The organism is Streptomyces sp. NPDC051218, assembly GCF_044455475.1.
In the GTDB taxonomy this organism is placed as follows: domain Bacteria; phylum Actinomycetota; class Actinomycetes; order Streptomycetales; family Streptomycetaceae; genus Streptomyces.
Genome location: NZ_JBITEU010000012.1, coordinates 113,741 through 170,442 on the forward strand (window position 1 = coordinate 113,741; position 56,702 = coordinate 170,442).

At 69.8% G+C, this 56,702-nt stretch carries 52 protein-coding genes, 5 tRNA genes and 1 pseudogene (1 of these 58 cut by a window edge); 20 read left to right on the forward strand and 38 right to left on the reverse strand.

Features of this window, described 5'->3' with window-relative positions:
• Nucleotides 1-215: 215 nt before the first annotated feature.
• The 4 genes from ACIBCK_RS32630 to ACIBCK_RS32645 all read right to left on the reverse strand — a co-directional run bounded on the left by ACIBCK_RS32630 (nt 216) and on the right by ACIBCK_RS32645 (nt 6,203).
• Nucleotides 216-2,657, reverse strand: coding sequence for a [protein-PII] uridylyltransferase (locus tag ACIBCK_RS32630; RefSeq protein WP_399396328.1), 2,442 nt, complete (start codon nt 2,655-2,657; stop codon nt 216-218).
• A 66-nt stretch (nt 2,658-2,723) separates the two neighbouring features.
• The gene (locus ACIBCK_RS32635) at nt 2,724-3,062 is read right to left on the reverse strand and encodes a P-II family nitrogen regulator (protein ID WP_150493276.1); all 339 of its coding nucleotides are present in this window, start codon (nt 3,060-3,062) and stop codon (nt 2,724-2,726) included.
• On the reverse strand, nt 3,059-4,426 hold the full coding sequence (locus ACIBCK_RS32640; RefSeq protein WP_367045200.1) for an ammonium transporter: 1,368 nt from the start codon (nt 4,424-4,426) through the stop codon (nt 3,059-3,061). Before ACIBCK_RS32640 ends, ACIBCK_RS32635 begins: the two co-directional genes overlap by 4 nt.
• Nucleotides 4,427-4,727: 301 nt before the next feature.
• A complete protein-coding gene (locus ACIBCK_RS32645) occupies nt 4,728-6,203 on the reverse strand; it encodes a hypothetical protein (protein ID WP_399396127.1) in 1,476 nt (491 codons plus the stop codon).
• Nucleotides 6,204-6,623: 420 nt separating this feature from the next.
• Here ACIBCK_RS32645 and ACIBCK_RS32650 point away from each other — a divergent pair, with 420 nt between their 5' ends.
• Nucleotides 6,624-7,286 (forward strand): bifunctional DNA primase/polymerase, encoded by a 663-nt coding sequence (locus ACIBCK_RS32650; RefSeq protein WP_399396129.1) that lies wholly within the window; start codon nt 6,624-6,626, stop codon nt 7,284-7,286.
• Between the two features lie 175 nt (nt 7,287-7,461).
• On the opposite strand, the gene ftsY is transcribed toward ACIBCK_RS32650, so the two are convergent.
• Complete coding sequence (ftsY, locus tag ACIBCK_RS32655; RefSeq protein WP_399396131.1) at nt 7,462-8,670, reverse strand: signal recognition particle-docking protein FtsY; 1,209 nt, start codon at nt 8,668-8,670, stop codon at nt 7,462-7,464.
• Nucleotides 8,671-8,868: 198 nt separating this feature from the next.
• Here ftsY and ACIBCK_RS32660 point away from each other — a divergent pair, with 198 nt between their 5' ends.
• Complete coding sequence (locus ACIBCK_RS32660) at nt 8,869-10,323, forward strand: purine-cytosine permease family protein (RefSeq protein ID WP_399396132.1); 1,455 nt, start codon at nt 8,869-8,871, stop codon at nt 10,321-10,323.
• Between the two features lie 108 nt (nt 10,324-10,431).
• Complete coding sequence (locus tag ACIBCK_RS32665; RefSeq protein WP_399396134.1) at nt 10,432-11,412, forward strand: LLM class flavin-dependent oxidoreductase; 981 nt, start codon at nt 10,432-10,434, stop codon at nt 11,410-11,412.
• A gap of 44 nt (nt 11,413-11,456) precedes the next feature.
• Here the strand turns inward: ACIBCK_RS32665 and ACIBCK_RS32670 are convergent, their stop codons facing one another.
• The 4 genes from ACIBCK_RS32670 to ACIBCK_RS32685 all read right to left on the reverse strand — a co-directional run bounded on the left by ACIBCK_RS32670 (nt 11,457) and on the right by ACIBCK_RS32685 (nt 17,807).
• Nucleotides 11,457-12,881, reverse strand: a complete 1,425-nt coding sequence (locus tag ACIBCK_RS32670; RefSeq protein ID WP_399396135.1) for a sugar porter family MFS transporter — start codon at nt 12,879-12,881, stop codon at nt 11,457-11,459.
• A gap of 243 nt (nt 12,882-13,124) precedes the next feature.
• A complete protein-coding gene (gene smc, locus ACIBCK_RS32675; protein ID WP_399396136.1) occupies nt 13,125-16,688 on the reverse strand; it encodes a chromosome segregation protein SMC in 3,564 nt (1,187 codons plus the stop codon).
• 250 nt (nt 16,689-16,938) lie between these two features.
• The gene (locus ACIBCK_RS32680) at nt 16,939-17,142 is read right to left on the reverse strand and encodes a hypothetical protein (protein ID WP_135333243.1); all 204 of its coding nucleotides are present in this window, start codon (nt 17,140-17,142) and stop codon (nt 16,939-16,941) included.
• A gap of 383 nt (nt 17,143-17,525) precedes the next feature.
• Entirely contained in the window at nt 17,526-17,807 is a 282-nt protein-coding gene (locus ACIBCK_RS32685) for an acylphosphatase (RefSeq protein WP_399396138.1), read from the reverse strand.
• Nucleotides 17,808-17,939: 132 nt separating this feature from the next.
• On the opposite strand from ACIBCK_RS32685, the gene ACIBCK_RS32690 reads away from it, so the two are divergent.
• Both ACIBCK_RS32690 and ACIBCK_RS32695 read left to right on the forward strand, forming a co-directional pair.
• On the forward strand, nt 17,940-18,884 hold the full coding sequence (locus ACIBCK_RS32690; protein WP_399396330.1) for a CAP domain-containing protein: 945 nt from the start codon (nt 17,940-17,942) through the stop codon (nt 18,882-18,884).
• A gap of 77 nt (nt 18,885-18,961) precedes the next feature.
• On the forward strand, nt 18,962-19,351 hold the full coding sequence (locus ACIBCK_RS32695; protein WP_399396140.1) for a winged helix-turn-helix transcriptional regulator: 390 nt from the start codon (nt 18,962-18,964) through the stop codon (nt 19,349-19,351).
• Here ACIBCK_RS32695 and mutM read toward each other — a convergent pair.
• The 9 genes from mutM to ACIBCK_RS32740 all read right to left on the reverse strand — a co-directional run bounded on the left by mutM (nt 19,321) and on the right by ACIBCK_RS32740 (nt 28,427).
• Nucleotides 19,321-20,184, reverse strand: a complete 864-nt coding sequence (mutM, locus tag ACIBCK_RS32700; protein WP_367045189.1) for a bifunctional DNA-formamidopyrimidine glycosylase/DNA-(apurinic or apyrimidinic site) lyase — start codon at nt 20,182-20,184, stop codon at nt 19,321-19,323. The genes ACIBCK_RS32695 and mutM overlap by 31 nt on opposite strands.
• A 113-nt stretch (nt 20,185-20,297) precedes the next feature.
• On the reverse strand, nt 20,298-21,131 hold the full coding sequence (gene rnc / locus ACIBCK_RS32705; protein ID WP_399396142.1) for a ribonuclease III: 834 nt from the start codon (nt 21,129-21,131) through the stop codon (nt 20,298-20,300).
• Nucleotides 21,132-21,138: 7 nt separating this feature from the next.
• Nucleotides 21,139-21,312 (reverse strand): 50S ribosomal protein L32, encoded by a 174-nt coding sequence (rpmF, locus tag ACIBCK_RS32710; RefSeq protein ID WP_003965982.1) that lies wholly within the window; start codon nt 21,310-21,312, stop codon nt 21,139-21,141.
• A gap of 2 nt (nt 21,313-21,314) precedes the next feature.
• Complete coding sequence (locus tag ACIBCK_RS32715; RefSeq protein ID WP_399396332.1) at nt 21,315-21,956, reverse strand: YceD family protein; 642 nt, start codon at nt 21,954-21,956, stop codon at nt 21,315-21,317.
• Between the two features lie 171 nt (nt 21,957-22,127).
• Nucleotides 22,128-23,192: a cell division initiation protein gene (locus ACIBCK_RS32720; protein WP_399396144.1), complete on the reverse strand. Its 1,065-nt coding sequence runs from the start codon at nt 23,190-23,192 to the stop codon at nt 22,128-22,130.
• 110 nt (nt 23,193-23,302) lie between these two features.
• Complete coding sequence (coaD, locus tag ACIBCK_RS32725; protein WP_365824281.1) at nt 23,303-23,782, reverse strand: pantetheine-phosphate adenylyltransferase; 480 nt, start codon at nt 23,780-23,782, stop codon at nt 23,303-23,305.
• A gap of 26 nt (nt 23,783-23,808) precedes the next feature.
• A complete protein-coding gene (gene rsmD / locus ACIBCK_RS32730) occupies nt 23,809-24,402 on the reverse strand; it encodes a 16S rRNA (guanine(966)-N(2))-methyltransferase RsmD (protein WP_399396145.1) in 594 nt (197 codons plus the stop codon).
• A 70-nt stretch (nt 24,403-24,472) separates the two neighbouring features.
• Nucleotides 24,473-26,683 carry an ATP-dependent DNA helicase RecG gene (gene recG, locus ACIBCK_RS32735; protein ID WP_399396147.1) on the reverse strand — a complete coding sequence of 737 codons (2,211 nt, stop codon included), beginning with the start codon at nt 26,681-26,683 and terminating at the stop codon, nt 24,473-24,475.
• 70 nt (nt 26,684-26,753) lie between these two features.
• A complete protein-coding gene (locus ACIBCK_RS32740) occupies nt 26,754-28,427 on the reverse strand; it encodes a DAK2 domain-containing protein (RefSeq protein WP_399396149.1) in 1,674 nt (557 codons plus the stop codon).
• A 218-nt stretch (nt 28,428-28,645) separates the two neighbouring features.
• Between ACIBCK_RS32740 and rpmB the strand changes: the two genes are divergently transcribed.
• Nucleotides 28,646-28,831 (forward strand): 50S ribosomal protein L28, encoded by a 186-nt coding sequence (gene rpmB / locus ACIBCK_RS32745; RefSeq protein ID WP_160507429.1) that lies wholly within the window; start codon nt 28,646-28,648, stop codon nt 28,829-28,831.
• Nucleotides 28,832-28,887: 56 nt separating this feature from the next.
• Here the strand turns inward: rpmB and ACIBCK_RS32750 are convergent.
• Nucleotides 28,888-28,968: pseudogene (locus tag ACIBCK_RS32750) on the reverse strand (bifunctional hydroxymethylpyrimidine kinase/phosphomethylpyrimidine kinase); the annotation flags it as partial.
• A gap of 35 nt (nt 28,969-29,003) precedes the next feature.
• Complete coding sequence (locus ACIBCK_RS32755; RefSeq protein ID WP_367045183.1) at nt 29,004-29,969, reverse strand: thiamine-phosphate kinase; 966 nt, start codon at nt 29,967-29,969, stop codon at nt 29,004-29,006.
• Nucleotides 29,970-30,178: 209 nt separating this feature from the next.
• Between ACIBCK_RS32755 and ACIBCK_RS32760 the strand changes: the two genes are divergently transcribed.
• Together ACIBCK_RS32760 and ACIBCK_RS32765 are read left to right on the forward strand one after the other, a co-directional pair.
• Entirely contained in the window at nt 30,179-30,412 is a 234-nt protein-coding gene (locus tag ACIBCK_RS32760) for an Lrp/AsnC ligand binding domain-containing protein (RefSeq protein ID WP_361720591.1), read from the forward strand.
• A gap of 26 nt (nt 30,413-30,438) precedes the next feature.
• Entirely contained in the window at nt 30,439-30,921 is a 483-nt protein-coding gene (locus ACIBCK_RS32765) for a DUF3515 domain-containing protein (RefSeq protein ID WP_399396333.1), read from the forward strand.
• 13 nt (nt 30,922-30,934) lie between these two features.
• Here the strand turns inward: ACIBCK_RS32765 and ACIBCK_RS32770 are convergent, their stop codons facing one another.
• The 3 genes from ACIBCK_RS32770 to ACIBCK_RS32780 are packed head-to-tail and all read right to left on the reverse strand — an operon-like array spanning nt 30,935 to nt 33,971.
• Nucleotides 30,935-32,110: a D-alanine--D-alanine ligase family protein gene (locus ACIBCK_RS32770; RefSeq protein ID WP_399396152.1), complete on the reverse strand. Its 1,176-nt coding sequence runs from the start codon at nt 32,108-32,110 to the stop codon at nt 30,935-30,937.
• Between the two features lie 47 nt (nt 32,111-32,157).
• The gene (locus ACIBCK_RS32775) at nt 32,158-33,168 is read right to left on the reverse strand and encodes an NAD(P)H-dependent glycerol-3-phosphate dehydrogenase (protein WP_399396153.1); all 1,011 of its coding nucleotides are present in this window, start codon (nt 33,166-33,168) and stop codon (nt 32,158-32,160) included.
• Complete coding sequence (locus ACIBCK_RS32780; protein WP_399396155.1) at nt 33,165-33,971, reverse strand: lysophospholipid acyltransferase family protein; 807 nt, start codon at nt 33,969-33,971, stop codon at nt 33,165-33,167. Before ACIBCK_RS32780 ends, ACIBCK_RS32775 begins: the two co-directional genes overlap by 4 nt.
• 159 nt (nt 33,972-34,130) lie before the next feature.
• On the opposite strand from ACIBCK_RS32780, the gene cofC reads away from it, so the two are divergent.
• The gene (cofC, locus tag ACIBCK_RS32785) at nt 34,131-34,766 is read left to right on the forward strand and encodes a 2-phospho-L-lactate guanylyltransferase (protein WP_399396157.1); all 636 of its coding nucleotides are present in this window, start codon (nt 34,131-34,133) and stop codon (nt 34,764-34,766) included.
• A 13-nt stretch (nt 34,767-34,779) separates the two neighbouring features.
• Nucleotides 34,780-34,983 (forward strand): hypothetical protein, encoded by a 204-nt coding sequence (locus tag ACIBCK_RS32790; RefSeq protein WP_383316816.1) that lies wholly within the window; start codon nt 34,780-34,782, stop codon nt 34,981-34,983.
• A gap of 127 nt (nt 34,984-35,110) precedes the next feature.
• Here the strand turns inward: ACIBCK_RS32790 and ACIBCK_RS32795 are convergent, their stop codons facing one another.
• From ACIBCK_RS32795 to leuC, 4 genes are all read right to left on the reverse strand, one after another.
• A complete protein-coding gene (locus ACIBCK_RS32795) occupies nt 35,111-35,791 on the reverse strand; it encodes an HU family DNA-binding protein (protein ID WP_399396159.1) in 681 nt (226 codons plus the stop codon).
• Nucleotides 35,792-35,964: 173 nt separating this feature from the next.
• Complete coding sequence (locus ACIBCK_RS32800) at nt 35,965-36,201, reverse strand: hypothetical protein (protein ID WP_367045177.1); 237 nt, start codon at nt 36,199-36,201, stop codon at nt 35,965-35,967.
• A 239-nt stretch (nt 36,202-36,440) separates the two neighbouring features.
• The gene (leuD, locus tag ACIBCK_RS32805; RefSeq protein ID WP_399396160.1) at nt 36,441-37,034 is read right to left on the reverse strand and encodes a 3-isopropylmalate dehydratase small subunit; all 594 of its coding nucleotides are present in this window, start codon (nt 37,032-37,034) and stop codon (nt 36,441-36,443) included.
• A gap of 5 nt (nt 37,035-37,039) precedes the next feature.
• Nucleotides 37,040-38,464: a 3-isopropylmalate dehydratase large subunit gene (gene leuC, locus ACIBCK_RS32810; RefSeq protein WP_399396162.1), complete on the reverse strand. Its 1,425-nt coding sequence runs from the start codon at nt 38,462-38,464 to the stop codon at nt 37,040-37,042.
• A gap of 180 nt (nt 38,465-38,644) precedes the next feature.
• On the opposite strand from leuC, the gene ndgR reads away from it, so the two are divergent.
• Nucleotides 38,645-39,361 carry an IclR family transcriptional regulator NdgR gene (ndgR, locus tag ACIBCK_RS32815; RefSeq protein WP_053137572.1) on the forward strand — a complete coding sequence of 239 codons (717 nt, stop codon included), beginning with the start codon at nt 38,645-38,647 and terminating at the stop codon, nt 39,359-39,361.
• A gap of 95 nt (nt 39,362-39,456) precedes the next feature.
• Here the strand turns inward: ndgR and ACIBCK_RS32820 are convergent, their stop codons facing one another.
• Nucleotides 39,457-39,915: a DUF4188 domain-containing protein gene (locus ACIBCK_RS32820; RefSeq protein WP_399396335.1), complete on the reverse strand. Its 459-nt coding sequence runs from the start codon at nt 39,913-39,915 to the stop codon at nt 39,457-39,459.
• Nucleotides 39,916-40,046: 131 nt separating this feature from the next.
• Here ACIBCK_RS32820 and ACIBCK_RS32825 point away from each other — a divergent pair, with 131 nt between their 5' ends.
• Nucleotides 40,047-40,715 carry a MerR family transcriptional regulator gene (locus tag ACIBCK_RS32825; protein ID WP_399396164.1) on the forward strand — a complete coding sequence of 223 codons (669 nt, stop codon included), beginning with the start codon at nt 40,047-40,049 and terminating at the stop codon, nt 40,713-40,715.
• 60 nt (nt 40,716-40,775) lie between these two features.
• Here ACIBCK_RS32825 and ACIBCK_RS32830 read toward each other — a convergent pair.
• From ACIBCK_RS32830 to ACIBCK_RS32865, 8 genes are all read right to left on the reverse strand, one after another.
• Nucleotides 40,776-40,848, reverse strand: a tRNA-Glu gene (locus tag ACIBCK_RS32830).
• 38 nt (nt 40,849-40,886) lie between these two features.
• A tRNA-Gln gene (locus ACIBCK_RS32835) sits at nt 40,887-40,958 on the reverse strand.
• 28 nt (nt 40,959-40,986) lie between these two features.
• Nucleotides 40,987-41,059 (reverse strand) — tRNA-Glu (locus ACIBCK_RS32840).
• Nucleotides 41,060-41,121: 62 nt separating this feature from the next.
• Nucleotides 41,122-41,194, reverse strand: a tRNA-Glu gene (locus tag ACIBCK_RS32845).
• Between the two features lie 21 nt (nt 41,195-41,215).
• Nucleotides 41,216-41,287, reverse strand: a tRNA-Gln gene (locus tag ACIBCK_RS32850).
• A 232-nt stretch (nt 41,288-41,519) separates the two neighbouring features.
• A complete protein-coding gene (gene gltX / locus ACIBCK_RS32855; RefSeq protein ID WP_399396166.1) occupies nt 41,520-43,001 on the reverse strand; it encodes a glutamate--tRNA ligase in 1,482 nt (493 codons plus the stop codon).
• Nucleotides 42,994-43,782, reverse strand: coding sequence for a fumarylacetoacetate hydrolase family protein (locus ACIBCK_RS32860; RefSeq protein ID WP_399396168.1), 789 nt, complete (start codon nt 43,780-43,782; stop codon nt 42,994-42,996). Before ACIBCK_RS32860 ends, gltX begins: the two co-directional genes overlap by 8 nt.
• 86 nt (nt 43,783-43,868) lie before the next feature.
• On the reverse strand, nt 43,869-44,069 hold the full coding sequence (locus ACIBCK_RS32865; protein ID WP_367049291.1) for a hypothetical protein: 201 nt from the start codon (nt 44,067-44,069) through the stop codon (nt 43,869-43,871).
• Nucleotides 44,070-44,644: 575 nt separating this feature from the next.
• Here ACIBCK_RS32865 and ACIBCK_RS32870 point away from each other — a divergent pair.
• From ACIBCK_RS32870 to ACIBCK_RS32905, 8 genes are all read left to right on the forward strand, one after another.
• Nucleotides 44,645-48,472, forward strand: coding sequence for a nitrate- and nitrite sensing domain-containing protein (locus tag ACIBCK_RS32870; protein WP_399396170.1), 3,828 nt, complete (start codon nt 44,645-44,647; stop codon nt 48,470-48,472).
• On the forward strand, nt 48,473-48,892 hold the full coding sequence (locus tag ACIBCK_RS32875) for a roadblock/LC7 domain-containing protein (RefSeq protein WP_098244998.1): 420 nt from the start codon (nt 48,473-48,475) through the stop codon (nt 48,890-48,892). It abuts the gene before it with no gap.
• Nucleotides 48,893-49,011: 119 nt separating this feature from the next.
• Nucleotides 49,012-49,416, forward strand: coding sequence for a DUF742 domain-containing protein (locus ACIBCK_RS32880; RefSeq protein ID WP_367045170.1), 405 nt, complete (start codon nt 49,012-49,014; stop codon nt 49,414-49,416).
• Nucleotides 49,397-49,978 (forward strand): ATP/GTP-binding protein, encoded by a 582-nt coding sequence (locus tag ACIBCK_RS32885; RefSeq protein WP_367045169.1) that lies wholly within the window; start codon nt 49,397-49,399, stop codon nt 49,976-49,978. The genes ACIBCK_RS32880 and ACIBCK_RS32885 overlap by 20 nt, the downstream gene beginning before the upstream one ends.
• Before the next feature lie 340 nt (nt 49,979-50,318).
• A complete protein-coding gene (locus ACIBCK_RS32890; RefSeq protein WP_399396172.1) occupies nt 50,319-53,528 on the forward strand; it encodes a nitrate- and nitrite sensing domain-containing protein in 3,210 nt (1,069 codons plus the stop codon).
• A gap of 10 nt (nt 53,529-53,538) precedes the next feature.
• Entirely contained in the window at nt 53,539-53,952 is a 414-nt protein-coding gene (locus ACIBCK_RS32895) for a roadblock/LC7 domain-containing protein (protein ID WP_135330751.1), read from the forward strand.
• Nucleotides 53,953-54,046: 94 nt separating this feature from the next.
• On the forward strand, nt 54,047-54,640 hold the full coding sequence (locus ACIBCK_RS32900) for a DUF742 domain-containing protein (protein WP_399396174.1): 594 nt from the start codon (nt 54,047-54,049) through the stop codon (nt 54,638-54,640).
• A complete protein-coding gene (locus ACIBCK_RS32905; protein WP_363310726.1) occupies nt 54,621-55,205 on the forward strand; it encodes an ATP/GTP-binding protein in 585 nt (194 codons plus the stop codon). Before ACIBCK_RS32900 ends, ACIBCK_RS32905 begins: the two co-directional genes overlap by 20 nt.
• A 138-nt stretch (nt 55,206-55,343) precedes the next feature.
• Here the strand turns inward: ACIBCK_RS32905 and ACIBCK_RS32910 are convergent, their stop codons facing one another.
• Nucleotides 55,344-55,541 (reverse strand): acyl-CoA carboxylase subunit epsilon, encoded by a 198-nt coding sequence (locus ACIBCK_RS32910; RefSeq protein ID WP_160507407.1) that lies wholly within the window; start codon nt 55,539-55,541, stop codon nt 55,344-55,346.
• Nucleotides 55,542-55,573: 32 nt separating this feature from the next.
• Nucleotides 55,574-56,702, reverse strand: partial view of an acyl-CoA carboxylase subunit beta gene (locus tag ACIBCK_RS32915; protein ID WP_399396176.1) — the 3' portion only. The gene runs 467 nt beyond the window's last position; only the last 1,129 of its 1,596 coding nucleotides appear in the window; the start codon falls outside the window, past its right edge — the gene reads right to left on this strand; its stop codon occupies nt 55,574-55,576.

The following is a 56,702-nucleotide window of genomic DNA, read 5'->3' on the forward strand; positions in this document are numbered from 1 at the left end:
GATGGGTCGCCCTCCAGGGTATCCGCACCGCCACGGCGCTGTGCCCTGCCGGGTGGGCGGGGGTTGTCGGGGCGGCCTCGGCTTCGCCACCGGCTGCCGGCGCAGGGAGTACGACTGGCTCACGAGCACCCCGCAGCTTCGGGCTGTGCCCATCCGTTCCGCCCTGCGGAACGCCTGCCCACAGAGGGCGCTGCACAGCCAACCGAGCCCGCCCCCTACCCCCGCAAAGCCCCCTCCACAGCCTGAGCCACCCCCGCCGCCCGCTCCCCTGACAGCGGCACGCCCGCCCCCGTCACGTAGAACGCATCCACCGCATTCGCCCCCAGCGTCGACACATGCGCGCTCCGTACCTCCACGCCCGCCGACTCCAGCGCCCGGCCGATGCGGTGCAGCAGGCCCGGTGCGTCCTGGGCCCGTACCTCGATCACCGTGGCGAGGCGAGAGCCCGCCGAGGCCACGGTCACCCGGGCCGGCGGCGCGACGGTCCCCCGCCGCCGGGGATAGGCGGCGTCCCGCTCGGCCAGCCTCGCCGCGATGTCCAGGGAGCCGTCCAGGGCCCGCACCAGGTCCGCCCGCAGCCGCGCCGCCTGCGGCAGAGAGCCGTACTCCGCAGCGACCCGCCAGTTCAGGAGCAGCACCGAATCCTCGATACCCGACGGCAGAGCGACCCCCCGCAGCTCCGCCGTCCGCACCGCGAGCCGGTGCACGGCCAGCACCCCCGCGACGGCGGAGAGCACGCCGGGCTGGTCCGGCACCGCGATGACCAGTTCCACCCCGAGTGGCTCGGGATTCCCGGCAGCGTCATCGGCTCCCTCCGTCTGCGCCCGCAGCGCCAGCACCGGCCCGCCCGTGCGGAACGCCTCCACCGCGAGACGCTCCTGCTCGGCGGTGGGAGCGACGTCCTCCGCCGCCACCGGCTCCTCCCCCGAAAGCACCGCGCCCACCCGCTTCACCAGGTCGGCGACGAGCGAGCCCCGCCAGGCCGACCACGCCGCGGGGCCGGTGGCCAGCGCGTCCGCCTCCGTGAGCGCGTGCAGCAGTTCGAGCGTCCCGGTCGAACCCACCGCGTCCGCCACCGCCCCCACCGTGGCCGGATCGTCGAGGTCCCGCCGTGTGGCGGTCTCGACAAGCAGCAGGTGATGGCGCACCAGGGTCGCGATGACCGCCACGTCCGCCCGGTCGAAGCCGATCCGGGCCGCGACGTCCCTGGCGATGATCTCCCCGGCCTCGGAGTGGTCCCCCGGCCAGCCCTTGCCGATGTCGTGCAGCAGTCCGGCCACCAGGAGCAGGTCGGGCCGTCCCACGCGCCGGGTCAGCTCCGCGGCCCGTACCGCCGTTTCCACCAGATGCCGGTCGACCGTCCACGTGTGCACGGCGTTGCGCTGCGGCCGGCACCGCACCCGCTCCCAGTCGGGAAGGAGCCGGGTGATCAGCCCCTCTGCCTCCAGGGCCTCCCACACCTCGACCGTCGGACGCCCCGCCCCGAGCAGCGTCACCAGCTGCTCCCTCGCCTCCGCGGGCCACGGCGTCGGCAGTGGCCGCACCGCCGCCGCCATCCTGCGCACCGCGTGCAGCGACAGCGGCAGCCCTGCCTGCGCAGCCGCGGCAGCCGCCCGCAGCGGCAGCACGGGATCCCGCTCGGGCCGGGCCGCACGGGCGAGTACGACCTCCCCGTCCTGCTCCACGACCCCCTCGGCCAGCGGCGACCGCTCGGCCGCCGCCCCCTTGGAGCCCCCCAGCATCGCCCGCAGCCGAGGCCGCACGGACCGGGACCGCAGCACCCTGCCCACCTCGCGCCACGTCACGTCACTCGCGTACGAGATGGTGCGGGCGGACTCGTACACCTGCCGCAGCAAGGTGTCCGCGTCCAACAGGCCCAACTCAGACGCGACTTGGTCCTGCTCCTGCAACGCGAGCCGGTCCGTGGCCCTCCCCGTCGTCAGATGCAGCGCGTCCCGCACGTCGAGCAGCCGCCGCCGGGCATCGGACAGCCCCTCGCGCGGCGCGTCGGCCAGCCACGAGGCAGCGACGGCCCGCAGGGCGGTCGCGTCCCGCAGGCCGCCCCGGGCCTCCTTCAGGTCCGGCTCCAGGAGGTAGCTCAACTCCCCCTGCCGCTCGGCCCGTTCCTCGCACAGCTCCCGCAGTTCGGGCAGCCGCTTCGGCGCGCTGTTCCGCCAGTCGGCGAGCACCGCTGTACGCAGCCCGGCGGTAAGACCGAGATCCCCCACGATGTGTCGCGCGTCGAGCAGCCCCAGCTGCACCTTGAGGTCCTCCCCCGCGGTCCTGCGCGCCTCCGCGGGCGTCCGCACGGAGTGGTCGAGTGCGAGGCCGAGATCCCAGATGGGGTACCAGACACGGTCCGCGAGAGCCGCCACCTCACCGGCGTCCGCACTGCCGTCGTGCAGCAACAGCAGGTCGAGGTCACTGCGCGGCGACAGCTCTCCCCTGCCGTACCCGCCCACGGCCACCAGTGCGGCCCCCCGTGGCGCACCCGCGGCCTTGAAGAGGCCGGTCAGCCAGTCGTCGGTGAGGTCGGCGAGGGCCGAACGGCGCGGCGGCCCGGACCGCGCCTCCCCTTGAAGGAGGCGCAGCCGGGCCGCCGCGTAGCCGCTGGGTCCGGAGTCTTCCGATTCCGAACCGGTCCGTACGTCGTCCACACTCGTCACCCAGCAGCTCCTGTTCCAGTTCCGCTCAGTTCCGCTCCGGCATCGACCCGCGCGGGCTCAGAGCGCGTCCGGCCCGCGTTCGCCGGTCCGTACCCGCACCGCCGTGTCGACCGGGACGCTCCAGACCTTGCCGTCCCCGATCTTGCCCGTCCGGGCGGCCTTCACCACGACATCCACGAGCTGTTCGGCGTCGTCGTCCTCGACCAGGACCTCGATCCGGATCTTCGGCACGAGGTCGACGGTGTACTCCGCGCCACGGTAGACCTCGGTGTGGCCGCGCTGGCGGCCGTAGCCGCTGGCCTCGGTGACGGTCAGGCCCTGGACGCCGAAGGCCTGGAGGGCTTCCTTGATCTCGTCGAGCCGGTGCGGCTTGACGACCGCGGTGATGAGCTTCATGCGTCCACCCTCTTGTTCTTCTCGTTCGCGGCCTTGCCGGCGTCCTGGGCCGGCGGGCCGGGCGCGGCGGCGGTACGGGGCGCCGTGCCACCGCCCGCGCCACTGAAGTCGTACGCGGTCTCGGCGTGCTGCACCTGGTCGATGCCCGCGACCTCCTCGTCGTCACTGACCCGCATCCCGATGGTCTTGTCGACCAGGAAGGCGAGGATCGCGGAGGCGATCAGGGAGTACGCGAGGACGGCACCGACGCCTGCGGCCTGCTTGCCCAGCTGGTCGAGTCCACCGCCGTAGAAGAGGCCCTTGGCGTCGGACTGGACGCCGCCGGTGGCGAAGAAGCCGACGAGCAGCGAACCCACGACACCGCCGACGAGGTGGACACCGACGACGTCGAGGGAGTCGTCGTAACCGAACTTGAACTTGAGGCCGACGGCCATGGCGCAGAGCAGACCGGCGATGGCGCCGATGGCGATCGCGCCGAGCGGCGAGCAGGAACCGCCGGACGGGGTGATCGCGACGAGACCCGCGACGGCGCCCGACGCGGCGCCGAGCGTGGTGAACGCGCCGTGCCGGATCTTCTCGTAGGCGAGCCAGGCCAGCATGGCCGCACCGGTGGCGACCTGCGTGTTCAGGAACATCACCGCGCCGACGCCGTCGTCGTTGCCCAGCCACGATCCGGCGTTGAAGCCGAACCAGCCGAACCACAGGAGGGCGGCGCCGAGCATGACGAGCGGCAGGCTGTGCGGCCGCATCGGGTCCTTCTTGAAGCCGACGCGCTTGCCGATGACCAGGATCACGCCGAGCGCCGCGGCACCGGCGTTGATGTGCACGGCCGTACCGCCGGCGAAGTCGATGACGCCGAGCTCGAAGGCCCAGCCGCCCGCGCCCCACACCCAGTGCGCGACCGGGAAGTAGACGACCGTGGCCCAGAGGGCCACGAACAGCGCCCAGGCGGTGAACTTCACGCGGTCGGCGAGCGCGCCGCTGATCAGGGCGGGCGTGATGATCGCGAACATCAGCTGGAAGACCGCGAAGACGTAGACCGGGATGGTGTAGCCGTCCCACAGCTCGTTGAGCCCGATGCCGCTCAGGCCGACGTAGTCGGACGACCAGCCGAAGAGGCTGCCGTGGTCGGTGCCGAACGCGATGGAGAAGCCGTACAGCACCCAGAGGATGGTGACGATCCCCAGACTGATGAAGCTCATCATCAGCATGTTCAGCGTGCTCTTGACGCGGACCATGCCTCCGTAGAAGAAGGCGAGTCCCGGCGTCATGAGCATCACCAGGGCGGAACAGATGAGCATGAACCCTGTGTTGGCGGCAGACAGCTGCGGGGCGTCTGCGGCGATCGTGATGCCTGGGGGCATCGGCGTCTCCTCGTCGTCGTATGCGGCCCGTGCGGGCGGGGCAAGAGGGGTGGGCCGGTATGCGCCATGAGATTGGCCCAGCGCCGTTTCAGGGGGCGCCCCTCGGTGTTTCGCCGCAGTGACGAAGAGGTCGTGCGTGTTACGCGTCCATGAACTGCCGGGTCAGGCGGGGCGCGTTTTCCTACCCTGCGCACACGGCGTGGACCGGCCGCGGCGGCCATCCGGTTGACCTGGCATGGGGGAGCCGAGTCGGGCAGTTCGGGATGGGCCGGCCGCGGCCGGAGTTCAGGGTGGGGCGCCGTCAGACCGCCTCCGCGGTCTCCGGCATGTCGACGGCGAGCTGGTCGGTGAGCTGCACGACCTCGGCGATGTCACCGAAGTCCCGTACGGCCGTGTCCACGGTCTTGCGAAGGCGGGTGTTGACCCGCTCGGAGCGGACCTTCTTGGCGATGGTGAGGGCCTCGCCCGCGAGAACCGTGCTCTGCTCGGGCTCGCGCCGCAGGAGGTGCACCGTGGCCATGCCGATGAGGTTCAGTGCGTACGAACGCTGGTGCTCGGAGTCCTTGCCGAAGAGGTCGACGGCGCGCTCCATGACGGGCTCGGCGAGCGAGGCGTACGTGGGACTGCGGCCCGCCACGTAGGCCAGGTCGCGGAACGAGTGGGCGTTCTCGCCGTTCAGCTCGGCCTCGGAGAAGAAGCGGATCCAGTCGGGCTCGGGCTCGTCGAACTCGTCGGCGTCGGCGAAGGTGTCCTCGGCCATGCGCACGGCCCGCTTGCACTTGCCGGGCTGGCCCATGCTGGCGTAGGCACGGGCCTCCATCGCATACAGCATGGCCTGGGTGCGCGGGCTGGCGCAGTCCCGACTGCCGTACTGCGCGAGGTGGATGAGTTCGAGCGCGTCGTCGGGCCGCCCGAGGTGGATCATCTGGCGGCTCATGCTGGAGAGGATGTACGAACCCAGCGGCTTCTCGCCGGCTTCCTTCGCGGCGTGCAGGGCGAGCACGAAGTACTTCTGGGCGGTGGGCTGGAGGCCTACGTCATAGCTCATCCAGCCGGCCAGCTCGGCCAGTTCGCCCGCGACCTTGAAGAGCCGCTTGGACGTGGCCTCCGGCTGGGGCTCCTGCAACAGATCCGTCACCTCGTGCAGTTGGCCGACGACCGCTTTGCGCCGCAGCCCGCCGCCGCACTGCGCGTCCCACTGCCGGAACATCACGGTCGTGGACTCCAGGAGGTCCAGCTCCGGTTTGGAGAGCCGGCCAGGCCTGCGGGACGGCGTGGGCGGCTCCGGGTCGCCGACCGGGGACGTCGGTCCCGGAACCAGCCAGCGCTGCATGGGCTCGATGAGGGAGGGGCCCGCCGACAGGGCGAGCGAGGTGCCGAGGAAGCCGCGCCGGGCCAGCATCAGGTCGCTGCGTGAGAACTCGCTGATGAGCGCGACGGTCTGGGGCCCGGTCCAGGGCAGGTCGACGCCCGAGACGGAGGGCGACTGGTGCGCGGCGCGCAGTCCGAGGTCCTCGACGGCGACGACACAGCCGAACCGCTCGGAGAACAGCTCGGAGAGGATGCGCGGGATGGGCTCGCGGGGGTTCTCGCCGTCCAGCCAGCGCCGCACCCGCGACGTATCGGTGGAGATGTGATGCGCACCCAACTGCCGTGCCCTGCGGTTCACTTGACGTGCCAGCTCGCCTTTCGACCAGCCGCTGCGCACGAACCAGGAATTGAGCAGTTCGTTGGGGCGCTTCTCAGCGTTCGCACCACTTCCGCCATTGCCGCCCACTGGAACGCCCCCATCCCTCAAGACACTTACTCGCGGTCCACGCCAAGCCCTACCAGAATGCCGCGCGTTGCGGCTCTCCGTCCGGAGAACGTCACCCATCGAACAGGAAACCGACTTGCCTCCGGCATACCCACGAGTGCACACCACTCAGGGGCCGTGCACTGAAAGTAATCCTACGATCACCCCTCCGGCGAGGGCGATCGCGGAAACGCCACCATTCGCCACCCCTTCGAATGAACTCCCGGTCCGCTACAAGCGATTGACTTGACAGTGGACGACCGAACGTGGGCGGAAGGGAGCACTTGGGGGCGCGAATGACAGCGCGCACACCCCTGAAGTCATCGGGCGCCACACAAAAGCACAGGGTCACGATCCGATTCCGTCACGTAACCACACCGCGCTCGACCCGTTGGAGGGGGCATGGGCTTCACGATCGGCGGCATCCGGGGAACCGACAGGCCTCGCACCGGTTCACGGCGGCGCGGCCGCGCGTCGGACTGCACCGCGGTGGCGGAGTACACCGGCCTGTGGGGGTGGGCAGCGGTCCCCGGTGCGCGCGCCCTGGACGGCCGCTGTTCCTGCGGCGCGGCCGGCTGCGCGGCCCCCGGCGCCCACCCTCTGGAGTTCGCTCCCGAGGTCCCCGCCGGGGCGACGCTCGACGAAGTGACCGAGGCCTGGGCGCAGTTCCCCGGCGCCTCCGTGCTGCTGCCCGTGGGGCGCGCCTTCGACGTCATCGAGGTGGCCGAGGCGGCCGGGCGCAGGGCGCTGGTCCGCCTGGAGCGCATGGGCCTGCCGCTCGGCCCGGTGGCCGCGACCCCCGAAGGGCGCGCGCACTTCTTCGTCGCCCCCGGCGCGGCGGCCGAACTCCCCCAGCTGCTCTACCGCATGGGCTGGGACGACGCCGACATCGATCTGCACGGCCTGGGTCCAGGCACGCACATCACGGCCCCGCCGTCCGACCGCGCGGGCCTCGGCCCGGTTCGCTGGCTGCGCCCGCCGGACCTGGACTCGGCGACGCATCCGCCGCAGGCGAGGCTCGTCCTCGGGACGTTGGCGTACGTGGCGCATCGCTCGCCGGCGTAGCCACGCGCCGGCCCGCCCCGCCCGCACACGGAAATGCCCCACCCCGGCTGCACCTCGGGGTGGGGCATTTCTTTCGTACGTGCGGCTCCGCAGCGCCCCGTAAGGGGCGCGGGGAACTGCGCGACCGGCCACAACGCACCCGCAGGTGAATTCCGACCGGCCCACTTCCGAAGCGCTACTCGCCGATCAACGCGTCCACGAAAGCCTCGGGCTCGAACGGCGCCAGATCGTCCGCCCCCTCGCCAAGACCCACCAGCTTCACCGGCACGCCCAGCTCCCGCTGCACGGCGACGACGATGCCGCCCTTGGCGGTGCCGTCCAGCTTCGTCAGGACGATGCCGGTGATGTCGACGACCTCGGCGAAGACCCGCGCCTGCACGAGACCGTTCTGCCCGGTCGTGGCGTCCAGGACGAGCAGCACCTCGTCCAGCGGGGCGTGCTTCTCCACGACGCGCTTGACCTTGCCGAGCTCATCCATGAGGCCGGTCTTGGTGTGCAGGCGCCCCGCGGTGTCGATGAGGACGACGTCGGCGCCCTCCGCGATGCCTTCCTTGACCGCGTCGAAGGCGATCGAGGCGGGGTCGCCGCCCTCGGGGCCGCGGACCGTACGCGCGCCGACGCGCTCGCCCCAGGTCTGCAGCTGGTCGGCGGCTGCGGCGCGGAACGTGTCGGCTGCGCCGAGGACCACCGAGCGGCCGTCGGCCACCAGGACGCGGGCGAGCTTGCCGGTGGTGGTGGTCTTGCCGGTGCCGTTCACGCCGACGACCATCACGATGCCCGGCGTCTCCAGGCCCGACTCGGTCTTGACCGTGCGGTCGAGGTCCGGGTCGACGAGCGCCACGAGTTCCTCGCGCAGCAGCGTGCGCAGGTCGTCGGGGGTACGGGTGCCGAGCACGCGGACGCGTTCGCGCAGCCGCTCGACCAGTTCCTGGGTGGGGGCGACGCCGACGTCGGCCGTGAGGAGCGTGTCCTCGATCTCCTCCCAGGTGTCCTCGTCCAGGTGCTCGCGGGAGAGGAGCGTGAGCAGCCCCTTGCCGAGTGCGTTCTGCGAGCGCGAGAGGCGCGAGCGCAGACGGACCAGGCGACCTGCCGTGGGCTCCGGGGTCTCGACCTCCGGGGCGGCCGGCTCCTCGATGACGACGGGGGCCGACGCCGACGGCTCGGCGAGCGGAAGTTCCACCTCCTCGATCGTGCGGCGCGGTTCGTCGCGCGGCGTCTCGGCCTCGTCGCCGACATGCGGCTCGGCCGGAGGGGCGGTGATGGTGGGCGTGGACGACGGGGCCTGCGGCGGCAGCTGCTTCTTCTTGCGGCTGCCGATCACGAGCCCGCCGAGCGCGCCGATCACGACCACGGCGATGACTACAGCAAGGATGACGATTTCCATAACCCACCCAGTATCAGCCATGGGGGCAACAGGGGCTCAGGCTGTAGCTTCCTCCAAAGAACATAAGCTCATAGAGGCCACTACTCGGACTAAAGTACGATGGAGCTCTCCGCATCAACGCGCGTAGAGTCCAACGCGATCACCCCCACGGACGGGTCGCGGCGTTGCGATCCGAGCGAGAGGCACGGACCCCACCCCATGAGCACCACCGCCGAAACCGAAGGCGCCCTGGAGACACGCGGCCTCGAGCCCGTCCCCGACTCCGAGCGCACGGGCCGGACCCGCGAGCTGTTCCCCACCTGGGTGGCGGCCAACATCAGCGTCCTGCTGCTCACCATGGGCGCGGGCCTCATCGTGACCAACGGCCTCAACTTCTGGCAGGCCCTGGTCGTCGCCCTCGTCTCGCCCGTCCTGAGTTACGGCATGGTCGGACTGATCTCCATCTCGGGCAAGCGCGGCGGCTCCCCCGGCATGACGCTCTCGCGCGCGGTCTTCGGCCAGCGCGGCAACCTCTTCCCGGGCTCACTGATCTGGATCGCCCGCTGGGGCTGGGAGACGATCAACGCGGTGACGGGCGCGTACGCGATCATCACCGTCCTGGACATCTGCTTCGGCGTGAAGTCGAGCACGTGGCTCACCGTCGTGACGCTGGTCGCCTTCGTCGCCTGCACGTTCGTCATCAGCGGCCTCGGCCGCAAGGTCCTGCACGTCTGCAACACCTGGGCGACGTACCTCTTCGGCGCGTTCAGCGTCCTCGTGCTCGTCTACCTGGTGGCCAACACCCCCTGGTCGGACGTCTTCTCGCGGTCCGCCGGCTCCACATCGGCGATGGTCGCGGGTGTCGGCGTCATCGCCGCCGGCGGCATCAGCTGGGTCCCCACCGGACCGGACTTCACGCGCTACCTCCCGCGCAAGGCCTCGAACAAGGCCCTGGTGGGCAACGCCATCGGCGGCGCCGGCATCGTCGTCGTCCCCATGGTCCTGATGGGCGCGGTCATGGCGGTCAGCACGCCGAGCCTGTCGGAGGCCTCGGACCCGGTCTCCTTCCTCGGCCAGCTGCTCCCGACGTGGATCGCGGTGCCGTACCTGGTGATGGCGCTGATCGGCATGCTCCTGATCAACTCGATGTCGATGTACTCCGCGGGCTTCACCGCGATGACGCTCGGCATCAAGGTCCCGCGCACCTGGGCGGTGTCCATCAACGCCATCATCAGCCTGATCTTCGGCTACCTCCTGATGAACGTGGCCACCAGCTTCATCAGCTCGTTCATCTCCTTCCTGACGCTGCTCGCGGTCGCCTTCTCCGCCTGGATCGGCGTCTTCGGCATCGACATGCTGCGCAGGAAGACGTACGACGGCGAGGCGCTGATGGACACCAAGCGCACCAGCGCCTACTGGTACAAGGCGGGCTTCGCCTGGCAGGCCATGACCGCGTGGGCGATCGCCCTGGTGGCGGGCCTGCTCTTCACGAAGGTCGACTGGTTCAGCGGTCCGCTCGCCACGTCCTGGATCGGCCGCAACGGCCTGGGCTGGCTGGCCACGATCCTCATCGCCGCCGTGCTGTACGCGGTGCTTCCGAAGACCCCGGCCGTCGAGGCGCCCGAGGGCCCCGACAGCAAGAGCGGCGGCGAGAGCGAGCTGGTCCCGGCCTGATCCGTCCCCGCCCTGTCCGGATCAACTGCCTCCGGACACTGGTCATCTGACACGACGTCATCTAACGTCCCTCTTCGCCCGCACCCACGGTGAAGGGGGACGTTCTCCATGCCCGTCACAGTCGTACGCTTCAACCTCGTCGACCCGGACGCGACACCCGCCTCGCTGAGCGAGCGCTACAAGGCCGCCGTGGAGATGGCCACGTACGCCGACGACCGGGGCATCTCCACCGTGCAGACCGAGGAACACCACGGTGTCGGCAACAACTGGCTGCCCTCGCCCTTCACTTTCGCCGGCGCGGTCTTCGGCGCGACCCGGCGCATCGCGGTCACGGTCTCCGCGATCATCGGCCCGCTGCACGATCCGCTGCGGCTCGCCGAGGACATCGCCGTACTGGACCTGCTCAGCGGCGGCCGCCTGGTCACGGTGGCGGGGATCGGCTACCGGCCCGAGGAGTACGCGGCCTTCGGTGTCGACTGGAAGCGGCGCGGCAAGCTCCAGGACGAGCTCCTGGAGACCCTGTTGCAGGCGTGGACCGGCGAGCCCTTCGAGTTCCGCGGCCGCACCGCGCGCGTCACCCCGCGCCCGTTCACGCAGCCGCACCCGATGCTCCTGGTCGGCGGCTCCTCCGAGGCGGCGGCCCGCCGTGCGGCCCGGCTCGGCCTGCCGTTCTTCCCGAGCGCCCATCTGCCGGAGCTTGAGGCGTACTACAACGAACGCCTCGCGGAGTACGGCACGGAGGGCTGGACGATGATGCCCGCAGCCGAGACCCCGCTCCTGCACATCGCGGACGACCCGGACCGCACCTGGGCCGAGCACGGCGAGCACTTCCTGCACGAGGCGCGCACCTACGCCTCCTGGCAGTCCAAGGACATCCGCTCCGCGGTGAAGTCCGGCGCCACCACGGTCGATGAGCTGCGCGCAGAGGGGGTCTACCGCGTCCTGACGCCCGACGAGTGCGTGGCGTATGTGCAGGGCGGCGCCGCCAATCTCGTACTGCATCCGCTTTCGGGCGGGATGCCGGTGGACGAGGGATGGCGCAGCCTGCACCACTTCTGCGAAAACGTACTGCCCCGGCTCAAGGAATAGGTCCTTGAACCGGGGCAGCTTCCTCGAAGGAGGGGCAGCGGGGATTAGCCCATCTCCTCCAGGGTCTTGCCCTTCGTCTCCTTGACGAACTTCATGACGAAGGGGATCGAGGCCACGGCGAAGGCGCCGTAGATGATGTACGAGCCGGTCAGGCTCCACTCGGACATGCTCGGGAAGGTCTTGGTGATCGCGAAGTTGGCGAGCCACTGGGCCGAAGCGGCCACACCGAGGGCCGCGGCGCGCAGCCGGTTCGGGAAGATCTCGCCGAGCAGCACCCAGACCACCACGCCCCAGGAGAGGGCGAAGAAGAGCACGAAGAAGTTGGCGGCGATGATCGCCGTCAGGCCCTGCGCGTCCGGCAGCGAGACGTTGTCGCCGGTGCCGGTGCGGTAGGAGAACGCCCAGGCGCAGGTGAAGAGCGCGAGCGCCATGCCGGCGGAGCCGATGATGGCCAGCGGCTTGCGCCCGATGCGGTCGACGAAGACCATCGCGATGACCGTGCCGACGATGTTCACGATCGACGTCTCGAACGAGTACAGGAACGAGCTGCTCGGGTCCTTGCCGATCGACTGCCACAGCTGGTTCGAGTAGTAGAAGATCACGTTGATGCCGACGAGCTGCTGGAACACCGAGAGCCCGATGCCGATCCAGACGATCGGCAGGAAGCCGACCTTGCCGAGCAGGTCCTTGAACGAGGACTTGTGCTCGCGGCGCATGCCCTCCTCGATCTGGCCGACGCGCGCGTCCAGGTCGATCTTGGTGCCCTCGACCTCGCCGAGCACCTTCTTCGCTTCCTCGTTGCGGCCCACGGAGATCAGGAAGCGGGGCGACTCGGGGATGGCGAAGGAGAGCAGACCGTAGAGGACCGCGGGGATGACCATGACACCGAGCATCAGCTGCCAGGCCTCCAGGCCCATCAGCTTGCCGCGCTGGTCACCGTCGGCCATGTTCAGGATGCCCCAGTTGACCAGCTGGGAGACGGCGATGCCGATGACGATCGCGGCCTGCTGGAACGAGGCGAGGCGGCCTCGGTACGCGGGCGGGGCGACCTCGGCGATGTAGGCGGGGCCGATGACGGAGGCCATGCCGATGCCGATACCGCCGATGAAGCGCCACATCGTCAGGTCCCACGCCGCGAACGGCAGGGCGGAACCGACGGCGCTCGCCGCGAAGAGGACGGCGGCGATCTGCATGCAGCGGATGCGGCCGATGCGGTCGGCGATGCGCCCGGCGATCGCTGCGCCGACGGCGCAGCCGAGCAGCGCCGTGGCGATGATCCAGCCGAGCATGTTCGCGTCGACTTCGAACCGGTGCTGGATGGCGACGGTGGCGCCATTGATCACCGAGCTGTCATAGCCGAACAGGAAGCCGCCCATCGCGGCGGCTGCCGTAATGAAGATGACATGGCCGAGATGGTCGGGGTGGGCCTCTCTGCCTTCGGGCTGCGGCGCCTTCGTTGTGCTGGTCACATGGACTCCTCGGGCCACCGGCAACATCGCCGGGGGTGGGGGTGAGCACTTCAAGTGGCGCACAACTTCACGCCGCCCACCACCTGAAGGTAAAAGCAACGTTGCAGAGACTATGCCTTCAAGTTTCGAAGTCAATAGCTGGGTTCCTGTGACTTTCAGGTACCAGCGAGGTGGGGTTCGTTCAAGACTTGAAGTTATGGAGAGGTGATGGAGGGAAGGTGGAACGCGGCGGTCCGTGCGGAACTACCGGAGCCGCTGGCTGATCACCTTCGAGACGCCGTCGCCCTGCATGGACACGCCGTACAGCGCGTCGGCGACCTCCATCGTGCGCTTCTGGTGCGTGATCACGATGAGCTGCGATGCCTCCTGCAGCTCCTCCATGATGCGGATGAGCCGCTGCAGGTTGGTGTCGTCGAGCGCGGCCTCGACCTCGTCCATCACGTAGAAGGGACTCGGCCGTGCCTTGAAGATCGAAACGAGCAGCGCGACGGCGGTCAGCGAGCGTTCACCGCCGGAGAGCAGCGAGAGCCGCTTGACCTTCTTGCCGGGCGGGCGGGCCTCGACGTCGACCCCGGTGGCGAGCATGTTGTCGGGGTCGGTCAGGATGAGCCGCCCCTCGCCGCCCGGGAAGAGCCGCGAGAAGACGCCCTCGAACTCACGGGCGGTATCGCGGTAGGCCTCGGTGAAGACCTGCTCGACCCGCTCGTCGACCTCCTTCACCACTTGCAGGAGGTCGGCCCGCGTCTTCTTCAGGTCCTCCAGCTGCTCGCTCAGGAACTTGTGACGCTCCTCCAGCGCGGCGAATTCCTCCAGGGCCAGCGGATTCACTTTTCCGAGCTGTTGGTACGCCCGTTCGGCTGACCTCAGCCGCTTCTCCTGCTCACCGCGGACATACGGCACGGGCCGGTTGCGCGGATGCTCCGGATCCTCCGGAAGCTCCTCGCCCTCGGCCGCGGGGGAGGGCGGCACGAGCTGGTCGGGGCCGTAGTCGGACACGAGTCCTGCCGGTTCCACACCGAGTTCCTCCAGTGCCTTGGACTCCAGCTGCTCGATCCGCAGCCGCTTCTCGGCACCTAGTACCTCGCCGCGGTGAACTGAATCAGTCAATGTGTCGAGCTCCGCCTTGAGGTCCCTCCCCTGGCTGCGCTCGGCGGTCAGCTCCCGCTCCCGTACCTCCTTGGCGCGCTCGGCGGCGGCCCGCTCCTCCTGCGCCCGTACGAGGGAGACCTCGACGTGCGCGAGCAGTTGCCGCGCACCACGGGCGACGGCATCGGCGACCGCGGCCTCGTGCCGCATCCGGGCCTTGCACTGCTCGGCACGCGCGCGTGCCTCACGTTCGGCGCGCGCGGCCCGGTCGAGCGAGTCGGCGCGTCCCGCGAGCCCCTTCACCCGCTCCTCGTGCGTACGCACCTGGAGCCTGGCCTCCATCTCGGTCTGCCGGGCATTGGCCCCGTCGGCGGCCAGCCGGTCACGTACGGAGGTGTCGGGCTCCTCCTCGACCGGAGCCTCCTCCGCCACGGCGAGACGTTCGGCCAGTTCCTCGGCGTCCTCGACGGCCTTGTCCAGGGCCTCCTGCGCCTTGGCGGCGGCGGCCGCACTGCGCTCGGCCTCGCCCGCGGCGCCGCGCGCCTGCCCGGCGAGCGCGCCCAGCTGCTGGGCCACGGCGGACTTCTCCCGGTCGGCGGCCCGCCTGCGCTCCCCCAACTCCTCGACGAGCGCGGCCACCTCCTTGCGCCGCTCCCCCGCCCGCTGCTGGGCGTGCGCCAACTCATCGCACTGCTCGGCGAGTTGCTCCAGCTCGGCCGCCGCCTCGTCGACGGATGCCTGTACTTCGAGAAGGCTCGGCGCCCCGGCGGAGCCGCCCTGCGCGAAGTGCGCCCCGAGCAGGTCGCCTTCGGTGGTGACGGCCGTGAGCTCCGGGTGCGCGTAGACGAAGTCCTCGGCGTCCTCAAGGGTGCCGACGGCCACCATCCCCCGCAGCAGCCGCCGCACCGCGGGCATCAACTCCGCCGGCCCACGCACCAGTTCGGCCACCGGGGGCGGCCCTTCGGAGCCCTGCCGCCGTGTCGGGTCGGGGTCGGCTTCCGGGGCCCCCGCCAGCAGCAGTGCGGCCCGCCCGGCGTCCTGCTTGCGCAGCAGCCGGATGGCTTCCGCCGCCGACGCCGGTGTGGTCACGGCGAGCGCGTCCGCCGCGGCGCCGAACGCCGCCGCGACCGCGACCTCGTACCCCGGAGTGATCGAGAGCAGCTCGGCCGCAGGACCGAGCAGCCCCGTGAGGCGGTCCTGCGCGGCGAGCAGCGCCCCCGTCCCGTCCTTGCGGCGCAGGCCGAGCGCGAGCGCCTCGTGCCGTGCGGCGACCGCGGCCCGCTTGCGTTCGGCGGCGGTGGCGGCCTCGCGGGCCGCGGTCAGCGCACCCTCGGCCTCCGTGAGGGAACGCTTCGCCTCGTCGTGCCGCTCGCCGAGCTCCGCGTCACCGGCGTCGAGTCCGTCGACCTCCGCCTTCAGCTGCTCGTACTCCTCCTGGGCGGCGACCGCGCGCTCCCCCGCCTCGTCACGCGCCACGGTGAGCCGGTCGATCTCGGCCTGCGCGGAGCCCGCCCGCGAGCGCGCCGCGTTGACCTGGCCGTGCAGCCGCGCGAGCCCCTCGCGCCGGTCGGCGATGGCCCGCGCGACGTCCTTGAGACGGCGCTCCTCGACGGCGAGCTCCCGCTCCAGGTCGGCCCGGTGGCCGACCGTGTCCTCCAGAGCGTGCTCGGCCGCTTCGAGAGCGGCTTCCAGCTCCGCCTCCTGCTCGCGGATCCGCGCGGCCTCGCGCTCCATGTCCTCGGGGTCACGGCCGCGCCGCTCCTCCGGGGGCGCGGCGGTGGCGCTCTTGACCCGGGCGTCGGCGAGCGACACCGTGCCGCGCACCCGCTCGGCCAGCTGCGACAGCTCGTACCACGTCTGCTGGGCCCGCTGGAGCCGCGGCGTGAGGCGGCGCACCTCGTCCTCGAGCTCCGCCTCCCGCTGGAGCGCCTTCTTCAGCTCGGCCTCCGCGGTGTCCTTACGTCGCTTCAGCTCCGCCTCGTCGGCCACCTCGGTCCGCAGCGCGTCCCGCATCCGTACGAGGTCGTCGGCGAGGAGCCGCAGGCGGGTATCGCGCAGGTCGGCCTGGATGACGGCGGCCCTGCGCGCCACGGCGGCCTGCCGACCGAGCGGCTTGAGCTGGCGCCGCAGCTCGTCGGTCAGGTCCTGGACGCGCGCGAGGTTCGCCTGCATCGCGTCGAGCTTGCGCAGCGCCTTCTCTTTGCGCTTGCGGTGCTTGAGGACGCCCGCGGCCTCCTCGATGAAGGCGCGGCGGCCCATGGGGTCGGCGTGCAGGACGCCGTCGAGCTGGCCCTGGCCGACGATGACGTGCATCTCGCGCCCGATGCCGGAGTCGGAGAGCAGTTCCTGGATGTCGAGCAGCCGGCAGGTGTCCCCGTTGATCTGGTACTCGCTGCCGCCGTTGCGGAACATGATCCGCGTGATGGTGACTTCGGCGTACTCGATGGGCAGGGCGCCGTCGGAGTTGTCGATGGTGAGGGACACCTCTGCGCGGCCGAGCGGCGGGCGCCCGGTGGTGCCGGCGAAGATGACGTCCTCCATCTTGCCGCCGCGCAGCGACTTGGCGCCCTGCTCGCCCATGACCCAGGACAGCGCGTCCACGACGTTGGACTTGCCGGAGCCGTTCGGTCCGACGACGCAGGTGATGCCCGGCTCGAACTTCAGCGTCGTCGCCGACGCGAAGGATTTGAAACCGCGCAGTGTCAGGGCCTTGAGGTGCACGCCGCCGGACTCTACCTTTCACTGACCGTTTCACCCAGGAACATGCAGGGCACATCAGCTGTAACGGAATAGGGCCATGCGGCGACAAGAAAGAAGGGACGCCGAAGCGTCCCTTGCAGATCTGGACAAGCGGCTGACATGGGCAGCCCGACCACGTGCGTTAACAAGCACCTCACACACCAGCAGACGCGTGCCGCGATCGAGCGTTACGCGACGTCGTGTGAGGTGAGCGCCTTACTGAAGGTGGTGGTCAGGTGAGCGCAGGCTCCGCCTGGGGTACGTCGATGCTCTCCAGGAGCGATTCGTGAGAAGCGGCAGCCGCGAGCGCGTCGTTCTCGGCCTGGATCTTCACGAGCTCAGATTCCAGGTCCTGGACGCGTTGCTGGAGCCGTCGCATCTCGGCGAGAAGTCGCGGGTCGGAACCGCCGACGTAACCGAGAAGCGCCTTTGCCATGATGGATGGTCCTCCACAATGAGTGACCGACCGAAGCGGTGTGGGTCGTGAGGGAATCGCACCCGCGGTGCTTGGCACTCGTTGTTCTTGCTTGGTGTTGCCGGCCGTTCTCACATGCCAAACAGCTAAGGTGCGCGGGGCTTCCAGAGTCTCACCAAAAAGTTTGACGGTCAACACGATCACGCCCCGTATTGGCGGGCGACCCGGGGGCCTGCGGCCGTGGAAACGGCGGCGCTGCCTCTGCTGCGGGGCCCTGAGGGCGTGTCGATCATCCTTCACCCGGGAGCCTGCCACGACGGGCCCTTCTTGGCAACCACCAGGCCTTTCCTGCCCCGGGCAGGTGCCGCTACCGCACCGGAGCGGGTTCGCCCGGCCGCTCTCCGTCAGCGAATCGCGAAGGTGTCGTAGATGCCGCGCGGAGTGTCCCAGATCTCAGTGACGCCGTCGACGCGGCCGGGTGTGTCGCCCTCACGCAGCCAGTCGAGCAGCCCCTGGGCACCCGCGCGGGGGCCTTCGGCGACGACTTGCACGCGGCCGTCCTCCAGATTGAGAGCAAAACCACTCAGACCGCCGATCTCCAGAGCCTTGGCCCGCGTGAACCAGCGGAAACCCACGCCTTGCACCTGGCCACGCACCCAGGCCGTGACTCTGACTTCTTCGTTCATGGGTGCACGCTAACCGGCCAATTGCTCTCGGAGCACTTCGTCCCCATGCGCCATCGCGTACAGTCCCGACTCGATGAGCCTCACTCGTATGGGTGAGCCACGTTGACCGCTGAGGACGAGGAAGGCCAGGAGATGGGACGCCACCGACGCTCCGGCGCAGGGGCAGCCGCCACCGGCCGCGCCACTGGGGCCCCCGACACATACGCGGGCGAGTACGCCGGCGTCCCGGAGCCCCGCCCCGCCGCCGTGTCCCACCGCCACCGGGGCCGCCGCGCCACCCCGGTGCGCACCGGCCTGCTCGGGGTGTCCGCGGCCGTGGCCATGGGTGCCGTGGCCGTCGCGTCCGGTCTGGTCCCCGGCGCCGAGAACTACTCCCTCGGCGGAGGCGGCGACTCGAACAAGGTCCGCGCCGCCACCACTCCCAGCGAGGTCGCACCCCAGGGCGGCGACACCGGCACCGCCGAGCGCGAGTCGACCCCGCCGAGCCGCGGCTCCGAACGCCCGGACGCCCCGACTCCTTCTCCCTCGCAGTCCACCGAGAAGCCCTCGGCCGAGCCGTCGAAGAAGCCGTCGTCCAAGGCTCCCGCCCCGTCAAGGACCGAGGAGAAGAAGCGGACGACGCCGCCCCCGAGCCCCTCGCGCACCCCCTCCGAGAAGCCGAAGGCTCCGCCGGCCACCGGATCGAAGTCACCGTCCGCCGAGAGCGCGGCCGAGGCGGACGTGCTCACCCTGGTCAATCAGGAGCGGGCCAAGGTGGGCTGCTCCCCCGTGAGCGGCGACTCCGCGCTGGCCTCGCTCGCCGGGGACTTCAGCGCGGACATGGCCGAGCGCGACTTCTTCGACCACACCGACCCGGACGGCGCGACCCCGTGGGACCGCGCCGAGAAGGCCGGGATATCGGACCTGGGCGGCGAGAACATCGCCCGGGGCCAGGCCAACGCCCAGTCCGTGATGGACGCCTGGATGAACAGCGACGGCCACCGGGCCAACATCCTCAACTGCGACTACAAGACCCTGGGCGTCGGCGCGCACTTCGCGCCGGGCGGCCCCTGGTGGACGCAGGACTTCGGCTTCTAGGCGACAGGCCGGGGCTTGCACTTACTTTTGGTTAGCGCCACCTTTGAGTCAGCGCTGCGCGCGAGTATGCTGGCCGCATGGACTCGACCGCTCAGGACATGCCGTACGACGTGTTCTCCCGGCAGTGCCCCTCGCGCGGCACCCTGGAGCACGTCACCGGGCGCTGGGGTGCGCTCACCCTGGGCGCGCTGCACGACGGCACGTTCCGTTTCAACGAGCTGCGCCGCCGGGTCGACGGCGTGAGCGAGAAGATGCTGTCCCAGACACTGAGCGCACTGGAGCGCGACGGCCTGGTCCAGCGTGACGCACAGCCCACCAACCCTCCGCGCGTGGACTATCAACTCACCCCGCTGGGACGGGAGATCACCGACCGCCTGATGGGCCTCATCCACTTCGTCGAGGGCAGGATGGACGGCGTCCTCGAAGCCCGCGAGCGCTACGACAGCGGGGCGGCCGGCGGCCGTTGACAGCGCGGGCAGAAGTAGCTGGAGCGGTTCATCCAGGGGCGCCGGCGCATCGGCGTGCCGCAGCGGCGGCAGGGCTCGTCCTCACGCCCGTAGGCGTCGAGCGACCGCTCGAAATACCCGGACTCGCCGTTCACGTTCACGTACAGGCTGTCGAAACTCGTGCCGCCGACGGCGAGCGCCGCGTTCATCACATCCCGTACGTGGCCCAGGAGTTCGGCCGTACGCGGGCGCGTGAACGTGGCCGTGGGCCGCTCATAGTGCAGCTTCGAGCGCCAAAGCGCCTCGTCCGCATAGATGTTGCCGACGCCGCTGATCAACGACTGGTCGAGCAGGGCACGTTTGATCGTCGTACGCCGGCGGCGCAGCGCGGTGTGGAAGGCGGCGTCGTCGAAGAGCTCGTCCAGCGGGTCACGTGCGATGTGCGCGATGACGTCGGGCAGTCCGTCCGGGGTGTTCGCGTGCAGCGACAGACCGCCGAAGGTGCGCTGGTCGACGAAGCGGAGCTCGGTGCCGAGCGCGTCGTCGAACCGCATCCGGATCCTCAAGTGCTTCTCGTCGGGCGCCTCTTGGGGCTGCACGAGCAGCTGCCCGCTCATCCCGAGGTGGGCGAGGATCGAGGTGCCGCTGTCCTCAAGGGGCAGCCACAGATACTTCCCGCGCCGCATCGCCGTGCCGACCCGGTGGCCCCTGAGACGGAGCCCGAAATCGTCACCGCCCGCGAGGTGCCGCCGCACGGAGCGTGGATGCAGCACCTCGACGGCGGCGACGGTCCGATGCGCCACCCAACGCTCAAGTCCACGCCGGACCACTTCGACCTCAGGCAGCTCAGGCATGGGGGTTACTCCGGGGCAGTCGGGTGGGTGGGCGGGGAAAAATGCCGCGAAGCGGCAAAAAAGCTGGTGCCGGCCACCCGAAGGGCAACCGGCACCAACACAAACAACAACGGTCAAGCAGAGGGAGCCTCAGCAGCCCCCGCGGCAGCCTCGGCTTCGGCCGCCGCGATCCGCTCATCCGCAGCGGAGCGAATCTCGCGCCACGCGGACTCCGCGGCCTGCTGCTCCGCTTCCTTCTTGCTGCGGCCGGTGCCGGTGCCGTACGAGACGCCTCCGACGCGGGCGGCAGCAGTAAAGGTCTTCTCGTGGTCCGGGCCGCTCTCCGTGACGAGATACTCGGGAACGCCGAGGCTCTCGGTGGCGGTGAGCTCCTGGAGGCTGGTTTTCCAGTCCAGGCCCGCTCCCAGGTTCGAGGACTTCTCGATCAGCGGGTCGAAGAGCCGGTGCACCAGCTCACCCGCCGCGTCCAGACCCTGGTCCAGATAGACCGCGCCGATCACCGCTTCAAGGGTGTCGGCGAGGATGGAAGCCTTGTCCCGGCCACCCGTACCCTCTTCGCCCCGGCCGAGCCGGATGAAGGAGCCGAGTTCTAGGCCACGACTGACCTCCGCCAACGCACGCGAATTGACCACCGCGGCCCGCAACTTGGCCAGCTGGCCTTCGGGCAGGTCGGGGTGGGTGCGATAGAGCGTGTCCGTGACGACGAGTCCGAGCACCGAGTCCCCGAGGAACTCGAGCCGTTCATTCGTCGGCAGACCGCCGTTCTCGTACGCGTACGAACGGTGGGTCAGTGCACGCACCAGAAGGGCGGACTCGAGTTTGTACCCGAGCCGCCCTTCCAAAAGCGTGTGGGACGAGGCCGTGTTTTCCGCCTGCTTCTTGGCGTTTGCAGCCTTTTCAGCGTTGGCGTCTTCCGCCATCTTGTGGCTAGACACGGTGCCTCTCACCAGCCGCTCAGACCTCGAGGACCTGGCGCTTGTTGTACGTGCCGCAGCTCGGGCACGCGATGTGCTGGAGCTTCGGCTCCTGGCAACGCTCACACGAAACCAGGGTGGGGACCGCAGCCTTCCACTGCGACCGGCGGTGGCGCGTGTTGCTGCGCGACATCTTCCGCTTCGGAACAGCCACGGCTACTTCTCCTGCTTCTCGTCGACGCCGGCTTCGGCGCCGCTCACGTCGTCCTTCTCGCCGTCCTGGATGGTCCCGGCGAGTCCCTGCAATGCCGCCCAACGAATGTCGACGGCGTCATGGTGGTGGTCCGGGTCGTCCGCGAGCCGTGCTCCGCACTGGGAACACAGGCCCGGACAGTCGTCCCGGCACACCGGCTGCATCGGCAGTGCGAGCACTACCGCGTCACGCAGCACGGGCTCGAGGTCGAACAAGCCGTCCTCGAGATAGAGCGTGTCCTCGTCGTCCTCGGCGTCGTCGGCCGGTTCCGCTGCGCGGCCCCGGTCGTCGGCGTCAGGGTACGAGAACATCTCCTGGAAGTCCGCTTCCACCTCAAGCTTCAGCGGCTCCAGACACCTTACGCACTCCCCCTCGGCCGACGCACGGGCGGTGCCTGTGACAAGCACCCCTTCCATGACCGACTCAAGACGGATCTCCAGCTCGACCGGAGCACCTGCCGGCACTCCGATGACCCCTTCGATGCCGAGGACCGGCGAACCGGGTGCCTCGACGGAACGGGTCAGCCGCTGCTGCGCACCGGGACGCCGACCCAGCTCGTGTGTGTCGAACACGAGTGGGTTTCGGTGGTCAAGGCGAGCACTCAGGGCGTTTCCTGCTTTCGAATCCTGGAAGTTCAAGGAGGGCCGCCCCCCGTCATGAGCTTCGCTCACTGGGCGGGCAGCCTGGATCGCGGACGTACGCGCGACCGAAGAGCCAGGATACTGGACCTTTCGCTCTCGGCCCAATCCGGTCCCGTAAGGACCGCGCACCGGGCGCTAGCGGCCCTGTTCGTACTGGCGCAGCTGCTCCGCCGTGATCATGCCGGTGTCGAAGAGGCTGGTCTCGTCGAGGACGCCGGGGGCCTGGTGATGCTGCTGCGGCTCCGCGTATCCCTGCTGCTGGGCCTGGTCGTACCCCTGCTGCGGGTAGCCGTACGGATCCTGCTGCTGGTAGCCGTACGGGTCCTGCTGTGCGTACTGCTGCTGGTAGGCGTACTGGTCCTGCTGCTGGTACGCGTACGGGTCCGGTTCCTGCTGCGGCGGGGCGTACGGCTGCTGTGCGGGGATCTGCGGGGGCGCCTGGGGAGGCTGCGGGGCCGCTGCCGGGGCGGGAGCCGTGGGCGCCGTGGGGTCGGTGAGGCCCGCGAGGTACTCGGCGTCCGTGGTGTGCGCCTGGGATCCGAGGCCCTCGGCGAGGCCCGCCAGGTCGTCGGCGGGCGCACGGCCGTGCAGGGTCTGACGGCCCCGGCCGACCGCTTCCAGGGTCTTGGCGAGGACGGCTTCGAAGGCGCCGAGCTTGGCGTCGACATACGCGTCGGCGTCGCGGCGCAGGGTCTCGGGGTCGTGGCTGCGCTGCGGGGCGTCCTCGTCCTCGTAACCCTGCTCGTCGAGGCCGGGGCCCGTGCCGAGGAGCTTTTCGCGGCCTCGGCCGACCGAGCCGAGGGTCTTGGTGAGGACGACCTCGAAGTTGGCCAGCTTGCTGTCCACGTAGTCGTCGGCCTCGACGCGGACCTCGTCGGCGGCCTGCCGGGCCTCGGCGAGGATGCGCTCGGCCTCGCCCTGGGAGTTCCGGGCGACCTCCGTGTCGGAGATCAGTGAACCGCGCTCGGCGTGCGCGGTCTCGATGATCCGCTCCGCCTCCTGGCGGGCCTGCTCGACCAGCTGCTCGCGGCCGCCGATGAGCTCCTGGGCCTGCGCGAGGGAGCCGGGCAGCGCCTGGCGCACCTCTTCGAGCATCGACAGGAGATCGGCGCGGTTGACCACGCACGAGGCCGACATCGGCATGGACCGGGCACTGCCGACCGCGTCGACGATCTCGTCGATCTTCTTCTGCACGTCCACCGTGTGCTCGCCACTCTCTACAGCTGGTTGGAGACGGACGGCACGACTGTAAGGCCAGTCGGCGGCCGTCCGACACCGGGTGACGGGTTGTCAGGCAGCCCGGAGGGCCGTCACTTCTTACCGATGCGCTCGGTCAGTGCCTCGTGGACCACCGGCGGCAGCAGGTGGGCGACGTCGCCGCCCCAGGCGGCCACTTCCTTGACCAGCGAGGAGGAGAGGAAGCTGTAGGTGGGGTTGGTGGGCACGAAGAGGGTCTCGACGCCCGAGAGGCCGTTGTTCATCTGGGCCATCTGCAGCTCGTAGTCGAAGTCGCTGACCGCCCGCAGACCCTTGACGATGGCCGGGATGTCGCGCTGCTTGCAGAAGTCGACGAGAAGGCCGTGGAAGGACTCGACCTCGACGTTCCCGAAGTCGGCGGTCACCTCGCGGATCAGCTCGATCCGCTCGTCGACGGTGAACAGGCCCTTCTTCGACTGATTGATCATCACCGCGACGTGCACCACGTCGTAGAGCCTGGAGGCGCGGGCGATGATGTCGAGGTGTCCGTTGGTGATGGGGTCGAACGACCCCGGACAGACGGCGCGGCGCAACGTGAGTCCCTCGCTCTCCGGTCCGGTCATGGCGCGATCACTGAGTCGTCGCACGTAGAGGCGGCGCGACCGTACCAAAACGTGCTTTCGCCGTAGCGACGGGACCTCAGTGCTTCGAAGCCGTCGGGCCAGCCGAATTCTCCGCCTCTGGTACTGCGTTCAACCGTGACGAGCGCATCGTCCGTGAGCCAGCCCCCGGAGCGGAGTGTGAGCAGGATCTCGCGAAGATCGTCATCGGTGTCGGCGTACGGAGGATCGAGAAAGACCAGGTCGTACGGGGTCGTGGGGGCGCCGCCCTGGATGATCTGGGTCGCTTTGCCCGCCCTGACCTCGGCGCCGGGCAGGCCGATCGACTTCACGTTCTCCCGGACGGTGCGCACCGCGCGGGCGTCGGCCTCGACGAGCAGGGCGTGGCCCGCCCCGCGCGAGAGCGCTTCGAGGCCGATGGCACCGGACCCGGCGTACAGGTCGAGGACGCGTGCGCCGTCCAGCGTGCCCTGCAGGGCCTGCCAGGTGGAGAACAGGCCCTCGCGTGCGCGGTCGGTCGTGGGCCGTGTGCCGTTCCCTGGCGGGACGGCGAGGCGACGTCCGCCGGCCACACCGGCGATCACGCGGGTCATCTGAGTCCTTGTCGGTGTACGTACGGGTGGTCCGGCTCCAGTCTCTCAGCCCCGGTGCCCGCGCCGCCTGTCAGCCCTTGTCGAGGTACTGCTCACGCTCGTCGTCCAGGAGCGCGTCCAGAGCCGTGCGCAGCTCCGGCAGGTGCTCCAGGTCCGGGTCGGCGGCGACCACCTTGACGGCCTCCTCGCGGGCCTCGGCGATGATCTCCTCGTCCTCGATGACCGCGAGCATGCGCAGGCTGGAGCGGACACCGGACTGCGCCTGGCCAAGGACGTCGCCCTCGCGGCGCTGCTCCAGGTCGATCCGGGAGAGCTCGAAGCCGTCGAGCGTGGCGGCCACGGCTCCCAGGCGGGCGCGGGCGGGGCTCGCCTCGGGCATCTCCGTGACCAGGAGGCAGAGGCCGGGGGCCGAGCCTCGGCCGACGCGGCCGCGCAGCTGGTGCAGCTGCGATACGCCGAAGCGGTCCGCGTCCATGATCACCATGGCGGTGGCGTTCGGGACGTTCACACCGACCTCGATGACCGTCGTCGCGACCAGGACCTGGGTCTCGCCCGCGGCGAAGCGGCGCATCACCGCGTCCTTGTCGTCCGGCTGCATGCGGCCGTGCAGGACCTCGACCTTGAGGCCGCTCAGCGGGCCCCGGGCGAGCTGCTCGGCGACCTCGATGACGGCGAGCGGGGGCCGCTTCTCCGCGGTGGCTTCGTCCTCGGCCTTCTTCTTGGCCTTCTTCGGGTCGTCGTCCTCATCGCCGATCCGGGGGCAGACCACGTACGCCTGGTGGCCGTTCTCCACCTCCTCGCGCACGCGCTCCCACGCGCGCGCCAGGAAGTGGGGCTTGTCCTCGGCGGGCACGACATGGCTGGCGATCGGCGAGCGTCCGGCGGGGAGCTGGTCCAGGACCGAGGTCTCCAGGTCACCGAAGACGGTCATCGCGACCGTGCGCGGGATGGGCGTGGCCGTCATGACAAGGAGGTGCGGGGGCTGCTTGCCCTTGCCGCGCAGGGCGTCGCGCTGCTCGACCCCGAAGCGGTGCTGTTCGTCGACGACGACCAGGCCCAGGTCGTGGAACTGGACCTTGTCCTCGATCAGCGCGTGCGTACCGATGACGATCCCGGCTTCGCCGGTGACCAGGTCGAGCAGCGCCTGCCGCCGCCCGGCCACCCCCATGGAGCCGGTGAGTAACGTGACCTTGGTCCCCTGGTCGGAGCCGCCGAGCATGCCGCCCTCGGCGAGCTCGCCCATCATCTCGGTGATCGAGCGGTGATGCTGCTGCGCGAGAACCTCGGTCGGCGCAAGCATCGCGGCCTGCCCACCCGCGTCCACGACGGCGAGCATGGCGCGCAGGGCCACCATCGTCTTCCCGGAACCGACTTCGCCCTGAAGCAGGCGGTGCATCGGGTGTTCCGTTGCCAGGTCGTCGAAGATCTCCTTGGAGACCTTCTGCTGGCCGTCGGTGAGGGTGAAGGGCAGCTTGGCGTCGAAGGCGTCGAGCAAGCCGCCCTCGCGGGGGCGGCGGGCGATGGCGGGGAGTTGCGCGTCCGCGTACCGGCGTCTGGCCAGGGCCACTTGGAGGACGAAGGCCTCGTCCCATTTCAGGCGGTCGCGGGCGGAGGCGATGTCCGCCTTCGACTGGGGCCGGTGGATCTTCAGGAGCGCTTCGGGGAGCGGGATCAGGCCCCGGCCGTCGCGCAGGCCCGGCGGCAGCGGATCGACAGTCTCCTGGGCGCTGGGCAGGACCGCGTCGACGGATTTGGCGATCTTCCAGGACTCCAGCTTGGCGGTGGCCGGATAGATCGGGATGAGGGCTCCGGCCCAGGAGTCCACGGCCTCGTCCGCGTTCCCCTGGCTGTCGGGGTCGCCCTTCAGGAGTTCGTACGCGGGATGGGCGAGCTGCATCTTGCGGTTGAAGACGGACGCCTTGCCCGCGAACATCGCGCGCGTGCCGGGCAGCAGGTCCTTGTGCGGCTTGTGGATGCCCCGGCCGAAGAAGACCAGCTGGAGCTGGCCGCTGCCGTCGGTGATCGTCACTTCGAGGCGCTGGCCCCTGCCGCCGTTGAACGTCAGGATGCGCGCCGTCGCGACCTGGGCGACCACCGTGACGTGCTCGTCCAGCGGCAGGTCGGCGAGGCGGGTGAGCTCGCCCCGCTCCGCGTATTTCCGCGGGTAGTGGTGCAGGAGGTCGCCGACCGTGTGCAGGTCCAGGTGCTCGGCCATCACCTTCGCGGTGGCGGGACCGACCACTTTCTTCAGGGGTTCTTCGAGCGCGGGCACGAGATCCATTGCACACCACGCCACTGACAATTCGGCGTACGTCCCCGAAATCCGCTGGTCAGGAACACTGAAGGCAGGGTTATTCCACGCCGATCAGGAGCAGGGCCGACTGGCGTCCGCCGCGGTAGACCACCGTGTCCACCGCCAGATGCTGCTCGCGCACATGCTTCTCCAGGTCGTCGCCGAAGCTGTCCGGCACGTCGTCGCCGAGGACCAGCGTGACCATCTCGCCGCCGGCCGCCAGCATCCGGTCGAGGACGGAGCGCGCGGCGTGCGTGGTGTCATCGCCGATCAACGCGACGTCGCCGTCGATCAGGCCGAGGACGTCCCCTGCCTGGCAGATGCCCGCCATCGTCCACGACTGCCGCTCGGCGACGGCCAGTTCGGCGTACCGCGTCGCGCCCGCCGCCGAGGTCATCGCGACGACGTCCTCGTCGAAGCGGCGGTCCGGCTCATGCACGGCCAGCGCCGCGATGCCCTGGACCGCGGACCGGGTCGGGATCAGCGCGACCCGCACCCCTTCGGTACGGGCCTGCTCGGCCGCCGCGGCGGCGGTGTGGCGCAGCTCGGCGTCGTTCGGCAGGAGCACGACCTCGCGCGCGTGGGCCCGCCGGATCGCGTCGACGAGCTCTCCGCTGGCGGGCGGCTCCCCGGGGCGCGTGGGCACGGTGGTCGCACCGGCGTCGGCGTAGAGCCCGGCGAGCCCCTCCCCCGGTACGACGGCGACGATCCCGCGCTGCACCCGCTCCCGGGGCGGCGGGGTGACGCCCGCGGTGTGTGCGTCGCCCACTCCGAAGTGGGTGATGCGGATGCGGTGGGGCCGCCCGGCCTCCACGCCCGCCTCGACGGCGGCGCCCGCGTCGTCGACGTGCACGTGGACGTTCCACAGCCCGTCACCGCCGACGACGACGAGGGAGTCGCCGAGGCCGTCCAGCCGTGTCCGCAGCCTCGCCACCGCCGAGTCGTCGGCCTCCAGGAGATAGATCACCTCGAAGGCGGGGGCCGTGGCGTCGGCCGGGATGTCCTGGCACTCGACGGGCTCCACGCGCGCGTGGCCGCCCGAACCCGGCACCGACTTCAGGAGCACCGTCTCGCCCGACAGCGCCCCCACGAGCGCCCCGAGCACCGCCACGAGCCCACGTCCCCCGGCATCCACCACTCCTGCACGGCCGAGCACCGCGAGCTGCTCCGGCGTCGCGTCCAGCGCTCGGCACGCACCGTCGTACGCGGCCCGCGCCACCGCCCCGCAGTCACCGGCAGCCGCAGAGCCCGCGGAAGCCGCATCGGCAGCGGCGGCGGCCACCGTCAGGACCGTGCCCTCGACGGGGTGCGCCACCGCTTGGTAGCCCGACTCGGCGGCACGGCGCAGCGCGAGCGCCAGCGCCCCGCTGTCAGCGTGATCAGTGTCACGGTCGGCGCCGAGGACCTGTGCCATCCCCCGCAGCAGCTGGGAGAGGATCGTGCCCGAGTTCCCGCGGGCCCCGATCAGCGCTCCGTGCGCCATCGCCCGCACGGCCTCGGCGAGCGAGGGGCGGGCCGGGTCCAGGCCCGTGAAGACGGCGTCGACCGCCTGGGACGCCGATTCCACGGTCAGGTAGAGGTTCGTTCCGGTGTCCCCGTCCGCGACCGGATAGACGTTGATCGCGTCGATCTCCTCGCGGGCCCGGCCCAGGGCGTCCAGAGCGAGGCCGCACCAGGCGCGCACCGCGACGGCGTCGAGGTTCTGCGGCACCTGCTCGCCTCCTAAGGGCATCCGGAATGGACGCAGCGTAGACCGGGAAGGGCGAAAGGCCCGGGGCGGGGCCGGGGCGAGACATGGTAGTTTCGTTCTATCGAAGCAGTCGTTGTATGCTGCTCCGGTTGCCCGATACCCATCGGGCCATTCCTCCTGGCAACGCCACCCACGATCATTGCACTGATCCCGGCATGCCGGGATTAACCGTAAGTGCATCTGAAGTCTTGGAGTGACCCGTGGCTGCCAACTGCGACGTCTGCGGCAAGGGGCCGAGCTTCGGCAACAACATCTCGCACTCTCACCGCCGTACGTCCCGTCGCTGGAACCCGAACATCCAGCGCGTTCGTGCCGTGGTCAGCGGGACGCCGAAGCGGCTCAACGCCTGCACCTCGTGCATCAAGGCCGGCAAGGTCTCGCGCTGACGCTCAGCGCGGCCACCTAGCTGGTTGCTGAAAGAGCCGGTCCCCCTCGGGGGGCCGGCTCTTTTCTGTGCGCGCACCGCCTTCACCGGCAGCTCCCAACGGCCTTGTACGCCGAGGGAGTTCTGCGCGGTGACGGGCGGTGACGGGTCGCGGTGATGGGGCGCGGTCGTGCTCAGTCCTCGATGTCGTCCCCGAAGTGGTCCCAGCCCTTGCTGGTCCAGGGTGCGCCGTCCACCGTCACCTGCGGCAGCGCCGAGGGGTTGAGGACCTCGCCGATGACCTTCCAGCGGGCGGGCAGCTTCACGTCCGGCGGGAACGTCGCCACGATCGCGTGGTCCTCGCCGCCGTTGAGCACCCACTGCAGCGGGTCGACGCCGACGGCCTGGCCGATGTCGTTCATCTGGGAGGGCACGTCGACGTCCCCGGAGCGGATGTCGATGCGCACCTTGCTCGCATCGGCGATGTGGCCGAGGTCGGCGATGAGGCCGTCGCTCACGTCCGTCATCGAGGTGGCGCCGAGACCGGCGGCCGCGGGGCCCGCGTGGTACGGCGGTTCGGGCCTGCGGTGGGCCTCCACGAAGGCGCGCGGTGAGCGGAAGCCGCGGGAGAGCACCGCGTGCCCGGCGGCGGACCAGCCCAACCAGCCGGTGACGGCGACGACATCGCCGGGCTGGGCACCGGCACGGGTGACCGGTTCGTGGTTGCGCAGATCGCCGAGCGCGGTGATCGCCACGGTGATCGTGTCACCCCGTACGACATCGCCGCCCACGACGGCCGCCCCTGCGACCTGGCATTCGTCCCGCAGGCCGTCCATGAGCTCCGTGGGCCAGCTCGCGGGGAGTTCGGCGGGCACGACAAGGCCCAGGAGCAGCGCGGTCGGTACGGCGCCCATGGCGGCGATGTCCGCGAGGTTCTGGGCGGCGGCCTTGCGGCCCACGTCGTACGCGGTCGACCAGTCGCGGCGGAAGTGCCGCCCCTCCAGGAGGATGTCGGTGCTCGCCACCACGCGCCGGTCGGGAGCCGACACGACAGCGGCGTCATCGCCCGGCCCGAGCCGGACGGCCGGGGTGGAGGTGAGCCGGGAGGTGAGTTCCCTGATGAGCCCGAACTCCCCCAACTCGCCGACGGTTCCCTTCACCGGGACTCACCATTCCCTTTCACGCTGCTCGGCTTGCGGTCGCGAGCCGTCACTGTCATAGGTACGGTCGATATGACCGTCAACTTCTGTTGCCCGTCCACCGTGATGTGCGCGCCACAGGTCCCCCGGGTCTCCCCGCGAGAAGCGGTGACGCGGTACCGTGGCGTCCCTTCTCCCCACATGATCCTCGTGGCCGCCCTGGAGGTTCCGTGGTACAGGCGTACATCCTGATCCAAACAGAGGTCGGCAAGGCGTCGACCGTCGCCGAGCTGATCGGCAAGATCGCGGGAGTGATCCAGGCCGAGGACGTGACCGGTCCCTACGATGTCATCGTGCGCGCCCAGGCGGACACGGTCGACGAACTCGGTCGCATGGTGGTCGCCAAGGTCCAGCAAGTGGACGGCATCACCCGGACCCTGACCTGCCCCGTCGTGCACTTGTAGCCCCCGTCTACCCTTGGCCGGTGAAGATTTCCCGTCGCCGGCGTCGCTGCCTCGTCTCCGCTCCTGCCCTCGCACTGCTGATCGCGTCCGCGGGCTGCTCCTCAGCAGACGAAGCGGTGAAGGCTGCGGTTCCCACCCCGGACAGCAAGGTCACCGAACTGTGCCGGAACCTGGACAAGCGGCTGCCGGAGAAGGTGGACGGCCTCGGGCGCGTTGATCCCGAGCCGAAGTCGGAGCTGACCGCCGGGTGGGGAGACCCGGCGATCATACTGCGCTGCGGTGTCGCGCGACCGCCCCGGATGAACGACCCCGAGGCGGACGGCGTGACGGTCGACGGCGTCAACTGGCTGCTCGACGAGCAGGACGACGGTTCCTTCCGCTTCACCTCCACGCTGCGCAAGGCGTACGTGGAGGTGACGCTGCCCAAGGAGCGTGCGGGGGACGGCGTGAGCCCGCTGACGGACTTCGCCGCCCCCATCAGGAAGACCATCCCCAAGGGGATCGCCTAGCGCCCCTGAGGGGTTAGCGCAGCCCCGTGGAGCGGTTGAGGGCGGCCTGGACGAGGCGGTCCACCAGCTCGGGGTAGGAGACGCCGCTCGCCTCCCACATCTGCGGGTACATCGAGATGGGCGTGAAGCCCGGCATCGTGTTGATCTCGTTGATCACGAACCCGTCCTCGGTGAGGAAGAAGTCCGCGCGCACCAGGCCCTCGCAGGACGTGGCCTCGAAGGCGTCGACCGCGAGCCGCTGGATCTCGGCGGTCTCGTCGGGCGTCAGCGGGGCGGGCACGATCCCGGGCGTCGAGTCGATGTACTTCGCCTCGAAGTCGTAGTAGTCGTGCGACTGCACCGGCGGGATCTCGGCGGGCACGCTCGCGCGCGGCCCGTCCTCGAACTCCAGGACCCCGCACTCGATCTCACGGCCGCGCAGGAGCGACTCGACGAGGATCTTGGGGTCGTGCCGGCGGGCCTCCTCGATCGCCTCGTCGAGGCCCTCGAAGGAGTCGACCTTCGTGATGCCCATCGACGAGCCCCCGCGCGCGGGCTTGATGAAAAGCGGCCAGCCGTGGTCGCCGGCGAACTCCGCGATCTTCTTGCGGGCGGCGTCCTGGTCGCGGTCCCACTCGCGCGGGCGGATCACGAGGTACGGGCCGACGGGAAGACCGAAGGAGGTGAAGACCCGCTTCATGTACTCCTTGTCCTGGCCGACGGCCGAGGCGAGCACTCCGGCGCCCACGTAGGGCACTCCGGAGAGCTCCAGGAGTCCCTGGAGGGTGCCGTCCTCGCCGTAGGGACCGTGCAGCATCGGGAAGACGACGTCGACTTCGCCGAGGGCCTTGGGCACGGAGCCGGGCTCGCTGTAGACGACCTCGCGGTTGCCCGGGTCCAGGGGCATCACGACGCCGCCGTCCGCCGACTCGGCGAGGGCGTCGACGTTGGGCACCTGCCGGTCGGTGATCGCCATGCGGTCGGGATCGTCGGCGGTCAGGGCCCAGCGGCCGTCCGTCGTGATGCCGATGGGCAGGACGTCGTACTTGGTGCGGTCGATGGCACGCAGCACGGCGCCCGCCGTGACGACCGAGATGCCGTGCTCCGAGCTGCGGCCGCCGAACACGACGGCCACACGCGGCTTACGGAGCGGCTCAGAGCTCTGCTCGGGGCGCGGCTCGGGGCTCTGGGGGAGGTTCTCGCTGCTCATATCGGCTTGAGGGTACCCGGTGGCCAGCGGAGAGTCAGCGGCGACAGTCAGCGGCGCTCGGGCTTGGCGCTGCGCGACATCAGCTCCTTGAGGGCGACCACCGGGGGTGTGCCCTCGTGCACGATGCCCACGACCGTCTCGGTGATGGGCATGTCGACGCCGTGCCTGCGGGCCAGATCAAGCACCGACTCACAGGACTTGACGCCCTCGGCGGTCTGCTTGGTGACCGCGATGGTCTCCTCCAGCGTCATGCCCTTGCCGAGGTTCGTGCCGAAGGTGTGGTTGCGCGAGAGCGGCGATGAGCAGGTGGCCACCAGGTCGCCCAGGCCCGCGAGTCCGGAGAACGTCAGCGGGTCGGCGCCCATCGCCATGCCCAGGCGGGTGGTCTCGGCGAGCCCGCGCGTGATGAGCGAGCCCTTCGTGTTGTCGCCGAGGCCCATGCCGTCCGCGATGCCGACGGCGAGTCCGATGACGTTCTTGACGGCGCCGCCGAGTTCGCAGCCGACGACGTCCGTGTTCGTGTACGGGCGGAAGTACGGGGTGTGGCAGGCGGTCTGGAGGCGTTGCGCGATCGATTCGTCGCGGCAGGCCACCACGGCGGCCGCGGGCTGCCTCGCGGCGATCTCGCGGGCGAGGTTGGGGCCCGTGACGACGGCGACACGGTCGGCCGCGACCTTCGTGACGTCCTCGATGACCTCGCTCATCCGCATCGCGGAGCCCAGTTCGACGCCCTTCATGAGGGAGACGAGCACGGTGTCGGTGGCGAGCAGCGGCGCCCACTCGGCGAGGTTCGCGCGCAGCGTCTGCGAAGGCACCGCGAGCACGGTGAAGTCGGCGCCGGCCGCGGCCTCGGCCGGGTCGGTGGTCGCCCTGAGGTTCTCCGGGAGTTCGACACCGGGGAGGTAGTCAGGGTTCCGGTGCGAGGAGTTGACGGCCTCGGCGAGTTCTGCGCGACGCGCCCACAGCGTGACGTCGCACCCGGCGTCGGCGAGCACCATGCCGAAGGCGGTACCCCAAGAGCCCGTTCCGAAGACGGCGGCCTTCACCGGGTTCGTCACTTGCTGTCCTCCGTGGTGTTCTCGGGGGTGGGCTCAGGGGTGGTGTTCTGGGGGACGCCGCGACCGCTCCGGTCCGCCGCCTTACGCCGTTGCGCGAGCCGCGCCGTGCGCGGGTCGTACGGGGTCTCGGGGGCCTTCTCCTGCCGGATCTCCTCCAGGAGTTCGGTGACCGCGGCCATGATGGTCTCGGTCACCTCCCGCAGGATCTCGGGGGTGGGTTCCTTGTCGTAGAACCGCGAGAGGTCGACCGGCTCGCCCGCGAGCACCTGGAGCTTCTTGCGCGGGAAGAGGCTGAGCTTCTTGCTGTACGGGGGAAGCGCGAGGTTGGCGCCCCACTGCGCGACGGGGACCACCGGGCACTTGGTGCGCAGGGCGACCCGCGCGGCACCGGACTTGGCCGTCATCGGCCACACCTCGGGGTCCCTGGTGAGGGTGCCTTCGGGGTAGAACGCCACGCACTCACCGCGCTCGATCGCGTCGACCGCGGCACGGAAGGCGTCGAGCGCGTTCGTGGTCTCGCGGTAGACCGGGATCTGGCCGGTGCCCTTCATGACCTTGCCGACGAACCCGTCCTTGAAAAGGCCGTCCTTTGCCAGGAAACGAGGCACTCGTCCGGTGTTGTACTGAAAATGCGCGTACGACAGCGGGTCGATATACGAGTTGTGATTCACCGCGGTGATGAATCCACCGTCGGCCGGAATGTGTTCCATTCCTCGCCAGTCCCGCTTGAAGAAAACCACCAGGGGTGGTTTGGCGATGACTGCCGCCAGGCGGTACCAGAAGCCGATTCTGCGGCGGGACACTCGGACACCTTCCTCCATGAACCTGGTCGGCCGCACAAGTGTCGGCCCAGGCTGCCTGTCTGTCGAGAACACCGTACGCCCGCGCTCGCGGCCCGGCCCCGGTAGTGCCCGGGTCAGCAGGTCACAATGGGCGTGACGCGAAGGACGGAGCCGCCACCCGTGCAGTGGACCCTGGTGATACCCCTGAAACCGCTGGAGCGCGCCAAGAGCAGGCTCACCGCCACCACCGGCGACACCCTGCGCCCCGGCCTCGCCCTGGCCTTCGCGCAGGACACCGTGGCCGCCGCGGGGGCCTGCCCTTCCGTACGGGATGTGGTGGTCGTCACGGACGACGGCCTCGCCGGGCGCGAGCTCGCGGCTCTGGGAGCCCGGATCGTGCGTGACGAGCCCGCGGGGGGTCTCAACGCCGCTCTCGCGCACGGAGCGGCGGCCGTGCGTGCCGGGCGGCCCGAGGCGGCCGTGGCGGCACTGAATGCCGATCTCCCCGCGCTGCGGCCCCTGGAATTGGGCCGGGTACTGGACAGCGCGGCCCGATTTCCCCGCTCTTTCCTCGCGGATGCCGCCGGAATCGGTACGACTCTGCTCTGCGCGGCCCGCGGTCTGGAATTGCGCCCGGCATTCGGCGCCGCGTCCCGTGCCCGGCACATGGACTCCGGGGCGCTGGAACTTCGGCTCGACGGCGTCGATTCCGTACGCCAGGACGTGGACACCGGCGACGACCTGCGGGCCGCGCTCGCGCTGGGCGTCGGGCCGCGCACCGCGGCGGCTGCCACGAGGCTGCTGATCGCCGACTGAGTACGCTTCCCCCATGCAGGCGACCGCGTACACGTACGACTCCGAGACCCGCAGCGGCAGCGTGCTGCTCGACGACGGCACTCCGGTGCCCTTCGATCCCCCGGCGTTCGACGCGGGCGGCCTGCGGCTCCTGCGGCCCGGCCAGCGGGTGCGGATCGAGGTCGAAGGTGAGGGCGAGCGGCGGCGCATCACGCTGGTGACGCTGCAGACGTTCTGAGCCCGGGGCGCCACCTTCGCCCGGGGCGCCACTTCAAGTTCCGTACAGGCCGCGCAGGACCCCGTACACGCCGCGGGCCGGGCTCCCGGTTGGGAGCCCGGCCCGGCGCGTGAGTGCCCTCGTGCCCTTACTTCTTGCGGGCGGTCGCCTTCTTGGCGGTGGTCTTGCGCGCCGTCGACTTCTTGGCGGGAGCGGTCTTCTTCGCGGTGGCCTTCTTGGTGGCCGGCGCGGTCTTCTTGGCGGTGGCCTTCTTGGCGGGGCTGGCCTTCTTGGCCGTCGCCTTCTTGGCCGTGGCCGCCTTCTTGGCCGTCGCCGACGTCTTCTTGGCGGTGGTCTTCTTGGCGGTCGCCTTCTTCGCCGTCGCCGTCGTCTTCTTGGCGGTGGCCTTCTTGGCGGTGGCGGCCTTCTTCGCCGTCGCCTTCTTGGCGGTGGCCTTCTTGGCCGCTGCCTTCTTCACGGTCGCCGAAGCACCGCCGCCCGAAAGGCTGCCCTTGGGCGCCTTCTTGACCGCGACGTCGTTCTTCGGGAGCTTCTTCGAGCCGCTCACCAGGTCCTTGAAGCCCTGTCCTGCGCGGAAACGCGGAACCGAGGTCTTCTTGACCCGAACGCGCTCCCCGGTCTGCGGGTTGCGGGCGTAACGGGCCGGGCGGTCGACCTTCTCGAACGAGCCGAAACCGGTGACCGAAACACGGTCTCCGCTGACCACGGCACGGACAACTGCGTCCAGAACCGCGTCCACGGCGTCGGCTGCCTGCTGGCGGCCGCCCACCTTGTCGGCAATCGCTTCTACGAGCTGCGCCTTGTTCACGTCTTCCCCTTCGGAGACCTCGCCCGAGCGTATTCGCCAGGCTTTTTCGCACGTTAGGCAGATATATACCGCAAATCAAACACGAAACGGGCTAATCACCCTTGTGCCGCAACGAACTCGGCTGTCCATGAGTTCCTCGAAGGTTCCCCGAAGGGCTGTTTGAGCCTTGTGGCTCAGGTGTCTTCGGGGAATCGGCCCTCGTCGGCTTCCTCGAGGTCCGCCATCAATCGCTCCAGACGCCTTGCCGCATCGGCGAGATCGTGTTTGGCCGCGGCCGTAATGACCAGCAGCTTCCGGGTCAGCGCCATCCGTACGCCCTCCGGGACTTGCAGTGCACGCACTCTTGAGTGCGCTTCCTTCAGTTGGTCCGCAACAAGCCCGTAGAGCTCGAGTTGGCTGTCACGTTCCATGCACCGATTGTGCCATCTGGGGCGAGTTGTCGCCTCCGCAGGGGGTAACTACCCACATCCGGCGCCCTCCTGAGGGTACCCGCTCCGACCGAGTACAAGGGGATTTCAAGCCTCTTCTGCCGTCCGAATCAAGGGAGTTGAGACCACCCGTTCAGGTCATCGGGTACCCCGAAGGGCCCGGACACAGATGTACCCCCAACCGTCCACGATTGGGGGTACACCAGGGTGTTGCGGGGGTGTCAGACCTGCACGGTCCGCGGCTTGTACGAGCGTCGGCCGGCCTCGTACGCGGCGATGTCCGGCTCGTTCTTGAGCGTGATGCTGATGTCGTCCAGGCCGTTCAGAAGACGCCAGCGGGCGTTCTCGTCGAGTTCGAAGTCGGCGGTGACGCCCTCGGCGCGGACTTGGCGATCCTGCAGGTCAACGGTGATCTCGGCCTGCGGGTCGCGCTCGGTCAGCTCCCAGAGCGCGTCCACGACCTGCTGGTCGAGAACGACGGTGAGCAGGCCGTTCTTCAGCGAGTTGCCGCGGAAGATGTCGGCGAAGCGCGAGGAGATGACCGTCTTGAAGCCGAAGTTCTGCAGCGCCCACACGGCGTGCTCGCGCGAGGAGCCCGTACCGAAGTCGGGGCCCGCGACCAGGACGGTGGCCCCCTGGCGTTCGGGCTTGTTCAGGACGAACTCGCCGTCCTTGCGCCAGGCCTCGAAGAGCCCGTCCTCAAATCCGTCCCTGGTGACCTTCTTCAGCCAGTGGGCGGGGATGATCTGGTCGGTGTCGACGTTGCTGCGGCGCAGCGGAACGGCCCGGCCCGTGTGCGTGGTGAATGCTTCCATGGCTCTCAGACTCCGGCTGTCGCAGGGGCGTCGGTCAGGTCGGCGGGCGAGGCCAGGTGGCCCGTCACCGCGGTGGCGGCTGCGACCTGGGGCGACACCAGATGCGTGCGGCCGCCCTTGCCCTGCCTGCCCTCGAAGTTGCGGTTGGAGGTCGACGCGGAGCGCTCGCCGGGCGCCAGTTGGTCGGGGTTCATGCCCAGGCACATCGAGCAGCCCGCGTGCCGCCATTCGGCGCCCGCGGCGACGAAGACCTTGTCCAGGCCCTCCTCGATGGCCTGCAGCGCGACCCGGACCGAACCGGGGACGATCAGCATCCGTACGCCGTCGGCGACTTTGCGTCCCTCGACGATGGAGGCCGCCGCACGCAGGTCCTCGATACGGCCGTTGGTGCACGAACCTACGAAGACGGTGTCGACCTTGATGTCGCGCAGCGCCTGTCCCGCGGTCAACCCCATGTATTCCAGGGCCTTTTCGGCGGCGTAGCGCTCCGACGCGTCTTCGTACGAAGCAGGATCGGGGACCTGCGCCGAGAGCGGTGCGCCCTGGCCCGGGTTGGTGCCCCAGGTGACGAACGGCGCGAGCTCGGTGGCGTCGATGTAGACCTCGGCGTCGAAGACCGCGTCGTCGTCCGTCTTCAGGGTCTTCCAGTACGCGACCGCGGCGTCCCACTCCTCGCCCTTCGGGGCGTGGTCGCGGCCCTCGATGTAGTCGAAGGTGGTGGCGTCGGGGGCGATCATGCCCGCGCGGGCACCGGCCTCGATCGACATGTTGCAGATGGTCATGCGGGCTTCCATCGAGAGTTTCTCGATGGCCGAGCCGCGGTATTCCAGGACGTAGCCCTGGCCGCCGCCGGTGCCGATCTTGGTGATGATGGCGAGGATCAGGTCCTTGGCCGTGACGTCGTCGGGCAGTTCGCCGTCGACGGTGATGGCCATGGTCTTCGGCGGAGCCATCGGCAGCGTCTGGGTCGCCAGGACGTGCTCCACCTGGGAGGTGCCGATGCCGAACGCCAGCGCGCCGAAGGCGCCGTGCGTGGAGGTGTGGGAGTCACCGCAGACCACGGTGGTGCCGGGCTGGGTCAGGCCCAGCTGCGGGCCCACCACGTGGACGACACCCTGCTCGACGTCGCCCAGCGAGTGCAGCCGTACGCCGAAGTCCGCGCAGTTCTTGCGCAGCGTCTCCAACTGCGCACGCGAGACCGGGTCCGCGATGGGCTTGTCGATGTCGAGGGTCGGGGTGTTGTGATCCTCGGTGGCGATGGTGAGGTCGAGGCGCCGCACCGGGCGTCCGGCCTGCCTCAGGCCGTCGAAGGCCTGCGGGCTGGTCACCTCGTGCAGCAGGTGCAGATCGATGAAAAGGAGGTCGGGCTCGCCTTCGGCGCGCCGGACGACGTGGTCGTCCCAGACCTTCTCCGCGAGTGTCCTACCCATCGCTTTCCCTCCGACCGGCTGTGGTGGGCCGACCCAACTAGAGAATGTTCGTCCACGCCCGTACCCCTCGTGCCGCGCGTGGACCGCTATCCGTTGGTCCGCGGATCGCACGTCCCAGGGTGACGTGTTCCATCGAAAATTGAACTTGCGTTTCACAGAGTGAGACGCGAGTATCGACGCATGGACAACTCTAGCGGCGTCGGCGTTCTCGACAAGGCGGCTCTCGTCTTGAGCGCCCTGGAGTCCGGTCCGGCCACCCTCGCGGGGCTGGTCGCGGCCACCGGACTCGCACGACCCACGGCACATCGCCTCGCCGTGGCACTGGAACACCACCGGATGGTGGCGCGCGACATGCAGGGCCGTTTCATTCTCGGCCCGCGGCTCGCGGAACTCGCGGCGGCGGCCGGCGAGGACCGCCTGCTCGCCACGGCGGGCCCGGTCCTCACGCACCTGCGTGACGTGACGGGCGAGAGCGCGCAGCTCTATCGCCGGCAGGGCGACATGCGCATCTGCGTGGCGGCGGCCGAGCGCCTCTCGGGCCTGCGGGACACGGTCCCGGTGGGCTCGACGCTCACCATGAAGGCGGGCTCTTCCGCGCAGATCCTGATGGCCTGGGAGGAGCCGGAGCGCCTGCACCGCGGCCTCCAGGGCGCCCGCTTCACGGCCACGGCCCTGTCGGGCGTACGCCGCCGGGGCTGGGCCCAGTCGATCGGCGAGCGGGAGCCGGGCGTCGCGTCCGTCTCCGCCCCCGTGCGCGGCCCCTCGAACCGCGTGGTCGCCGCCGTCTCGGTCTCCGGACCGATCGAGCGTCTGACCCGCCACCCGGGCCGGATGCACGCGCAGGCCATCATCGACGCCGCCGGGCGCCTGTCCGAGGCCCTGCGCCGCACGGGCTGACCGGTACCGCTCACAGACAGCACGCAGAACGCCCGAGGGGCCGCCTCAACGCCGCGGCGGCCCCTCGGGCGTTTCCATGTCTCCGTCGACCGCCCTCAGACCGCCTTGAGCCGGTCGGCCGCCCTGTCCCCGCGCCTGCCGACCGGAACCACGCCGATGGCCTTGCCCAGGCCGAACTCCGGCATGTTCACGTACACCGCCTCGTGGGCGCCCGGCGGCACGACATACGTCTCGTGCCAGAAGCCGACCCTGCCCTTGCCGTCCCGCATGCGCCGGTTGAAGGCGGCCCAGGCGGGCCGGTGTTCCTTTCCCTGGTCGGACGCGTAGGCGAGGAGCTTCTCCGGCGACTCCCAGTACTGGACGACGTACAGCACCCGTGGCCCGCCGAGCAGCAGCTGGTAGCCGAGCATGCCGCTCCCCCGGTCCTGGGACAGCTCCTTGAGCATCCGCGGCATCGCGCGGAAGACGGGCCACCAGCTGCGCACGGCACGGAAGTTGTTGATGCGCATCCCGATGTTGAAGACGGTGACGCCGCCCTGGGCGTCGGCGGTCATGCGCCCTTCGATCGGCTTGGTGCTCACGGTGGTTCCCCCTTCGGAGAGCGTTGGATAGTTTCGCTATCCATGATTGGATAGTGGCACTCCCCCAAGGGGAAGCGCAAGAGGAAATGAGGAGAAGCGAGCCGATGAGACTGGCGGAGCTCAGTACGCGCAGTGGCGTCTCGACGGCCACGATCAAGTACTACCTGCGCGAGGGACTGCTCCCGCCGGGCCGACGCGTGACGGCGACACAGGCCGAGTACGACGAGGAACACTTGCGGCGGCTGCGTCTCGTCCGGGCGCTCATCCAGGTGGGGCGGGTACCGATCGCGTCCGCGCGGGAGGTGCTCACCGCCCTGGAGGACGACTCCCTGGACCACAACTCCCGTCTGGGCACGGCCGTCTGGGCACTCCCCCACGGGCCTGGGCCCACCGAGGACGACCCGCACACGGACGCGGCGCGGCGCACCGTCGACGCGCTGCTCGAACGGCTCGACTGGGAGAACGCCCAGGCGTACGGGGCCCATTCGCCGGCGTACGGGATGCTGGTGACCGCGGTCGCCACACTGGCCAGGCTCGGATATCCGTGCTCCGTCGACGACTTGGCACCCTATGCGCGCGCGGGACGGCAACTGGCCGTATCCGACCTGGACTTGATCGAGCGGTACGAGTCCTCGGAGGAACAGCTACAGGCGGCTGTCGCGCTCACCGTGCTGTACGAGCCGGTACTGCTCGCGCTGCGCCGGATCGCCCAGGCGGAAGAGTCCAACCACCGCTTCGGGCAAGGGACTTCCGAGCAGGGGACGTCGGCGTAGAGACACCGGAACAACGACGAAGGGGCCCTCCCTGACGGGAAGGCCCCTTGTCCGTATCTGTACCCCCGACCGGATTCGAACCGGCGCTACCGCCTTGAGAGGGCGGCGTGCTAGGCCGCTACACAACGGGGGCTAGCTTCTTGCTGCACTGCTTTGTCCTGCTGTACTGCGCTGGGCTACCAGGACTCGAACCTAGAACAACGGAACCAGAAACCGTCGTGTTGCCAATTACACCATAGCCCACAGTGGTCTAGACCAGCCAGACCGTGCGTACCCCCGACCGGATTCGAACCGGCGCTACCGCCTTGAGAGGGCGGCGTGCTAGGCCGCTACACAACGGGGGCCCTAGCGATCCTGCATCGGTAGCAGTGGGTGCGACCCTGACTGCTTCCATGGGAAGGATCTGTACCCCCGACCGGATTCGAACCGGCGCTACCGCCTTGAGAGGGCGGCGTGCTAGGCCGCTACACAACGGGGGCGTTGCAGATAAGCTCTGCGAGCTGGCCTACCAGGACTCGAACCTAGACTAACGGAACCAGAAACCGTCGTGCTGCCAATTACACCATAGGCCATCGATACGCAACCCCTAGCAGGAGTTTTGCTTCGACTTACGCCTCCCTGTCCGGACCTTTCGGCCTTCTCGGGCGGCGCAGAAAGAACATTACCCGAAGGTGGACGGCGCTCCAAAACGGGTATCGGCACGGGGCCATGGCGGCAGCCCGGTGAGCCGCGCGATGCGGTGCAGACCCGAAGGACCCGGCAGCCGTGGCGGCTTCCGGGTCCTTCTGCCTGCGTACTCGCGGGCTACGCGGCCAGCTTCGTCAGGGCCGCGTCGATGCGGGTCAGGGACTTCTCCTTGCCCAGGATCTCCAGGGACTCGAAGAGGGGCAGGCCGACCGTACGGCCGGTGACCGCGACGCGGACCGGGGCCTGGGCCTTGCCGAGCTTCAGGCCGTGCTCCTCGCCGGCGGCAAGCACCGCGTTCTTGAGGGACTCCGGGTCCGTCCAGTCGGCGTCGGCCAGCTTGGCGCGGGCCGTCGTCAGGAGCGCTGCCGGGTCACCCTTGCCCATGGCCTTCGTCCAGGACGCCTCGTCCTCGACGGGCTCGTCCAGGAAGAGGAAGTCCACGTTCTCCGTGATCTCGGAGAGGACCTTGATGCGGGTCTGGGCGTGAGGGGCGATGGCCTCCCAGGCCGCCTGGTCGAAGCTCTCGGGGGCCCAGTTGGCGTGCGGGGCCTTCAGCCACGGCTCGCAGGCCGCCGCGAACGCCTTCACGTCCAGCATGCGGATGTGGTCGGCGTTGATCGCCTCGGCCTTCTTCAGGTCGAAGCGGGCCGGGTTGGCGTTCACGTCCGCGAGGTCGAACTTGGCGACCATGTCCTCGATCGAGAAGACGTCCTGGTCCGCGGAGAACGACCAGCCCAGGAGGGAGAGGTAGTTCAGAAGGCCCTCGGGCAGGAAGCCGCGCTCGCGGTAGAGGTTGAGCGAGGCCTGGGGGTCGCGCTTGCTCAGCTTCTTGTTGCCCTCGCCCATCACGTACGGGAGGTGGCCGAAGGCCGGGGTCTCCTTGGCGATGCCCAGGTCGGTCAGTGCCGCGTAGAGGGCGATCTGGCGCGGGGTCGAGGAGAGCAGGTCCTCGCCGCGCAGGACGTGGGTGACCTCCATCAGGGCGTCGTCGACCGGGTTCACCAGGGTGTAGAGCGGTGCTCCGTTGGCGCGGACGATGCCGTAGTCCGGGAGGTTCTCCGGCTGCACGGTGATCTCGCCGCGGACCAGGTCCGTGAAGGTGATCGCCTCGTCGGGCATGCGGAAACGGACGATGGGCTTGCGGCCCTCCGTCTCGTACGCGGCACGCTGCTCGGTCGTGAGGTCGCGGCAGTGGCCGTCGTAGCCGGACGGCTTGCCGGCGGCGCGGGCGGCCTCGCGGCGCTCGTCCAGCTCCTCCGTGGAGCAGTAGCAGTAGTACGCGCGCCCCGCGTCCAGGAGCTTGGCGGCGACGTCCTGGTAGATGTCCATGCGCTGCGACTGGCGGTACGGCGCGTGCGGGCCGCCGACCTCGGGGCCCTCGTCCCAGTCGAAGCCCAGCCAGCGCATCGCCTCGAGGAGCTGCTCGTACGACTCCTCCGAGTCGCGAGCCGCGTCGGTGTCCTCGATGCGGAAGACCAGGGAGCCCTCGTTGTGCCGGGCGTAGGCCCAGTTGAAGAGGGCGGTGCGGACCAGGCCCACGTGGGGGTTGCCGGTCGGCGAGGGACAGAACCGTACGCGTACGGGGGTCGCGTTAGCCACGCTTGATCACCCTGTTGGTGAGAGTGCCGATGCCTTCGATGGTGACGGCGACCTCGTCGCCGACATTGAGCGGCCCGACGCCTGCCGGGGTGCCCGTGAGGATGACGTCGCCCGGGAGCAGCGTCATGGCCTCGGAGATGTGCACGATCAGGTCCTCGATGGAGCGGACCATCTCGGCCGTACGCCCCAGCTGACGCTGTTCGCCGTTGACCGTGCACTGGATGGTGAGGTCGGAGGGGTCGATGTCGGTCTCCACCCAGGGGCCGAGCGGGCAGGAGCTGTCGAAGCCCTTGGCCCTGGCCCACTGCTTCTCGCGCCTCTGCACGTCACGCGCGGTGACGTCGTTGGCGCAGGTGTAGCCGAGGATGACGTCACGGGCGCGCTCGCGCGGGACCTCGCGGCACATGCGGCCGATGACCACGGCGAGCTCGGCCTCGTAGTGCACCTCCTGCGAGAAGGAGGGGTACGCGATGGCGTCGCCGGGGCCGATGACCGAGGTGGACGGCTTGAAGAAGGCGACGGGGACGTCCGGGACCTCGTTGCCGAGCTCCGCCGCGTGGTCCGCGTAGTTGCGGCCGATGCCCACGACCTTGTTGGGGAGCACCGGAGGCAGCAGCCTGACCTTGCTGAGCGGGACCTTCGTGCCGGAGAGCTCGAAGTCCGCGAACGGAATGCCCTTGATGATGTCGAGGACGAGCCCGTCGGTCGTTCCGGGGGGACTTTCGCCCTCGACCGCGCCGAAGGCGACGTTGCCGTCGATGGAGAACCTGGCGATGCGCAAGAGCGGTGCCCTTTGTGCTGGAGGGAAGGTCTGACACTCCAGGCTAGCGTGGCCGTGTGCCGCCAGGCCTCCCGTGCACCCGCGGCTCAGGCAGCCGAGGGGCTGAAAGCCTCGGGGGCGTCCATCAGGACCGTGCGGCGGGGGTTGGCCGTCACCGTGGGGAGTTCCACGGCGTGCTCCGGCTGGTCGGCGGCCGGGGTGACCTCCTGCGCGTCCGTGAGGTGCGCGAGGGTGGTGCGGCGGGGGTTGGCTATGTTGCGGAACATCGCCGACTTCACAGTCTTCATCTGCTGTTCGGGCCTTGTCAGTTGGGGCGTCGTATGGAGGACGCGGGTTGTCGGATTCGCCATCCCTGTAAAGCGTCAGGCTAAACATCCAATTCCCGCCCAAAGCCCGGATGAGGCCTTGATCTTGATGTGAGTTTGCTCACGGATCAGCGGGCAAATGGGTCAATTCAGGCCCGTGGAGGCCTTGTTGGAATCGGACATTGCGCCACTGAAGCCATCATTCCGCTCCCGATCATGAAGACTGGGACACCGCTCGCCCGGAGGCTTCCTGGGGCCAATCACCCGTTTTGCACCAGATCACTTTCTACGTCTCGTGACGCGCCACTCACGCCCAGTCACGGAGCTCGCGACGCGACACACGGGCCTTGTTGGAGATCCTGCACTGTGCTGGAATTCCCGGGACCGCCGCGGGATCGAACCGGCGCGCAGGGGCGCAACGAAGCGCCGAGTGGCGGCGGGAAAGGGGAGCCAGCGCCGGTCACTCACGACCACCATGGGGCGTTCTGCGCCCCACGACGCCGACACCGTCCCGCCGTTTCAGCGGAGGGACGCCTGGTCCAGAGGTTGCGACGCTAGTGCAGGGACGTTTCAAGAGGGATGGCAGCAGCGCTGCGGCGGAGCCGGAGCGCGGCGGGACAGACCGCGGCGCCTCGGCCCAGCACGCCCAGAACCCGGGGCAGGCGCCGTCCGGCGACAGCGGCATCGGAGCTGTCCGTGGCGTCGGTGGCGGAAGTCTGCCCCCGGCCGACGCGAAATCGGGCGGCTCGACGACGGGCACGGTGAAGTCGCCCACAGGACCGGGCTCACGAATAGCCCTGCGCAACTGGCGCATCTCCACCCGCCTCGTCTCGCTGCTCGCGCTCCCCGTGATCACCGCGACCTCGCTCGGCGCGCTCCGCATCAACGAGTCCATGGACGAGATCCAGCAGCTCAACAACATGAAGCTGCTGACCGACATGACCAAGCGGGCCACGGAGCTGGCCTCCGCGCTCCAGGAGGAGCGCGACCGCTCGGCAGGCCCCCTCGCGCACGGCGCGGACTCCTCGGACTACGTGGTCAAGGGCTCCCGGCAGAAGACGGACCGCGCGTACAACCGCTTCCTCCAGGAGACGCAGGACCTCGACAACACCGACGGCGACAAGGGCCTCCTCGGCGTCCGGGCCAACACGGTCGAGATCACCCAGCAGCTTCAGCAGATCAACAGGGTCCGCAAGGACGCGTACAAGGACGAGAACTCCACCTCGCAGACGGTCGACGCCTACAGCCAGCTCATCGAGCAGCTGCTCACCCTGTCCTCGGACATGGCGCAGGCGACCAGCAACCCGGACATGATTCAGCGCACCCGCGCCCTGTCGGCGTTCTCCTCCGCCAAGGAGTACGCGTCGGTGCAGCGCGCCGTCATCGCCGCCTCGCTTCCCGCGGGCAACAGCACGTTCGGCAAGATCTCCGAGACCGACCGGCGCTACGGCTTCTCCGCGCTCGACAAGGAGAACTCCAAGCTGGATGCCTTCAAGGGCATCTACGCCGGCAATCCCGACGAGCTGACCAAGCCCATCGACGATGGCAACACGTCCATCAAGGGCGCCGACTCCTACGCCAAGCGTGTGCTGAGTCAAGAGGGCGGCATCAAGCTCCAGGACAAGCGTTCGTACAAGGACTGGGTGGACGCGGACACCACCAAGATCGACGCGATGTCCAAGATCGAGCTCACGCTGCTCAACGAGATGGAGCAGAAGGCCCGCGAGCTGCGCAACGAGTCCGAGCAGGCCGCCATCCTCAACGGTGCGCTGATCCTGCTCGTCCTCGGCGTCTCACTCGTCGGCGCCTTCGTCGTGGCCCGGTCCATGATCCGCTCACTGCGGCGCCTCCAGGACACCGCGACCAAGGTCGCCCAGGACCGGCTGCCCGAGCTCGTCAAGCAGCTCTCCGAGGCCGACCCGCAGGACGTCGACACCTCCGTCGAGTCCGTCGGTGTGCACTCCAGGGACGAGATCGGCCAGGTGGCCGCGGCCTTCGACGACGTGCACCGCGAGGCCGTCCGCCTCGCCGCCGAGCAGGCGCTCCTGCGAGGCAACGTCAACGCGATGTTCACCAACCTCTCGCGCCGTTCGCAGGGCCTCATCCAGCGCCAGCTGTCTCTTATTTCCGAGCTGGAGTCGCGTGAGGCCGACCCCGATCAGCTCTCCTCGCTCTTCAAGCTCGACCACCTCGCGACCCGCATGCGCCGTAACGGCGAGAACCTCCTCGTTCTCGCCGGTGAAGAGCCCGGCCGCCGGTGGACCCGGCCCGTCCCGCTCGTCGACGTGCTGCGTGCCGCCGCGTCCGAGGTGGAGCAGTACGAGCGCATCGAACTCTCCGCGGTCCCGACGACCGAGGTCGCCGGACGCGTGGTCAACGACCTCGTGCACCTGCTCGCCGAGCTCCTGGAGAACGCGACGTCGTTCTCGTCGCCGCAGACCAAGGTCAAGGTCACCGGTCACGCGCTGCCCGACGGGCGTGTGCTGATCGAGATCCACGACACGGGCATCGGCCTGTCGCCCGAGGACCTCGCCGCGATCAACGAGCGGCTCGCGTCGCCGCCCACCGTGGACGTCTCGGTCTCGCGCCGCATGGGCCTGTTCGTGGTCGGCCGTCTTTCGCAGCGCCACGGCATCCGCATCCAGCTCCGTCCTTCGGACTCCGGCGGCACGACCGCGCTCGTCATGCTGCCCATCGATGTCGCCCAGGGCGGCAAGAAGGCGCCGAACAAGCCCGGTGCGCCCGTGCCCGGCCAGGGCGGCGGCCCCGTCGCCGCGCAGGCCTCGGCAGGTGCCGCGGCGGCGCGTCGCGGAGTGGGCGCCGGAAACGGCTCCCCCGGAAACGGTGCTCCCGGTTCGGCGGGCTCCCAGGGCAGGCTCGGCGCCGGTCCGCCCCGTGGCCAGGTCACGGGTACGGGGCCGCGTGCCGCGCTGCCTTCGCGTGACGCGGGACCGGGGCCGCGCAACGGTTCGCCGTCCGCTCCCGCGGGCCCGCAGTCCGGTCAGCAGCCTCCCCGTCAGGGGCCGCCCGGACAGGGTGCCGGTGCTCCGGGCTCGTCCGGTGGCAGCCTCTTCGGGGGCGGCCAGGGCGGTGGCCGCGGTCAGGCTTCCGTGCCGCAGCCTCCCGTGCCCCAGCAGCGTACGAACCCGGTGAATCCGGCCGGGCAGCCCGGGAACCCCTCCGGTCCCGGGAACCCCTCCGGCCCCGTGAACCCCTCCGCGAACGACGCCGGGGACCAGGGGCGTCGGCCGCAGCTGCCGCCGCGCGGTGGTCCGCGTGCCGAGCTTCCCGGGGGCAACCCGCAGCCGCGCGTGCCCAGTTGGAGCGACGAGAACGCGCAGCCGCAGATATCGCGCGAGCCCTTCGACACCCCGCGTGGGCACGAGGAGCCGGAGTCCACGGGACAGTTCCCGCACCCCGCGGCCGGCGCGCCCACGCAGGGCCCCGGTGCGACCGCCGAGTTCGCGCGGCCGGACTTCAACGGGCCGCCGCCCGGGGCGAGTTCGCCGCAGCAGGGTGGCCACGGCCAGCAGGGCACCGGGCAGTTCGTCCGCCCGGACGTCTTCGGCGGCGGTCAGGACACCTCTTCCGGTACGGGCGGTACGGGTCAGTTCCAGCGTCCCGGCACCAGCGCTCCCGGGTACGACAACGGCGGGACGCCTCGGCGCGGTCAGAACCCCGGTCAGAATCCCGGCCAGAACCCCGGCCAGGGCCAGGGTGGTCAGCAGGGCATCCCGCCGGTGCCGCAGCAGCCCCAGCAGTCGCAGCAGCCCCAGCAGCCCGCGCAGCCGGAGGGTCTGCCGCCCGCCGGTCCCGGTGACGGCCGTACCCCGCTGTTCGACACGCTGGAGACCAACTGGTTCCAGCAGCAACAACAGCAGCAGCAGCAGCAAGGGCACCAGCCGCCCCAGGGCAGCGCCCCCGAGCAGCAGCAGCCGCAGCGCCCGCAACCCTCATCGCCCCTCCCGTCGAGGCCGCAGGCGCGGCAGCCGCAGAACCCGGCCGCGCCCCAGCGCCCGGCTCCGGCACCCGCCGCGCCCGCCGCGCCCTCATCAGCGGCCAACGGAGCCGGCGGCAACGTCACGAACGGCAGCGCCGCCTCCTGGCGCACCTCGCCGAACGACGAACTGGGCCGCCAGGCCGAGCGCGTCCGGCAGCCGTCCGCCGGCGGCGTCACCACATCCGGCCTGCCGCGCCGTGTCCCGCGAGCCAACCTCGTCGCGGGCACCGCACAGCAGCAGCAGGACAGCACAGGTCCGCAGGTCTCGCGTGCGCCCGAAGAGGTACGCGGCCGGCTGACGAATCTCCGTCGGGGCATCCAGCAGGGTCGCCAGGCCGGTACCGGCCAGACCGGCAGCTTCCCCACTCACCAGCAGGAGCGTTAGTTGAGTCCGAGCCAGGCGGCACAGAATCTGAACTGGTTGATCACGAACTTCGTGGACAACACCCCCGGGGTGTCCCACACCGTCGTGGTCTCCGCCGACGGCCTGCTTCTGGCGATGTCCGAGGGCTTCCCCCGTGACCGCGCCGACCAGCTGGCCGCGGTCGCGTCGGGTCTGACCTCCCTCACCGCCGGGGCCTCGCGGATCTTCGAGGGCGGGGCCGTCACGCAGACCGTGGTGGAAATGGAGCGGGGGTTCCTTTTCCTCATGTCGGTCTCCGACGGTTCGTCCCTGGCCGTGCTCGCCCACCCCGAGTGCGACATCGGCCTCGTCGGATACGAGATGGCACTCCTCGTCGACCGCGCGGGCGCCGTCCTCACCCCGGACCTCCGCGCCGAACTGCAGGGCAGCCTGCTGCACTGATCTTCTCCATCGGCCGCCCCACCGACCGAACGTACTGACCACCGTCCGGCCAACCTGGTGCCCCCCACCGGCTCTATCAGACGGCACGCAGACCACCTGCTGTCCCGCCCGGAGGATCCATGACCCCGCCCAACGCCTCTCACGACCCGTACGGCTCTCAGGCGTCGTACGGTATTGAAGGCGACCAGCCGCTGGTGCGTCCTTACGCGATGACCGGCGGCCGGACCAGGCCCCGCTACCAGCTCGCGATAGAGGCGCTGGTGAGCACGACGGCCGACCCGGCCCAGCTGATGGGGCTGCTCCCCGAGCACCAGCGCATCTGCCACCTCTGCCGTGAGGTCAAGTCGGTGGCCGAGGTGTCGGCTCTGCTCTCCATGCCGCTCGGCGTGGCCCGGATCCTCGTGGCCGACCTGGCGGAGGCCGGGCTCGTCGCCATTCACCAGCCCGGCGGCGACGAGAACGCCGGCGGCCAGCCAGACGTGACACTGCTCGAAAGGGTGCTCAGTGGACTTCGCAAGCTCTAGCAACGGCGGAGGCCGCTCCACCACCAGCGCGAAGATCGTGGTGGCGGGCGGCTTCGGCGTCGGCAAGACCACGTTCGTGGGCGCGGTCTCCGAGATCAACCCGCTGCGCACCGAGGCCGTCATGACGTCCGCGTCGGCGGGCATCGACGACCTCACCCACACCGGGGACAAGACCACCACCACGGTGGCCATGGACTTCGGCCGCATCACCCTGGACCAGGACCTGATCCTGTACCTCTTCGGTACGCCGGGCCAGGACCGCTTCTGGTTCATGTGGGACGACCTCGTGCGCGGTGCGATCGGTGCCGTCGTGCTCGTGGACACCCGCCGTCTCGCCGACTGTTTTCCGGCCGTCGACTACTTCGAGAACAGCGGCCTGCCCTTCGTCATCGCGCTCAACGGTTTCGACGGCCACCAGCCGTACACCCCCGATGAAGTGCGGGAAGCCCTCCAGATCGGACCCAACACGCCGATCATCACGACTGACGCGCGACACCGTGCGGACGCAAAGAGTGGCCTGATCACGCTGGTCGAGCACGCACTGATGGCACGACTCAAGTAGACGAGGCCGTACGGCAGTTGCCGTAGATTCCACAGAGCGGTCTGTGTCCTTTGACACGGATGACCGCTCTGTTCATAACGTTTCGACAGAGAATTCGCCGAGCGCCGCCACGCGTCGCGGTCGCCCGGTGTCACTGTGCGCACAAGAGCCCCGCCTTTTGGCGGGGCTCGCTCTATTTGACCGTTTTATCTGAGGCTTACACCACTCGGAACCAGCGCTTCCCACTGTTTGGTAGAGGACCCTTTGACGTGCTGGAATGCGCTGAACTGCCCAGTAGCACGGGCCTTGGAGACGACAGCGGGACCGGTGTAGGTCCCGCCGCCGAGAGGTTGTTGGTCGAGTGAGGCGAAGCAAGACGAGCCCCGCACCGCCGCAGACGCGGGATACGCGGGGCAACTTCACCCCGCCGCCGCGCACAGCGGCGTCCCCCGCCGATGTGCAGGGCATGGAGCCGCCGGCGCCCACCGGCGGAAGAATGTCCCCGCGCAACTGGCGCGTGCCGACCCGCCTGAACGCGATCCTCCTCATACCCGTGCTCGTCGGCCTCGTCATGGGCGGCTTCCAGGTCAAGGGCTCGATCGACACCTGGAGCGAGGCCCAGGACGCCGAGCACACGGCCCGCCTCGTGCAGGCCTCGCTGAACTACGGCAACCGCCTCATCGAAGAGCGCGACATCTCCGCGGCCCCGCTGCTGCGCGGCAAGAAGAACGACCCGGCCGTCGTCGCGGCCCGCAAGGCCACCGACAAGGCCGCCGACGAGTTCGACGCCGCCGCCGAGAACATGCCGCAGAAGGAAGGCCTCAAGCGCCGCCTCGACGGCTTCCACAAGGTGGAGCCGGGCCTCCAGTCCCTGCGCCAGGCCGCGTACACCTCCAAGCTCTCCGGCGCGCAGACCGAAGAGGGTTACGTCGGCATCCAGCACCCCCTGATGGAGTTCGCCAACGAGCTCGGTCTGGGCACCGGAAACATCACCAGCTACGGCCGCACGGTCTACGCCATCTCGCTGACGAAGGCCGCGCTCTCCCTCGAGCGCTCCATCGGCATGCATCTCCTCGTCAAGCCGGGACCGACCGCGAGCAGCTTCGGCAAGCAGAAGGTCGCGCTCTCCTCCTACGCCTACCTCGAGGGCATCGCCATCGAGGAGTACACGGGCGGAGGCACCCCCGAGGACGTCGCCAAGCTCGAGGCCGCCAAGAAGAAGCTGAAGGCCGACGGCGAGAAGCAGGCCAAGCAGGCCGCTGCCGCCGCCAAGGCCGAGGGCAGGACGTTCGTGCCGCCGCCCTCCCCGGAGGACATGGTCTCGGCCATCGCGACGCTGCCGAGCACGCAGCCCAGCGCCCGCGTCACGCTCGCCGGCAAGGGCGTCACCAAGGAAGCCTGGTGGGCCACCACGTCCGCCAAGTTCGACGCGTACCGGACCATCGAGTCCGATCTCGCCGACAAGGCCGTGACCGAGGCGTCGGACATCGCGTCCAACGCCCAGCGCAACGCGTACATCACCGGCGCCATCGTGGTCGTCGCGCTGCTCGCCGCCTTCATCCTGGCCGGGATGATGGCGCGCCAGATGTCCAAGGCGATGCGCCAGCTGCGGACCGCCGCCTTCGGCATCGCGGAGCAGCGCCTGCCGATGCTGGTCGACCAGCTCTCGCGCACCGACCCCGGTCGCGTCGACACCCGCGTACAGCCCATCCCGATCTCCTCCACGGACGAGATCGGCGAGGTGGCCCGCGCCTTCGACCAGGTGCACCGCGAGGCCGTCAGGCTCGCCGCCGAGCAGGCCCTGCTCCGTGGCAACATCAACGCGATCTTCACCAACCTCTCGCGCCGCAACCAGTCCCTGATCGAGGGCCAGCTGACCCTCATCACCGACCTGGAGAACAACGAGGCCGACCCGGACCAGCTGGAGAGCCTCTTCCGCCTGGACCACCTGGCGACCCGTATGCGACGCAACGGCGAGAACCTCCTGGTCCTCTCCGGCGAGGAGCCGGGCCGCCGCTGGGACCAGCCGGTCCCGCTGGTCGACGTCCTGCGCGCCGCGTCCTCCGAGGTGGAGCAGTACGAGCGCATCGAGCTGTCCGGAGTCCCGGAGGCCGAGATCCACGGCCTGGCCGTGACCGACCTCGTGCACCTGCTCGCCGAGCTCCTGGAGAACGCCACCACGTTCTCCTCGCCGCAGACCAAGGTCCGCGTCACCGCGACCCGTCTTCCCGACGGCCGCGTCATGGTCGAGATCCACGACAAGGGCATCGGCCTCACCGCCGAGGACTTCGCGGACATCAACCACAAGCTGGCCAACCCGCCGACGGTGGACGCCGCGATCTCCCAGCGCATGGGCCTGTTCGTGGTCGGCCGGCTCTCCGACCGGCACGGCATCCGCGTCCAGCTGCGCCCCTCGGGCGAGCAGGCGGGCACGACCTCGCTCGTCATGCTCCCGGACGGGATCACGCACGGCGGCGGCGGCGAACACCAGCTGCCCGAGTCCGAGTTCACGGTCTCCTCGATCATGCCGGAGCAGCAGGCTCCGGAGCAGCCGGCCTTCAACCACCAGCCGATGCGTACGGCGGCCGAGCTCGGCTTCGACGACAGCCGCTACAACGGCGACGCCGACTCCCCCGACCTCGACCCGGTGGGCCGCTCGCTGATGCGTGAGGAGCGGCGTGCCGCCCTGGAGGCGCAGGCGCAGTCCGGTGACGGCCGCCCGCTCTTCCGTGACGAGATCGACCAGCAGCAGGGCTTCGACCAGCAGCAGGGCGGTTACGACCCGGCGTACGACCAGCAGGCACCGGCGTACGACGATTACCACCAGGGTCAGGCCGCGCAGCCGGCGTACGACGACGCGTACTACCCGGCGCAGGACGGCTACCAGGACGCCCCCTATACGGAGGCCGGTCACGACGACCACGCCGCTCGTACGGGTGCCGTCTCCGAGCCGTTCGTGGCCTACCCCGACCGCTCCCACCAGGACGACTGGCCCACGCGCGGCGGGTTCGACGACAACGCGGGCGCGTATCGGGGCGAGTACTCTCCGGAAGCGGAATCCGGTCCGGCAGCTCCCGCGAACGGCGCCGAGCGCGTAGGCTTCGAGCGTCCCGGGCCCGCCCCGTCCGCGGTCCACGACACCACCGCCGCGGGTCTTCCGCGCCGCGGCTCGAACGGTGCGGCGGGCAACGACAGCGCGTCGGCCCCGATGGGCGACGCGTTCGGGAACACCACCGGCGACGCCTTCGGGAACAATGTCGGCAACAGCGAGAGCAACTGGCGTTCGTCGCCCAACGACGACCGCTGGCAGCGCGCCGAGTCGCTGAAGGAGCCCAAGGCGGGTGGAGTCACCCCGTCCGGCCTCCCGAAGCGGGTGCCCAAGGCCAATCTGGTCGAGGGCACGGCGGAACAGACCCCACAGGGCGGCCCTCAGGTCTCCCGCGACCCCGAGGACGTTCGGGGTCGGCTGAGCAACCTGCGCCGCGGCGTCCAGCGGGGACGCAGCGCAGGCAGTGACACCACGAATGGCCAGGGCCTCGGCCCTGACAGCACCTACAACCAGGAGCGTTAGTGTGAGCCCGATGAGCCAGGCGGCGCAGAACCTGAACTGGTTGATCACCAACTTCGTGGACAACACCCCTGGGGTGTCCCACACGGTGGTGGTCTCCGCCGACGGACTCCTTCTGGCGATGTCCGAAGGCTTCCCCCGCGACCGGGCCGACCAGCTCGCGGCCGTCGCGTCCGGTCTGACCTCCCTCACCGCCGGGGCCTCCCGGATCTTCGAGGGTGGTTCCGTGACCCAGACCGTTGTGGAGATGGAGCGAGGATTTCTCTTCCTTATGTCCATCTCGGACGGCTCCTCGCTGGCCGTCCTCGCCCACCCGGATGCGGACATCGGTCTCATTGGGTACGAGATGGCACTTCTTGTCGACCGTGCCGGCACCGTACTCACGCCCGACCTGCGTGCGGAGCTGCAGGGGAGCCTTCTCAACTAGTAGACGTACGGTGCGTTTTCGCGTCCCGTGGCCGTAAGGTTTCGGGACGCGGCTCCAAGAGTGATGGTGCCCGGCACAGTCGGAGGAGGAGTACGTGGCAGGCTCAGGAACACCCCCGGACGGTTCGTCATCGGCCAACTGGTCGTCTGGTCACGGCCAGGGGCAGGGGCCGCACGACGGGACGCCGAACCGTTACAACTTCCCCTCCGCGCCCAGCCAGCACCGCAGGCCTTACCAGCAGCCGCAGCAGCCGGGCCCCCGCCAGAGCCCGTACGAGCAGCCTCACACCCCCAGGATCCAGCCAGTGCAACCACAGCGACGCGCGCCCGAGCCGGCGCCCGCTGCGAGCAACCCCCTGGTGCGCCCGTACGCCATGACGGGCGGCCGCACCAGGCCCCGGTACCAGCTCGCCATCGAGGCGCTGGTGCACACCACCGCCCAACCGCACCAGTTGCAGGGCCAGTTGCCCGAGCATCAGCGGATCTGCAATCTGTGCCGCGAGATCAAGTCAGTCGCTGAGATCTCGGCACTTCTCACCATTCCTCTCGGCGTCGCCCGGATCCTCGTAGCCGACCTGGCGGAGGCCGGACTTGTCGCCATCCATCAGCCGGGCGGCGACGAGTCCGCCGGCGGCCAGCCAGACGTGACACTGCTCGAAAGGGTGCTCAGTGGACTTCGCAAGCTCTAGCGGCGGAGCAACAGCCCGCTCCACCACCTCCGCGAAAATCGTGGTGGCGGGCGGCTTCGGCGTGGGCAAGACCACGTTCGTCGGGGCGGTCTCTGAGATCAACCCGCTGCGCACCGAGGCCGTCATGACGTCCGCGTCGGCGGGCATCGACGACCTCACTCACACCGGGGACAAGACGACGACGACCGTCGCCATGGACTTCGGCCGCATCACCCTGGACCAGGACCTGATCCTGTACCTCTTCGGTACGCCGGGGCAGGACCGCTTCTGGTTCATGTGGGACGACCTGGTCCGCGGCGCGATCGGCGCGGTGGTCCTGGTCGACACCCGCCGTCTCGCCGACTGCTTCCCGGCCGTCGACTACTTCGAGAACTCGGGCCTGCCCTTCGTCATCGCCCTCAACGGCTTCGACGGCCACCAGCCGTACACGCCGGACGAGGTGCGCGAGGCGCTGCAGATCGGCCCGGACGCGCCCATCATCACGACGGACGCGCGCCACCGCGCGGACGCGAAGAGCGCGCTGATCACGCTCGTGGAACACGCGTTGATGGCTCGACTGCGTTAGCGGTCCTTGCCCTTAGGTCACTGGGCCTCGCACCCTTGGGTGGGTGCGGGGCCCGACGTGTGCTCGGCTCCCGGCAGCGCGAAGGCCCCGTACTCCTTGGAGTACGGGGCCTTCGAAGTGTGCCGTCAGGCGGCGGGGCTAGCCCTGCCAGCTGTGGGGGGCTCGGAAGCCTGGGGTGCGTTCCAGGCGGCGCCAGCCGGCCTTGTCGCGGCCTCGGCGCGGCGCGGGGGCCTGCGCGGTGGCAGCGGCGCTACGGGCCAGCAGAATCGCCGTGATGGCGGCGACCTCTTCGGGCTCGGCGTGGCCCTTCTCGACGCGGATGTCGGGAGTGTTCATGTGCAGCGTTCTCCTTGTGGGCTACTGCAGGATTACTGCGGCGGGTTGCCGTGCTTGCGCGACGGAAGATCTGCGTGCTTGTTGCGGAGCATCGCGAGGGAGCTGATGAGCACCTCGCGGGTGGCGGCGGGGTCGATGACGTCGTCGACCAGGCCACGCTCGGCGGCGTAGTAGGGGTGCATCAGCTCGGCCTTGTACTCCTTGACCATCTTCTGCCGCATGGCCTCGGGGTCGTCGGCCGCCGCGATCTGACGGCGGAAGATCACGTTGGCCGCGCCCTCGGCGCCCATGACCGCGATCTCGTTCGTCGGCCAGGCGTAGGTCAGGTCGGCGCCGATGGACTGGGAGTCCATGACGATGTACGCGCCGCCGTACGCCTTGCGCAGGATCAGGGAGATACGGGGCACCGTAGCGTTGCAGTACGCGTACAGGAGCTTCGCGCCGTGCCGGATGATGCCGCCGTGCTCCTGGTCCACACCCGGCAGGAAGCCCGGCACGTCGAGGAGCGTCACGATCGGGATGTTGAAGGCGTCGCACATCTGGACGAAGCGGGCCGCCTTCTCGGAGGCCTCGATGTCCAGGACCCCCGCCAGGGACTGCGGCTGGTTGGCAACGATTCCCACCACCTTGCCGTCCAGGCGGGCCAGGGCGCAGATGATGTTGCGCGCCCAGCGCTCGTGGACTTCGAGGTAGTCGCCCTCGTCGACGAGCTCCTCGATGACCTTGGCCATGTCGTACGGACGGTTGCCGTCGGCCGGGACCAGGTCGAGCAGGACGTCCGAGCGGCGGTCCGCCGGGTCGTCCGACTCGTGGGTGGGCGGGTTCTCGCGGTTGTTCGACGGCAGCATCGAGATGAGGTAGCGGACCTCGGCGAGGCAGGTCTCCTCGTCGTCGTACGCGAAGTGCGCGACGCCGGAAGTCTCGGCGTGCACGTCAGCGCCGCCGAGGCCGTTCTGCGTGATCTCCTCGCCGGTCACCGCGCGGACCACGTCCGGCCCGGTGATGAACATCTGCGAGGTCTCGCGCACCATGAAGACGAAGTCGGTCAGGGCCGGGCTGTAGGCCGCGCCGCCCGCGCACGGGCCCATCATCACGCTGATCTGCGGGATGACGCCCGAAGCCCTGGTGTTGCGCTGGAAGATGCCGCCATACCCGGCGAGC

Coding starts and splice junctions, on each gene's coding strand:
- ACIBCK_RS32635 (WP_150493276.1), bottom strand. CDS start 3,062: ATGAAGCTCATCACCGCGGTCGTCAAGCCGCACCGGCTCGACGAGATC.
- ACIBCK_RS32640 (WP_367045200.1), bottom strand. CDS start 4,426: ATGCCCCCAGGCATCACGATCGCCGCAGACGCCCCGCAGCTGTCTGCC.
- ACIBCK_RS32650 (WP_399396129.1), top strand. CDS start 6,624: ATGGGCTTCACGATCGGCGGCATCCGGGGAACCGACAGGCCTCGCACC.
- ftsY (WP_399396131.1), bottom strand. CDS start 8,670: ATGGAAATCGTCATCCTTGCTGTAGTCATCGCCGTGGTCGTGATCGGC.
- ACIBCK_RS32660 (WP_399396132.1), top strand. CDS start 8,869: ATGAGCACCACCGCCGAAACCGAAGGCGCCCTGGAGACACGCGGCCTC.
- ACIBCK_RS32665 (WP_399396134.1), top strand. CDS start 10,432: ATGCCCGTCACAGTCGTACGCTTCAACCTCGTCGACCCGGACGCGACA.
- ACIBCK_RS32680 (WP_135333243.1), bottom strand. CDS start 17,142: ATGGCAAAGGCGCTTCTCGGTTACGTCGGCGGTTCCGACCCGCGACTT.
- ACIBCK_RS32685 (WP_399396138.1), bottom strand. CDS start 17,807: ATGAACGAAGAAGTCAGAGTCACGGCCTGGGTGCGTGGCCAGGTGCAA.
- ACIBCK_RS32690 (WP_399396330.1), top strand. CDS start 17,940: ATGGGACGCCACCGACGCTCCGGCGCAGGGGCAGCCGCCACCGGCCGC.
- ACIBCK_RS32695 (WP_399396140.1), top strand. CDS start 18,962: ATGGACTCGACCGCTCAGGACATGCCGTACGACGTGTTCTCCCGGCAG.
- mutM (WP_367045189.1), bottom strand. CDS start 20,184: ATGCCTGAGCTGCCTGAGGTCGAAGTGGTCCGGCGTGGACTTGAGCGT.
- rsmD (WP_399396145.1), bottom strand. CDS start 24,402: ATGACCCGCGTGATCGCCGGTGTGGCCGGCGGACGTCGCCTCGCCGTC.
- recG (WP_399396147.1), bottom strand. CDS start 26,683: ATGGATCTCGTGCCCGCGCTCGAAGAACCCCTGAAGAAAGTGGTCGGT.
- ACIBCK_RS32740 (WP_399396149.1), bottom strand. CDS start 28,427: ATGCCCTTAGGAGGCGAGCAGGTGCCGCAGAACCTCGACGCCGTCGCG.
- ACIBCK_RS32770 (WP_399396152.1), bottom strand. CDS start 32,110: ATGAGCAGCGAGAACCTCCCCCAGAGCCCCGAGCCGCGCCCCGAGCAG.
- ACIBCK_RS32790 (WP_383316816.1), top strand. CDS start 34,780: ATGCAGGCGACCGCGTACACGTACGACTCCGAGACCCGCAGCGGCAGC.
- ACIBCK_RS32800 (WP_367045177.1), bottom strand. CDS start 36,201: ATGGAACGTGACAGCCAACTCGAGCTCTACGGGCTTGTTGCGGACCAA.
- leuD (WP_399396160.1), bottom strand. CDS start 37,034: ATGGAAGCATTCACCACGCACACGGGCCGGGCCGTTCCGCTGCGCCGC.
- leuC (WP_399396162.1), bottom strand. CDS start 38,464: ATGGGTAGGACACTCGCGGAGAAGGTCTGGGACGACCACGTCGTCCGG.
- ndgR (WP_053137572.1), top strand. CDS start 38,645: ATGGACAACTCTAGCGGCGTCGGCGTTCTCGACAAGGCGGCTCTCGTC.
- ACIBCK_RS32820 (WP_399396335.1), bottom strand. CDS start 39,915: ATGACCGCCGACGCCCAGGGCGGCGTCACCGTCTTCAACATCGGGATG.
- ACIBCK_RS32825 (WP_399396164.1), top strand. CDS start 40,047: ATGAGACTGGCGGAGCTCAGTACGCGCAGTGGCGTCTCGACGGCCACG.
- ACIBCK_RS32865 (WP_367049291.1), bottom strand. CDS start 44,069: ATGAAGACTGTGAAGTCGGCGATGTTCCGCAACATAGCCAACCCCCGC.
- ACIBCK_RS32880 (WP_367045170.1), top strand. CDS start 49,012: ATGACCCCGCCCAACGCCTCTCACGACCCGTACGGCTCTCAGGCGTCG.
- ACIBCK_RS32895 (WP_135330751.1), top strand. CDS start 53,539: ATGAGCCAGGCGGCGCAGAACCTGAACTGGTTGATCACCAACTTCGTG.
- ACIBCK_RS32910 (WP_160507407.1), bottom strand. CDS start 55,541: ATGAACACTCCCGACATCCGCGTCGAGAAGGGCCACGCCGAGCCCGAA.